Raw genomic sequence first — 55829 nt, 5'->3', positions numbered from 1 at the left:
CACATCCCCCAGGTCGAGTTCTGCCAGGCTGCTGACCTGCGCCGGAATCACCCGCAGCACTGCAGCGGCGCCATGCCGTTGCTGGAAAGCATTGACCCGAAAGCGCGCCAATGCTGGCACGGCAAAGGCAAAGTCGATATCCAGATGTGTTTCAAAATCCTTTTGCTGCGCCGCGGACATCACCTGTCCGAGCATTTCGTCCATGTCTTGCGGCGTCAGCGCCGGCAACTCCAGCGGCCGCAAACACCCCCCAAAACGCAGCGCCGGCACCTCGCCCGCCGCCAGGTGCAGGTCACTGGCACCGGCTTGCACAGCCAGCGCCAGCAGTTCAGTCACATCCATGAGACTCCCCAAAGGCCGCCAAGCAGGTAGAATGCCGCAGACCCAAAGAGCCGCTGGCATCGATCAATGTCCACCATAGCAGACAACCTTTCCACGCTCGCCGCACGCATCCGTGCCGCCGCGCTGGCCGCCCGGCGCGAGCCTTCGGCCGTGCAGCTGCTGGCCGTGAGCAAGACCAAACCCGCCGCTGCCGTGCGCGAAGCCTTCGCCGCCGGGGTGCGCGATGTCGGTGAGAACTACCTGCAGGAAGCCCTGAACAAACAGGGCGAATTGACCGACCTGCCCTTGACCTGGCACTTCATCGGCCCCATTCAGTCGAACAAGACTCGTGCGATTGCCGAGCACTTTGACTGGGTACATTCCGTGGACCGTCTGAAAATCGCCCAACGCCTGTCCGAGCAACGCCCTGACAACCTTGCAGCGCTGAACATCTGCCTGCAGGTCAACGTCAGTGGCGAAGCCAGCAAGTCTGGCTGCACGCCCGAAGAGCTGCCGGCCCTGGCCAGCGCCATCGCCGCGCTGCCACGCCTGCACCTGCGCGGGTTGATGGCGATTCCCGAGCCGACCGACGACGAGGCCGCCCAACAAGCGGCCTTCGCCCGGGTTCGCGAGTTGCAGGCGAGCCTTCAGTTACCCCTCGACACCCTGTCCATGGGCATGAGTCATGACCTGGAAGCCGCGATTGCCCAGGGCGCGACCTGGGTGCGCATCGGCACCGCGCTGTTCGGTGCCCGCGACTACGGCCAGCCCTGACCCATGCTTTTTCCCTCTTTCCCTATCAAGGACCTGACATGAGCAAGACTCGTATTGCCTTTATCGGCGCCGGCAACATGGCTGCCAGCCTGATCGGCGGCCTGCGCGCCCAGGGCCTGGAAGCTTCGCAGATCCGCGCCAGCGATCCGGGCGCCGAGCAGCGGGCGAAAATCCATGCCGAGCACGGCATCGAGATGTTCGCCGACAACGCCCAGGCCATCGAAGGCGCCGATGTGGTGGTATTGGCGGTCAAGCCACAGGCGATGAAAGCCGTGTGCGAAGCGCTCAAGCCCAAGCTCAAGCCCGAGCAACTGGTCGTCTCGATCGCCGCCGGGATCACCTGCGCGAGCATGAACAGCTGGCTCGGCGCCCAGCCGATCGTGCGCTGCATGCCCAACACCCCGGCGCTGCTGCGCCAGGGCGTCAGCGGCCTGTTCGCCACCGCCGAGGTTTCGCCGGCCCAGCGCCAGCAGGCCGAGCAACTGCTGTCGGCCGTGGGCATCGCCCTGTGGCTGGACAACGAACAACAGCTGGATGCGGTGACTGCGGTGTCCGGCAGTGGCCCGGCGTATTTTTTCCTGCTGATCGAGGCCATGACCGCCGCCGGCGAGAAACTCGGCCTGCCACGAGAAACCGCCGCCAAGCTGACCCTGCAAACCGCCCTGGGCGCTGCGCACATGGCGGTCAGCAGCGATGTTGACGCCGCCGAACTGCGCCGTCGGGTCACCTCACCGGCCGGCACCACGGAAGCGGCGATCAAGTCGTTCCAGGCCAATGGATTCGAAGCGCTGGTGGAACAGGCGCTGGGTGCCGCTGCGCACCGCTCGGCCGAAATGGCTGAACAACTGGGCAACTAAGGAGCCGAAGATGATCGGATTGAACACCGCTGCAATCTATGTGCTGCAGACCCTCGGCAGCCTGTACCTGCTGATCGTGGTGCTGCGCTTTGTCCTGCAACTGGTGCGCGCGGACTTCTACAACCCGCTCAGCCAGTTCGCCGTACGCGCCACCCAACCGCTGCTCAAACCAATGCGCCGGGTGATCCCGAGCCTGTTCGGCCTGGACATGTCGTCGCTGCTGCTGGCGATCATCATCCAGCTGCTGGTGATGGGCCTGACCCTGCTGCTGGCCTACGGCACCACCGGCAACCCGCTGCAATTGCTGGTCTGGTCGATCATTGGCGTGACCGCGCTGTTTCTGAAGATTTTCTTCTTCGCCCTGATCATCAGCGTGATCCTCTCGTGGGTCGCGCCGGGCAGCCACAACCCGGGCGCCGAGCTGATCAACCAGATCTGCGACCCGTTTCTGGCGCCGTTCCGCCGCATCCTGCCGAACCTCGGCGGCCTGGATATCTCTCCGATCCTGGCGTTCATGGCGCTGAAGCTGATCGACATGCTGGTGATCAACAACCTGGCGGCGATGAGCGGGATGCCGGAGATTCTGCGACTGCTGGTCTGATCACTCGCGGGGCAAGCCCGCTCCCACAGCACTTCTGTAGGAGCGGGCTTGACCCGCGATGCTTTCCTTGCCGCACTTCGCAGTGGTCTTTAGACTTACGCCTCATTCAAGCGTGAGCAGGGTCGATGTCCACTGTCTTTCCCGAAGATTCGGTCGGTCTGGTAACACCGCAACTGGCACAGTTCAGCGAGCCGCTGGCGCTGGCCTGCGGTCGCTCGCTGGCCGCCTATGAACTGATCTACGAAACCTACGGCACGCTCAACAGCAGCGCCAGCAACGCCGTGCTGATCTGTCATGCGTTGTCCGGCCATCACCATGCCGCCGGCTACCACAGCCCCGACGATCGCAAGCCGGGCTGGTGGGACAGTTGCATCGGCCCCGGCAAGCCGATCGATACCAATCGTTTCTTCGTGGTCAGCCTCAACAACCTTGGCGGTTGCAACGGCAGCACCGGCCCCAGCAGCATCAACCCGCTCACCGGCAAGCCCTACGGCGCCGATTTCCCGGTACTGACCGTGGAAGACTGGGTGCACAGCCAGGCGCGCCTGGCCGATCGCCTGGGTATCCAACAATGGGCCGCCGTCGTCGGTGGCAGCCTGGGCGGCATGCAGGCGCTGCAGTGGACCATCACCTACCCCGATCGCGTGCGTCATTGCCTGGACATCGCCTCGGCACCCAAGCTCTCGGCACAGAACATCGCCTTCAACGAGGTGGCACGCCAGGCCATCCTCACCGACCCGGAATTCCACGGCGGCTCGTTCCAGGATCAGGGCGTGATCCCCAAGCGCGGCCTGATGCTGGCGCGCATGGTCGGGCACATCACCTACCTGTCCGATGACTCCATGGGCGAGAAATTCGGCCGCGAGCTGAAAAGCGACAAGCTCAACTACGACTTCCACAGCGTCGAGTTCCAGGTTGAAAGCTACCTGCGCTATCAGGGCGAGGAGTTCTCCGGGCGTTTCGACGCCAACACCTACCTGCTGATGACCAAGGCACTGGATTACTTCGACCCGGCTGCCAGCCACGGCGGCGACCTGGCAGCGACTCTTGCGCATGTCACCGCGGATTACTGCGTGATGTCGTTCACCACCGACTGGCGCTTCTCGCCAGCACGCTCGCGGGAGATCGTCGATGCGCTGATCGCCGCGCGCAAGAACGTCTGCTACCTGGATATCGATTCGCCCTATGGCCACGATGCCTTCCTGATCCCGACCCCGCGCTACATCACGGGATTCACGAACTACATGAACCGCATCGTCTGCTGAGGAGCCTATGAGAGCCGACCTGGAAATCATCCAAGACTGGATCCCCGCCGGCAGCCGGGTACTCGACCTCGGTTGCGGTACCGGTGAACTGCTGGCGTCGCTGCGCGACCACAAGCAGGTGGCCGGCTACGGCCTGGAAATTGACCCCGACAACATCGCCCAGTGCGTGGCCAAGGGCGTCAACGTCATCGAGCAGGACCTCGACAAGGGCCTGGGCAACTTTGCCAGCAACAGTTTCGACGTGGTGGTCATGACCCAGGCCCTGCAGGCCGTGGAATACCCCGACCGCATTCTCGACGAAATGCTGCGCGTCGGCCGCCAGTGCATCATCACCTTTCCCAACTTCGGCCACTGGCGCTGCCGCTGGTACCTGGCGACCAAAGGTCGCATGCCGGTTTCCGACTTCATGCCGTATACCTGGTACAACACGCCGAACATCCACTTCTGTACCTTCGAAGACTTCGAGGCCCTGTGCAGCGAACGCCGCGCCCAGGTCCTCGACCGCCTGGCGGTCGACCATTTGCACCGCCACGGGTGGGCGAGCAAGCTATGGCCTAATCTTCTAGGTGAGATCGGCATTTACCGTGTCAGCAGCCCCGGCCTTACCGAACACAAGGTCGCGGTTTAACCCGCACACCGGAGGAGAACGATCATGGGCCGCTTGTTGAGTTTTTTACTGACTGCCTGCCTGAGTGTGACGGCGGTCGCCGCCGATGCCATCAAGGGCGAGCGCCAGGAAGTGTTCGGTGACACCACGGTGCACTACAGCACTTTCATTTCGACCTTCCTGCAACCAGATATTGCCAAGGCTGCGGAACTGGTGCGCAGCAAGAACCAGGGCGTGATCAACGTCTCGGTGATCAAGGCTGGCAAGCCACTGGTCACCCAGGTCAGCGGCACCGTCAAGGACCTGACCAGCAACTCGGTGCCGTTGAAGTTCAAGCAGATCACCGAACAGGGCGCCATCTACTACATCGCCCAGTTCCCTGTTGAACAACAGGAAACCCGGACCTTCACCATCGACGTTGGCATTGGTGGCAAGACCGAAACCATCAGCTTCAACCAAGAGCTTTTTCCAGGCGAATGATGACTTTTCAGCAAATCGTATTGGCCAGCCATAACGCCGGCAAACTCAAGGAACTGCAGGCCATGCTCGGTGACACCGTGCAACTGCGTTCCATTGGCGAATTCAGCAGCGTCGAGCCGGAAGAAACCGGCCTGTCGTTCGTCGAAAACGCCATCCTCAAGGCGCGCAATGCCGCGCGCATTTCCGGCATGCCGGCGCTGGCCGATGATTCGGGCCTGGCGGTGGACTTTCTCGGCGGCGCGCCGGGCATCTACTCCGCTCGTTATGCCGATGGCAAAGGCGATGCGGCCAACAACGCCAAGTTGCTCGACGTGCTCAAGGACGTCCCGCAGGAGCAGCGCGGCGCCCAGTTCGTCTGCGTCCTGGCCCTGGTCCGGCATGCCGACGACCCGCTGCCGATCCTCTGCGAAGGCCTGTGGCACGGGCGCATCCTGACCCAGGCCAGCGGCGAGCACGGCTTTGGCTATGACCCACTGTTCTGGGTGCCGGAGCGCGATTGCTCGAGCGCCGAGCTGAGCCCTGCCGACAAGAACCAGATCAGCCACCGTGCCCGCGCCATGAGCCTGTTGCGTCAACGTCTGGGCCTGGCATGACCGAGCATTCGCCGGCACAGCCACTGCACCTGGGCGAGGCTGGCTTTACTTCCCAAGCACCGCGGGCGGCCCTGCCACAGCTGCCGCCCCTGGCGCTGTACATCCATATCCCCTGGTGCGTGCGTAAATGCCCGTACTGCGACTTCAACTCCCACGCCGCCACCCCCGAACTGCCGGAAGAAGCCTACGTCGACGCCCTGCTCGCCGACCTCGACCAGGAGCTGGGCAACGTCCATGGCCGCCCGATCAGCTCGATCTTCTTTGGCGGCGGCACCCCGAGCCTGTTCAGCGCCCGCGCGCTGGGGCGCTTGCTGGTCGGTGTGGAGCAACGCATCCCGTTTGCCAGCGACATCGAGATCACCCTCGAAGCCAACCCTGGGACCTTCGAGCAAGAGAAGTTCAAGGCCTACCGGCAACTGGGCATCAATCGCCTGTCGATCGGCATCCAGAGCTTCCAGCAGGCCAAGCTCGAAGCCCTGGGTCGCATCCACAACGGTGACGAAGCGATTCGCGCCGCCGACATGGCGCGCAATGCCGGCTTCGACAACTTCAACCTCGACCTGATGCATGGCCTGCCTGACCAGTCGCTGGACGACGCCCTGGGCGACCTGCGCCAGGCGATTGCGCTGAACCCCACGCACCTGTCCTGGTACCAGTTGACCCTGGAGCCGAACACGGTGTTCTGGAACCAGCCGCCACTGCTGCCCGAAGACGACATCCTCTGGGACATCCAGGAAGCCGGCCAGGCCCTGCTGGCCAGCCACGGCTACGCCCAGTACGAAGTCTCGGCCTACGCCCAGCCGGGCCGCGCCGCGCGGCACAACCTCAACTACTGGAGCTTTGGCGACTTCATCGGCATCGGCGCCGGCGCCCACGGCAAACTCAGCCACCCCGACGGACGGATCCTGCGCACCTGGAAGACGCGGCTGCCCAAGGACTACCTGAACCCGGCCAAGCCCTTCAAGGCCGGCGAAAAGCTGCTGCCAGTGGACGAGCTGCCCTTCGAGTTCCTGATGAACGCCCTGCGCCTGACCCAGGGCGTAGACATCGAGCTGTTCAGCCAGCGTACCGGCCTGCCCCTGGAGCAACTGGCGGCGGCGCGGCGGGAAGCCGAACAAAAAGGGCTTTTGCAGGTCGAACCGACGCGACTGGTCGCTACCGCGCGTGGCCAGTTGTTCCTCAACGACCTGCTGCAGTATTTCTTGACCTAAGGATTGCGAATGGACCTGGTACTCGACCTGCTCTCGACCGTTTCCCGCTGGAGTCGCAGCAACCTGTCGGAGATTTCCCTGGCCTTGGTGGGCTGTTTGCTGGTGCTGTTTGGCACCGATATCAAAGGCTGGGTCGAACAACGCCTGGGCGGCCTTGCAGGCGCCTTGCGCGTACCGTTCATGGCCTTGCTGGTGATGATCGGCAGCGGTGCGGCATTGATCTATGCCACCCCGTGGGTGGTGAAGGGGCTGGCACAGTTCAACAACTATGCGTTGGCGCCGGTGTTGCTGATTGTGCTGGTGTTGATTGGCGTGGTTGCCGATCGGCGCTGAAAAGCATCGCGGGGCGACCCGACTTGCCCCGCGATTGACATCACCTACGCCAGTTTTTCGAACTTCAGATCCCACACCCCATGCCCAAGCCGCTCGCCGCGGCGTTCGAACTTGGTGATCGGGCGCTCGGCCGGACGCTCTACGCACTTGCCGTCGGCGGCCAGGTTGCGATAACCCGGGGCGACGTTCATCACTTCCAGCATGTATTCGGCATAGGGCTCCCAGTCGGTGGCCATATGGAACACGCCCCCCACCTTGAGCTTGCTGCGCACCAGCTGCGCGAACTCCGGCTGGACGATGCGACGCTTGTGGTGACGGCTTTTGTGCCAAGGGTCGGGGAAGAACAGCATCAGCCGGTCGAGGCTGTTGTCAGCCACGCACTTGTTCAGCACTTCGATGGCATCGCAGTCATACACCCGCAGGTTCTTCAGGCCCTGGGTCAGCACGCCGTTGAGCAGCGCACCGACACCCGGACGGTGCACTTCGACACCGATGAAGTCCTGCTCCGGCGCGGCAGCAGCCATTTCCAGCAGGGAGTGGCCCATGCCGAAGCCGATCTCCAGGGTACGCGGCGCCGAGCGGCCGAAGACCTGGTCGTAGTCCACCGGGCTCTCGGCCAGGGGCAGGATGAACAGCGGCCCACCCTGGTCCAGGCCGCGCTGCTGGCCTTCGGTCATGCGCCCGGCGCGCATCACGAAACTCTTGATGCGGCGGTGTTGGCGCTCTTCGCCTTCGGTGGTGATCGGCGTTTCTTGCGATTCAGTCATCAGGGGCTCTTACTTGATCAGACCATCCAGCGGCGACGACGCGCTGGCATAGAGTTTTTTCGGCATACGCCCGGCAAGGTAAGCCAGGCGGCCAGCGACAATGGCGTGTTTCATGGCTTCGGCCATCATGACCGGCTGCTGTGCGTGCGCGATCGCCGAGTTCATCAGCACCGCCTCACAGCCCATTTCCATGGCGATGGTGGCGTCGGACGCGGTACCGACACCGGCATCGACCAGCACCGGGACTTTCGATTCTTCGAGGATGATCTGCAGGTTGTACGGGTTGCAGATCCCCAGGCCCGTACCGATCAGCCCGGCCAGTGGCATTACCGCGATGCAACCGGCTTCGGCCAGCTGGCGGGCAATGATCGGGTCGTCACTGGTGTAGACCATCACGTCGAAACCGTCCTTGACCAGCACTTCGGCGGCCTTGAGGGTCTCGATCACGTTGGGGAACAGGGTCTTCTGGTCGGCCAGTACTTCGAGCTTGACCAGGTTGTGGCCATCGAGCAGCTCACGGGCCAGGCGGCAGGTGCGCACGGCTTCGACCGCGTCATAGCAGCCAGCGGTGTTCGGCAGGATGGTGTAGCGATCGGGCGGCAGCACGTCGAGCAGGTTCGGTTCGCCCGGGTTCTGGCCGATGTTGGTGCGGCGCACGGCAACCGTGACGATCTCGGCGCCGGAGGCCTCGATGGCCAGGCGGGTTTCTTCCAGGTCACGGTACTTGCCGGTGCCAACCAGCAGGCGCGACTGGAAGGTACGACCGGCCAGGGTGAAGGGCTTGTCGCTACGAACGTTGCTCATCGGTAATCCTCTTGAAGGTTGAGGGACTTGCAGGTGAAGCGCGAAGGCCTAGCCGCCGCCAATGGCGTGCACCACTTCAACCTGGTCGCCGTCGTTCAGCGTGGTGACGTCGTGCTGGCTGCGCGGCACGATGTCCAGGTTGAGTTCGACCGCCACCCGGCGACCCGCCAGGTCAAGCCGGTTGAGCAGGGCCGCGACGCTTTCGCCATCGGGCAATTCGAAAGGTTCACCGTTCAGTTGAATGCGCATGCGCACGGCCGCCATTATTTTTAGGGGCCCGCATTCTAGCCCTGATCAGGGCGCAAACCCAAGGCCGGGCCGCGCCATTCGTCTCGATCCGGACTCGCGGGTCAGCTCAGGCGCCAGGCTGCAAGGCCCAGGCACAGCCATCCGCCGAGAAACGCCAGGCCGCCAAAGGGAGTGATGATACCGAGCTTGCCGATGCCGCTCAGGGTCAGCACATACAGGCTACCGGAAAACAGCAGGATCCCCAGGGTGAACAGACCACCGGCCCACCCGACCAGACGCCCGGGCAGGTGCACCGACAGCACTGCTACCGCGAGCAGGGCCAGGGCGTGTACCAGCTGGTAGGTGACGCCGGTATGAAAGATCGCCAGGTATTCGCTGCTCAGCCGGCCCTTGAGGCCATGGGCAGCAAAGGCGCCCAGGGCCACGCCGGTAAAGCCGAAAAACGCCGAAAGCAGCAGAAAACTACGCAGCATTGGGAAGACTCCTAGTCAGCACAGGGTCTGTATAATGGCCCGCTCCATCGCTTCGGCCAAGCCATCGCCTATGTTGTCTTCCATTTTCCGTCGCCTCACCCGTGCCCTGCTGTGGTTTGCCGCAGGCAGCGCCCTGCTGGTGCTGGTGTTTCGCTGGGTGCCGCCGCCCGGCACCGCCCTGATGGTCGAGCGCAAGGTCGAGTCCTGGGTCGATGGCCAGCCGATCGACTTGCAACGGGACTGGGAGCCGTGGGAGCGAATCTCCGATGAGCTGAAAGTGGCTGTGATTGCTGGCGAAGACCAGAAGTTCGCCAACCACTGGGGCTTTGACTTCAACGCCATCCAGGCGGCGCTGGCCCATAACGAGCGCGGCGGCAGCATCCGCGGCGCCAGCACCTTGAGCCAGCAAGTGGCCAAGAACCAGTTCCTCTGGGCCGGCCGTAGCTGGTTGCGCAAGGGGCTCGAAGCCTGGTTCACCGCACTGATCGAGCTGCTATGGTCGAAAGAGCGGATTCTTGAGGTCTATCTCAACAGCGCCGAGTGGGGCGAAGGCGTGTTTGGTGCACAGGCGGCCGCCCGGCACCACTTCGGCGTCGATGCCAGCCAGCTTTCGCGCCAGCAGGCCAGCCTGCTGGCTGCGGTGCTGCCCAGCCCGCTGAACTGGAGCGCCAGCCGGCCCAGCACTTATGTGGCGCGACGCGCAGGCTGGATTCGCCAGCAGATGCGCCAGCTCGGCGGTAACAGCTACCTGGCCCAGCTGGACAGCCCACGTCGGGCACCTTGGAAGCAATAAAAAACCCGGCAAAGCGCACGCTTTGCCGGGTTTTTACTGCATGCCCATTACTGGGTAAACGTTTTAGAACGCGCCCATGTAGTCACGCTTGCCCACTTCTACACCGTTGTGACGCAGGATTGCGTAGGTGGTGGTGACGTGGAAGAAGAATTGCGGCAGGCCGTAGGTCAGCAAATAGGCCTGGCCACTGAAGCGCTTCTCTTTCGGCGTGCCCGGACGGGTCACGATTTCAATGCCTTCCTTGCCGTCGATCTGCGCCGGCGCAATGCCGTCCAGGAAAGCCAGGACCTTGCTGATCAGCGCTTGCAGCTCGGCAAAGGTGGTTTCGCTGTCATCGTATTTCGGCAACTCGACCTCAGCCAGGCGCGCCGAAACGCCCTTGGCGAAATCAACAGCGATCTGCACCTGGCGAACCAGCGGAAACATATCCGGATACAGGCGAGCCTGGAGGAAAACGCTTGGATCAATGTTTTTCGCCGTGGCGTGAGCTTCGGCCTTGTTCAGCACATCGCTCAGGGCGTTGAGCATCTGCTTGAAGACAGGAACAGAAGCGGCATACAAGGAAATGGTCATAACAGCCTCGACAGGGGTGGCGGAGAATCATGAAAAAGCCCCGACACGTCGGGGCTTTTTGGTTATTGCCGTTTTGCGAATCAGACCGCGATCAAGGCTTTGACCTTGTTCATCGCGTTCTTTTCCAGCTGGCGGATCCGCTCGGCGGATACGCTGTATTTCTCGGCCAGGTCATGCAGGGTGGCCTTTTCCTCGGCCAGCCAGCGCTGATAGAGAATATCGCGGCTGCGGTCATCCAGGCCTTGCAGGGCTTCGTGCAGGTTGCTGGTGGAGTTGTCACTCCAGTCGGCATCCTCCAGTTGACGCGCAGGGTCGTAACGGTGGTCTTCCAGGTAGTTGGCCGGCGACTGGAATGCACTGTCGTCGTCGGCTTCACTGGCCGGGTCGAAGGCCATGTCCTGACCGGTCAGGCGGCTCTCCATTTCACGCACTTCACGCGGTTCAACACCCAGGCTTTCGGCGACACGATGAACTTCATCGTTGTTCAGCCAGGCCAGGCGTTTTTTCTGGCTGCGCAGGTTGAAGAACAGCTTGCGCTGGGCCTTGGTGGTCGCCACCTTGACGATGCGCCAGTTACGCAGGATGAACTCGTGAATCTCGGCCTTGATCCAGTGCACTGCAAAGGACACCAGGCGCACGCCCATTTCCGGGTTGAAGCGCTTGACCGCTTTCATCAGGCCAACGTTGCCTTCCTGAATCAGGTCGGCCTGGGCCAGCCCGTAGCCCGAATAGCTGCGAGCGATGTGTACAACAAAACGCAGGTGGGCGAGCACCATCTGCCGAGCCGCCCCAAGATCCTGCTCATAGTAGAGACTCTCGGCCAGTTCACGCTCCTGCTCGGGCGTCAGCAATGGAATGCTGTTGACCGTGTGCACATAGGCTTCCAGGTTTGCGCCGGGAACCAGGGCATAGGCAGGTTGCAACGAAGTGGTCATACGAAAAAACCTCCGACTCACTAAACTCGTGCCAAAGGCACTGCCAACATTGACCGGGAACCGCGAAACAAGTTCCCTAAAAATGAAAAGAGTCAATACCAGCAAAAAGACACTATCGCGGTGCAAGCTCGCTCAAGTGGCGGGCGACCGCAATCCAAGCACCGATATACCCTAACAACACCGCCCCAAGCAAGAGGGACAGACCATCGGCTGACGGAACCCCGGCCAAGGCAAAATCACTGCCGTACAGCCCGGAGAGCCCGATAACCGCGTCGTTCAGCCAGTTCAGGCCAAACGCCAGCACGCCCCAGGCCAATACCCCGGCACCCAGGCCATACAAGGCGCCCATGTACAGGAAAGGCCGGCGCACATAGCTGTCGGTGCCGCCGACCAGCTTGATCACCTCGATCTCGGTGCGGCGGTTCTCGATGTGCAGGCGAATTGTGTTACCAATTACCAAAAGCAGCGCCGAGACCAGCAAGACGGTCAGGCCGAAGACAAAGCGGTCGCCCAGTTTGAGAATCGCCGCCAGGCGCTCGACCCACACCAGGTCCAGCTGCGCGGCTTCGACCTTGGGCAGCTCGGCCAGGCGCTGACGCAGGGCTTCCAGCGCCGGCTTGTCGACCTCTGCGGGAGTCACCACCACGACCCCAGGCAACGGGTTCTCCGGCAGTTCGCGCAGGGCTTCGCCCAGGCCGGACTGCTGCTGGAACTCGTTGAGGGCCTGCTCGCGGCTGACGTATTCGGCCTCGGCAACCCCTGGCAAACCTTTGATCTGCTCGCGCAAGGCTTCGCCGTCGTGGCTGCTGGCATCGAGCTTCAAGTACAGGGAAATCTGCGCCGCGCGCTGCCACGAGCCACCCAGGCGCTCGACGTTGCTCAGCAGCAACGACAGGCCCATGGGCAGGCTCAGGGCCACGGCCATCACCAGGCAGGTAAAGAAGCTGCCGATCGGCTGCTTGCCCAGGCGCCGCAGGCTGTCGAGCAGGCTTGAGCGGTGGCTTTCCAGCCAGGCGTGCAGCAGGGTACGGAAATCCGGGCCGTCATCGTCGTGGCCGCCGCCGGTTTTTTTCTTTTCCGGCGCAGGGTCAGCGGCTTTTGGCGCTACCCGCTCGGAAACCTTGGGACTGCGTGTCGCACTCATTGCCCGGCCTCCCCATCGCCGATCAAGCGGCCGCGCTGCAGGGTCAGCATGCGATGGCGCATGCGCGCGATCAGCGCCAGGTCGTGACTGGCGATCAGTACGCTGGTGCCCAGGCGGTTGATATCTTCGAAAACGCCCATGATCTCCGCGGCCAGGCGCGGGTCGAGGTTACCGGTGGGTTCGTCCGCCAGCAGCAAGGCCGGGCGGTGAACGATGGCGCGGGCAATGCCGACGCGCTGCTGCTGGCCGGTAGACAGGTCACCCGGGTACAGCTCGGCCTTGTCCGACAGGGCCACGCGCTCGAGCGCCGAGTCGACCCGCTTGGCCACTTCGGCCTTGGACAGGCCGAGGATCTGCAGCGGCAGGGCGACGTTGTTGAATACGGTACGGTCGAACAGCAACTGGTGGTTCTGGAACACCACGCCGATCTGCCGGCGCAGGAACGGGATTTGCGCGTTGCTGATCTGCCCCAGGTCCTGCCCGGCCAGCAGCAGCTTGCCGCTGGTAGGGCGTTCCATGGCCAGCAGCAGGCGCAGCAGAGTGCTTTTGCCGGCGCCGGAATGGCCGGTCACGAACAGGAATTCGCCCCGACGCACCCGAAAACTCAACTCATGCAGGCCAACGTGACCATTGGGGTAGCGCTTGGCGACCTGTTCGAATCGAATCATGGATGCTCCCGCTCGGCAAACAGTGCTTTCACGAAGGGTTCGGCTTCGAAGGTGCGCAGATCGTCAATCCCTTCGCCCACGCCAATATAGCGGATCGGCAGGCCGAACTGCTTGGCCAGGGCAAAGATCACCCCACCCTTGGCGGTACCGTCGAGCTTGGTCAGGGCCAGGCCGGTCAGTTCAACGCTCTGGTTGAAGTGCTTGGCCTGGTTGATGGCGTTCTGGCCAGTACCGGCGTCGAGCACCAGCAGCACCTCGTGCGGCGCGTCGGCATCGAGCTTGCCAATGACCCGGCGAACCTTCTTCAGCTCTTCCATCAGGTTGTCTTTGGTGTGCAGGCGGCCGGCGGTGTCGGCGATCAGCACATCGATGTTACGGGCCTTGGCGGCTTGCACGGCGTCGAAGATAACCGAAGCCGAATCGGCACCGGTGTGCTGGGCGATGACCGGGATCTGGTTACGCTCGCCCCAGACCTGCAACTGCTCGACCGCTGCGGCGCGGAAGGTGTCACCCGCGGCGAGCATGACCTTCTTGCCTTCAAGCTGCAGCTTCTTCGCCAGCTTGCCGATGGTGGTGGTCTTGCCGGCGCCATTGACGCCGACCACGAGGATCACGAACGGCTTGCTCTGTGCTTGAATGTGCAGCGGTTGCTCGACCGGCTTGAGCAGGTCGGCCAGCTCGTCTTGCAGCGACTTGTACAGCGCGTCGCTGTCGGCCAGCTGCTTGCGCGCGACCTTCTGGGTCAGGCTCTGGACGATCACCGAGGTGGCTTCGACGCCAACATCGGCGGTCAGCAGGCGGGTTTCGATTTCATCAAGCAGGTCGTCATCGATGGCCTTCTTGCCGAGGAACAGGCTGGCCATGCCTTCACCAATGCTGGCGCTGGTCTTCGACAGGCCCTGCTTGAGGCGGGCGAAGAAGCCGCCCTTGCTCTCTTCGCTGCGCACAGGTGCGGCTGGCTCGGCCGGGGCTGGCTCGGCAACCGGAACTGGCGCTGCAACAGCAGCGGCTACAGGCTCGGGTTCGGGCTCGGGCACTACCACTGGTTCCGGCGCTACAACCGGTTCAGGTGCAACCACCACCGGCTCAGGCGCGATGAACACTGGCTCAACCACTGGCGCGGGAGCAGGCTCCTGACGCGGCGGAATCGGCGGCGGTGTGTGTGGCTCAAGGTCGGCGACCAGGGCAACCGGCTCTTCCGGCACGGGCAGCACCAGGCCGACGGGCGCTGCGGGCTGGACCTCGACCGGCGCCGCAACGGGCGCAACGGCAGCGGGCTCTGGAACAGCAACCGGTGCAGGCGCAGCAACAGGTGCTGCAGCCACCTCGACCGGGGCAACGGCAGCCGGCGTTTCGACCGGCAACGCAGCCGGTTGCTCCGCTTCAGCCGGAATGGGGTTTTGCGGCTGTTCGGCTACGGGTTGCTGCGGTTTTTTGCGCAACCAGCCGAACAGGCCTTTCTTTTCACCAGCCGCGGCCGGCGTCTTTTTGTCGTCGTTGGAACCAAACATGGAAGACGGCTATCTCAGGGTAGCGATGCGCCACTGCGGCGCTTCTTAAATTCTTTTAACGCAGAACAGTCTACTTTTAATCCGGCTCGTTCTTGCGCAGCATTTTGTCATCAAGCCTTCGGGCTGGTTCCATGACAGGCATGGTCCTCAGGCAACCGGATCAGTATCCTAGCACCTCCAAGCCCGCCGACGCTAAGACCACGCGGGCAGTCCTACAGGTTAAACAACGTATGAATGCTCTAGCCCGCCGCGCCGCTGGCCTGTTGCTCAGCACAGTTTGTCTGCCGTTCGCGGCCTTCGCCGCCGATACGCAACCCACCCACGAATTCATTCTCGACAACGGCCTGAAAGTGGTCGTGCGCGAGGACCACCGGGCGCCGGTGGTGGTCTCGCAGATCTGGTACAAGGTCGGTTCGACCTACGAATCACCGGGCCAGACCGGCCTTTCCCATGCCCTGGAACACATGATGTTCAAAGGCAGCGAGAAGCTCGGCCCTGGCGAAGCCTCGCGCATCCTGCGCGACCTGGGCGCCGAAGAGAACGCTTTCACCAGCGACGACTACACCGCTTATTACCAGGTACTGGCCCGCGACCGCCTGCCGGTGGCCCTGGAGCTTGAAGCCGACCGCATGGCCAGCCTGCGCCTGCCGGCCGACGAGTTCAGCCGCGAGATCGAGGTCATCAAGGAAGAGCGCCGCCTGCGCACCGACGACCAGCCCAACGCCAAGGCCTTCGAGCTGTTCAGCGCCATGGCTTTTCCGGCCAGCAGCTACCGCACCCCGACCATCGGCTGGATGGCAGACCTTGACCGCATGAAGGTCGAGGAACTGCGCCACTGGTACGAGTCCTGGTACGTGCCGAACAACGCCACCCTGGTGGTGGTTGGCGATGTCACCGTCGACGAGGTCAAGGGCCTGGCCCAGCGCTTCTTCGGCGCCATCCCGAAACGCGCGGTGCCACCGGCCAAGCTGCCACTCGAACTGGCCGAGCCGGGCCTGCGGGAAACCACCCTGCATGTGCAAACCCAGCTGCCGAGCCTGATCTACGGTTTCAACACCCCGGGCCTGGCCACCGCCAAGGACCCGCGCAGCGTGCACGCCCTGCGGCTGATCTCGGCATTGCTCGACGGCGGCTACAGCGCGCGCCTGCCAAGCCGCCTGGAGCGCGGCCAGGAGCTGGTCACCGGGGCGTCGTCGAGCTACAACCCGTTCACCCGCGGCGACAGCCTGTTCGTGATCTCGGCCATGCCGAACCTGCAAAAGCACAAGACCCTGGCCGACGTCGAAGCCGGTATCTGGAAGCTGCTCGACGAGCTGAAAACCACCCCGCCGTCGGCTGAAGAGCTTGAGCGCGTACGTGCCCAGGTCATCGCCGGGCTGGTCTACGACCGTGACTCGATCAGCAGCCAGGCCACCGCCATCGGCCAACTGGAAACCGTCGGCCTGTCGTGGAAACTGATCGACAGCGAGCTGGACGAGCTCAAAAGCGTGACCCCGGCCGACATCCAGAACGCCGCCCGTACTTATTTCACCCGTGAACGCCTGAGCGTTGCCCATGTACTGCCCGAGGAGAACGCTCATGAGTGAACGCAGCGCACCCCGCTACACCCTGATCGGCCTGGGCCTGTTGTTGCTGATTGGCCTGCTGGCGTTCTTCCTGGCCAAACCTGCGCAATCGGATAACGCCGCGCAACCGGCTGCGGTCACCGAAGCCAAGGCGGCCAACACCTTGCAATCGCTGGCCGAGCTGGATGGCAAGGCGCCAAGCCGCCGGCAGCTGAACATCCAGACCTGGAACACCGCCGAAGGCGCCCGCGTGCTGTTCGTCGAAGCCCGCGAGCTGCCGATGTTCGACCTGCGCCTGACTTTCGCCGCCGGCAGTAGCCAGGACGGCGATGCCCCGGGGCTGGCGACCCTGACCAACGCCATGCTCAACGAAGGCGTGGCCGGCAAGGACGTCACCGCCATTGCCGAAGGCTTCGAAGGCCTGGGCGCCGACTTTGGCAACGGCGCCTACCGCGACATGGCCGTGGCCTCGCTGCGCAGCCTGAGCGCGGCCGACAAGCGCGAACCTGCGCTCAAGCTGTTCGCCGAAGTGGTCGGCAAGCCGACCTTCCCGCAGGACGCCCTGGCGCGTATCAAGAACCAGATGCAGGCCGGCTTCGAATACCAGAAGCAGAACCCCGGCAAGCTGGCCAGCATCGAGCTGTTCGAGCGCCTGTACGGCACCCACCCCTATGCCCACCCGAGTGACGGCACCGCCAAGAGCATTGCGCCGATCACCCTGGAGCAACTGCGTGCCTTCCACGCCAAGGCCTATGCCGCTGGCAATACGGTGATCGCCCTGGTCGGCGACCTGAGCCGCAGCGAAGCCGAAGCCATTGCCGCACAGGTGTCCTCGGCCCTGCCAAAAGGCCCGGCCCTGGCCAAAGTGGCCCAGCCAAGCGAACCCAAGGCCGGCGCAACCCACATTGACTTCCCGTCCAAGCAGACCCACCTGATGCTCGCGCAACTGGGCATTGATCGTAACGATCCGGACTACCCGGCGTTGTCGCTGGGCAACCAGATCCTCGGGGGTGGCACCTTCGGCACCCGCCTGATGAGCGAAGTGCGCGAGAAACGCGGCCTGACCTACGGCGTATACTCGGTGTTCAGCCCGATGCAGGTGCGTGGCCCGTTCATGATCAACCTGCAGACCCGTGCCGAGCTCAGCGAAGGCACCCTCAAGCTGGTCCAGGACATCCTCGCCGACTACCTCAAGAGCGGCCCGAGCCAGGCTGAGCTGGACGACGCCAAGCGGGAACTGGCCGGCAGCTTCCCGCTGTCCAATGCCAGCAACGCCAGCATCGTTGGCCAACTGGGTGCCATCGGCTTCTACAACCTGCCACTGACCTGGCTGGAAGACTACATGCAGCAGTCCCAGCAACTGACCACTGAACAGGTCAAGGCAGCGCTGAACAAACACCTGGCCGCTGACAAGATGGTTATCGTCACCGCCGGGCCAAGCGTGCCGCAAAAACCCTTGCCGCCGCCCACTGACAAACCCGCCGAGCAACCGCTTGGCGTACCGGAGCATTAATGGCCAGTCCATCCGCAAAACCGGCCAAGCCGCACCACGGCCAGGGCCAGCTGCGCATCATTGCCGGCGAATGGCGCAGCCGGCGCCTGGGCTTCCCTGACGCGCCGGGCCTGCGCCCAACCCCGGACCGGGTCCGCGAGACCCTGTTCAACTGGCTTGCCCCGCACATCGAAGGAGCCAAGGTGCTCGACGCCTACACCGGCAGCGGCGCCCTGTACCTCGAAGCGCTGTCCCGTGGCGCGGGCGATTCCGTGGCCCTGGACAGCAACCCGGCGGCCATCGCCAGCCTGCGGCAGAACCTCGAGACCCTGCGCTGCCCTCGCGGCCAGGTGATCCAGACCGACGCCCAGCGCTACCTGCAGGGTGAGCCGAAGCTGGCCTTCGACCTGGTGTTCCTCGATCCGCCGTTCAACCAGGGCTTGCTGCCGACCACCTGCGCCCTGCTTGAAGAGCGTCAGTGGCTGGCCGAAAACGCCTGGATCTACACCGAGAGCGAAACCCCGCCATCGACCTTGCAGTTGCCTGGCAACTGGCGCCTGCACCGCGAGAAAAAGGCCGGCCAGGTCTACTACGCACTCTGGCAGCGCGGCTGAGCAATCAGCACGACCCGGCCGCCGCCGGGTCGTGCCCGCTAAATATCTAACGCCTTTCACCTTTACGCTTGCTTGATCGTGCGCCTTGTTTTCAACCACAAGGACCACTGTCATGGATCGACGCACCTCCCTCAGGAGCAGCCTGCTCGGCCTGTTTCTGCTATCCGGCCAGGCCCTGGCCGAACCCTCCATTCGCCATGAGTTCACCCTCGACAACGGCCTGCACGTAGTCATCAGCGAAGACCGCCGGGCGCCCGTGGTCACCACACATATGCTGGTCAAGGTCGGTTCGAGCCATGAGTACCCCGGGCAGTCCGGTTTGTCCCACGCCCTCGAACACCTGCTCTACCGAGGCAGTGCCAAGACCGCCCCGGGTCAGCTCTCACAGATCATCGAACGCCTGGGCGGCGAGGACAACGCCTACACCCTCCGTGACTTCACCGTGCATCATCAGACGCTCCCCAGTGATCGGCTGGCTGTAGCGCTGGAGCTCAATGCCGATCTGCTCAAAGGCGCAGTGCTGAGCGAACACGAGTTCGTTCGCGAGATCGAAGCGGTCAAGGCTGAGCGGCGAGAGAATGTCGATAGCGATCCATTGCTAAGGCTCTTTGAGCAACTGCAGGCCATTGCCTACCCGCAAAGCAGCTATCACACCCCGGTGATCGGCTGGATGAGCGATCTGCAGCGCATGCACAACGAAGAACTGCGCGCCTGGTATCGCACCTGGTACGCGCCCAACAATGCCACGCTGATCATCGTTGGCGATGTACAGCGTGATGCGGTGAAACGCGAGGTTGAAAAGTATTTTGCCGGTTTCCCCCGCCAAGACCTGCCGTTCATTAAGAAGCCCCTTCAGACCGCTGCCCCCGGCCCCCGTCAGGTTACGGTCTACGAAGATGTCAGTACGCCAACCCTGGTCATGGCCTTCAACGTGCCGACCTATGCCAGCGCAGCGTCGGCAACCGACGTACATGCCTTGCGCCTGCTTTCGGCCCTGCTGGGCAAAGGCTTGAGCGCCCGCCTCAGCACCCGGCTGGAGCGCCAGCAAACTCTGCTGACACGCCCTGAAGTCAGCTACGACCCGGTGGCCAGGGGCGATAACCTGTTCGAGATCCAGGCTTCAATCAATACCGTTCAGCCCAGGCCACTGGACGAACTGCAAGCGGCGATCTGGGCACAACTGCAGGCACTGAAAAAAAACCCTCCCGAACCTGACGAACTTGCCCGGGCGCGAACACTGCTGCTGGCAGAAAACACCTTCGCCCGCGACACCCTCGACTATCAGGCCGGCGACTTGGCTGCCCTGCTCGGCAGCGGCTTGCCAGCCGCTCAACTGGACAATGATGCCGACGACCTGGCGCGAATAACGCCTGAACAACTACAGCAGGCTGCCAACACCTACTTCACCCGCGAACGGCTTACGGTCGCCTACCTGCAGGCCAAGGAGGCCGATGATGAATAAGTTCAGGAGAATCCTTTTACCGATCGTCCTGTTGATAGCATCTGTCACTGCATACGCCCAGAGCGCTGCGGCTGAGCTGCAATCCCTGAAGTCCACCGCCCCCCTGACAAGCATCCCTCAATTGCCGATCGAATCGTGGCACACGCCTCAGGGCAGCCAGGTGTTGTTTGTGCAGAACAACCATTTGCCGATGTTTGACCTGCAGGTTGTATTCGCTGCCGGCAGCGCCCGCGATGATGGCGCAGCAGGCCTGGCACAACTCACCCTGGGCATGCTCGATGAGGGCGCAGGCCAGTACGATGCCCTGCAGATTGCCGAAGGCTTCGATGCGGTCGGCGCACAGTTTCACAAGCAGGCCGGGCGAGACAGCCTGGCCGTAACCCTGCGCAGCCTCAGCAGCCAGGAGCACAGCAGCAAAGCCGTCGGCTTGCTGACAGGTGTGCTCGGCAAACCGCAACTTGCCGATGACAAGCTGCAGGCGATCAAGGATCAGCTCACCAGCCAGCTCATACAACGCCAGGAGTTCCAGAACTACAGGGCCACCGACCTGCTTTACCAACATGCTTACGCCAATCACCCCTATGCGACGAACAGCACCGGCACCAGGCAGGCAATTGAATCGCTGACCATTGCCGATATCCGCGCGTTCCACCAGCAAGCGTTCGCTGCGGGCAATGCACTGATCACCCTGGTCGGTGACCTTTCGCTTGAGCAGGCTCAAGCCATTGCGCTTCAAGTTTCGTCAGCACTGCCCGACGGGCCGGCACTCTCACCTTTACCCGTGCCCGCTGCTTTCGAGTCGGAGATCTATCACCTTGAGCATTCGGGCAGCCAGGCGCTGTTGTTGTTTGCCATACCCGGCATCAACGTGCACCATGCCGATGCACCGGCGCTGACCCTGGCCAATCTGATTCTGGGCGGCCCCGGTGCGACTTCGCGCCTGTTCGATGAACTGCGCAGCCAACGTGGTTTGACCTATGGCGCCAGATCAAAGCTGATCCAGCACCCTGCCAGCGGCCTCTGGACCTTTACCACTGCGGTCGAGGCCAGGTACCGCGATGCCAGCATGGCGTTGCTCGAGCAATTACTTGCAGACTACGCCGCACAGGGGCCGACCGCGCAGGAGGTTGAAGGCGCGAAGCACAAGCTGCGCGGCAGCTACCTGTTGGGTTCAGTGAGCAACCAGCAGATCAGCGATATCCTGACCCACACCGGGGTCAACCAGTTGCCGCTGGACAACCGCCAGGCGTTTCTCGACAAGCTCCAGGCGCTGACCCTGGATCAGCTGAAAGTCGCGTTGAAAAAACACCTGAAGCTCGACAAGCTGGTGCAAATCAGTGTCGGCCCGACGGTCGAACAAGACGCCTTGCCGAACATCGAGCCTGCAACCGGCTGATCGGTGCGGGCAACTGCCAGTAACCGGACATACACTTGTCTGAAACAGATCTGCGAGTACGCCACGATGTTTGCCTCAACCCCCAGCCCCTTCAAACCCGCCCTGGGGCTGGGCAATCCGCACATGCAGACGCTCTGGGGGCCACTATGGCGCAAGTCAGCGGCCCTGAGCCGCCAGCGCGAACGTCTGTGGCTGGCTGATGGCGATTTCCTCGACCTCGACTGGCACGGCCCCCATGAAGCGACAACCCCGGTGGTGCTGGTGCTGCACGGGCTCACCGGCTCGTCCAGCTCGCCGTACGTCATCGGCATGCAGCAGGCCCTGGCCGACCGTGGCTGGGCCAGCGTGGCGCTGAACTGGCGCGGCTGCTCGGGCGAACCCAACCTGCTGCCACGCAGCTACCATTCCGGTGCCAGCGAAGACCTGGCCGAAGCCATTGATCACCTGCGTGCGCAGCGTCCGCAGGCACCGCTATACGCCGTGGGTTACTCGCTGGGCGGCAATGTGCTGCTCAAGCACCTGGGCGAAGCCGGCTCGGCCAGCCAGTTGCAGGCGGCGGTGGCGGTGTCGGTGCCGTTTCGCCTGGACCAGTGCGCCGACCGCATCGGCCTGGGTTTTTCCCGGGTGTACCAGGCGCATTTCATGCGCGCCATGCTCGCTTATGTGAAGGACAAGCAGCGCCACTTCCAGCATCACGGCCACCACGAAGGGCTGGCCGCGCTGGAGCGCCTGGGGCCGCTGGAGAACCTGCGCACCTTCTGGGATTTCGACGGCCGGGTGACCGCGCCGCTCAATGGCTTTAGCGATGCCAAGGACTACTACCGACGTGCTTCCAGCCGGTATTTTCTGGGCGAGAACCGCACGCCGACGCTGATCATCCATTCCAGCGATGATCCGTTCGTGTTCGCCCATAGCTTGCCAGCAGCCAATGAACTGGCGGCGCAGACCACCTTTGAGCTGCATGCGCGGGGCGGACATGTGGGGTTTGTCGATGGCAGCGTGCGGAATCCGGGGTATTACCTGGAGCGGCGGATTCCGCAGTGGCTGGCTGGAAACTGACCCGCGATGCTTTTCAGTCGCCAGTGGCCACCGCCCGCTTGGAGTCGGTAATCCACTCACTCCACGAGCCCGCATACAGCTTGCCCAGCGGATACCCCGCCAGCGCCAGGGCAAACAGGTTGTGGCAAGCCGTCACCCCCGACCCGCAGTAAGCGACCAGTTGCTCTGGCGAACGCTTGTCCAGCTTCTGGGCAAAGCGCTGCTTGAGCTGCTCGGCCGGCAGAAACCGCCCGTCGGCGCCGAGGTTGTCGGTAAAGGCTGCGCATTGTGCACCGGGAATATGCCCGGCCACCGGATCGATCGGCTCGACCTCGCCGCGAAAGCGCGGCAGGCCACGGGCATCGATCAACGTAAGCTCCGGCTTGCCCAGGCGTTCGCCCAACTGCGCAGCATCCAGCACCAGGCTGGCGTCCGGCTCACCACTGAAGTTGCCTTCGCGCTTGACCGGCGGATCAAGGCTCAGCGGCAGCCCGGCCGCGTGCCAGGCCTTGAGGCCGCCATCGAGGATGAATACACCACTGCGCTTGCCCAGCCAGGCCAGCAGCCACCAGGCCCGGGCCGCGAAGGCACCTGGGCCGTCGTCGTAGAGGACGATTTCGCTGTCGTTGTCGATGCCCCAGTCCCGCAGGCGCTCGACCAGACGCTCCGGGTCCGGCAACGGGTGGCGGCCGGTCACGCCCTTGATGATCGGCCCGCTGAGGTCGCGCTCAAGGTCGGCAAAGTGCGCCCCGGCAATATGCCCCTCGGCATAACTGCGCTGACCATAATCGATGTCTTCCAGGGCAAAACGGCAATCGAGAATCACCAGCGCCGGCGCCTCCAGGCGTTCGGCCAATTGCTGGGCGGTGATCAGTTGCGCGAGGGGCATGACAGTCTCCTGAACGATTGAACGGATAAGGCCCGGGCGTTATTGCTCCAGCGCCTGGTTAAGCGAAACGTAGAATTCCTGGCACAAGGCGTCGACGGCGGGGCGCGCCTTGGCGGTGACGAAGCCAAGCTCCAGCACCAATACCTGATAGACACCGCGCTTGAAGGCTTCTTCACTCAAGTGCGCGGAATTTTCGCGAGTGGTACAGAGAAAACGCACCCAGGACGTAAGCACGATCCAGGCATTGAGGGTCAGCGACTCGATCTGCACGCTGTCCATCTCGACGATGCCGGCCTCGACAAAGCCGCGGTAGATCGCCTGGCCCTGCAGCAGGCAGCGCTGGGAGAAGCGCCGGTAACGGGCGGCCAGTTCCTTGTCGCTGTCGAGCAGGTGTTCCAGGTCGCGGTGCAGAAAGCGGTAGTTCCACATCGCCGCCAGCAACGCCTTGAGGTAGAAGCGCTTGTCTTCGACTGTTGCAACACGCCCCTGGGGCGGGCGCAAAAAGCTTTCCACCAGCTCTTCATACTGGGTGAAGAGCACGGCGATGATTTCCTGCTTGTTGGCGAAGTGGTAGTACAGGTTGCCGGGCGAAATCTCCATGTGCGCGGCAATGTGGTTAGTGCTGACACTGCGCTCGCCCTGCTGGTTGAACAGCTCCAGGCTGTTCTGCACGATGCGCTCGCGGGTCTTGATACGCGGGGCCATGATCAATTCCAGGCGTTGAGCTTGAATGAATAGGTCCATCTTACGGTGTATCCACACCGGTATGTACCCGCAGGCGCTGTGAAAAACAGTCGCACCGGGCACATATTAGAGTATATGCTCTAGAAAACCTGCTTTGCCGTGGAGTTTCGCATGCTCGCCGACGCTACCCGCTCCCTGCCGCCCACCGAATTCGCCGCCCTTGACGCGGTGTTCGCCACCCAGCGCCAGGCCTTTGCCGGCAACCCCCTGCCCTCTGCGCCACAGCGCCGGCAATGGCTGAAAAGCCTGCGCGAAGCCCTGCTGGAGCAACAGGACGCGTTGATCGCAGCGATCAACGAGGATTTCTCTGGCCGTAGCGCCAACGAAACCCTGCTGGCCGAATTGATGCCGAGCATTCAGGGCCTGCGCCATGGCGAAAAGCACCTCAAGCAGTGGATGAAAGCCTCCAGGCGCAAGGTCGGCCTGGCCTTCCAGCCGGCCAGCGCCGAGGTCCAGTACCAACCGCTGGGAGTGGTCGGCATCATCGTGCCGTGGAACTACCCGCTGTTTCTTGCCATCGGCCCGCTGACCTGCGCCCTGGCCGCCGGCAACCGGGTAATGCTCAAGCTCAGCGAAGCAACCCCGGCGACCGGCCTGTTGCTCCAGCAACTGCTCGACAAGATCTTCCCCGAAGACCTGGTCAGCGTGGTGCTGGGTGAGGCCGACGTTGCCCAGGCCTTCTCGCGCCTGCCGTTCGATCACCTGCTGTTTACCGGGGCCACCAGCGTCGGCCGCCAGGTGATGCTCGCCGCCGCGCACAACCTAACGCCAGTGACCCTGGAACTGGGCGGCAAATCGCCGGCCATTGTCTCGGCCAGCGTGCCGCTGGCCGACGCCGCCGAACGCATCGCCTTCGGCAAGACCCTCAACGCCGGCCAGACCTGCGTGGCTCCCGACTACGTGCTGGTGCCACGTGATCGCCTGGGGGACTTCGCCACGGCCTACCGCGACGTCGTGCGGCGCTTTTACCCGACCCTGGCCGACAACCCGGACTACAGCGCGATCATCAACCCGCGCCACCTGGCCCGCCTAGAGAGTTATCTCGAGGATGCCCGCAGCAAGGGCGCCGAGATCATCGACCTGTACCCACAAGAGCCACGCCATGGCCGGCGCCTGCCGCCGCACCTGCTGCTCGGAGTCAGCGACGACATGCGCGTGATGCAGGACGAAATCTTCGGCCCGCTGCTGCCGTTGGTGCCCTACGACAGCCTCGACCAGGCGCTGGCCTACATCAATCAACGCCCGCGCCCACTGGCGCTGTATTACTTCGGCTACGAGCGCAGCGAGCAGCAACGGGTACTGGAACAGACCCACTCTGGCGGCGTATGCCTCAACGACACCCTGCTGCACGTCGCCCAGGACGACCTGCCGTTCGGCGGCATTGGCCCCTCGGGCATGGGCCATTACCACGGCCATGAAGGTTTCCTGACCTTCAGCAAGGCCAAGGCGGTGTTCGCCAAGCAGCGCTTGAATGCCGCGCGGCTGATCTACCCGCCTTACGGCAAGGGGCTGCTCAAGCTGGTGTACACACTGTTCATTCGCTGAAAAACCACCCTCGGGCCTGATAACAATGACCACAAGCCTGCCTGTAAACCCCGCGCTGAGCCGGCGTGGGCTGCTCAAGTTCAGCCTCGGCGCCAGCGCCTTGCTTGCCACCGCCGGGTTGGGCGCCAGCCTTAGCGGCTGCTCGGCGCAAACACCGGCCAGCGGCTTCATTACCCTGCGCGAAAACGACTTGCCGATCCTCCACGCGCTGATTCCGGTAGTCCTGGCTGGCACCCAGGCGGCGGACAACCGCGAAGCCTTGCTGCGCGGGCTGGACAACAAGCTCGCCGCGCTGTCGCCGGCCATGCTCAAGTTGACCCGGCAACTGTTCGACGTGCTCGCCATGACGCTCACCCGCGGGCCGTTGACCGGCATCTGGGGCAGTTGGGACAACGCCAGCAGTGTGCAGATCGAAGCCTTTTTGCAGCGCTGGCAGGACAGCTCGCTGAACCTGCTGCGCATGGGCCATGCCTCGCTGCTGCAACTGCTGCACATGGCCTGGTACGAACTGCCGCAATCCTGGGCCCATTGCGGCTACCCAGGGCCACCCAAGGTCTGATCCACCGATAACCACAAGAGGCTGAACATGCCCGTACCCGACCTGTTTCGCGACGGCCTTGGCCGTGGCTGGAAAACCCGTGATGCCTCGCGCCTGGACCAGGACCTGAGCCTTGAAACCGACATCGCCATTATCGGCAGCGGCGCCGGCGGCGCCACCAGTGCCGAGCTGCTCAGTGCTGCAGGCTTCAAGGTACTGCTGATCGAAGAAGGCCCGCTGAAAACCAGCAGCGACTTTCACATGCTCGAAGACCAGGCCTACGCCAGCCTCTACCAGGAAGGCATCGGGCGCATGAGCAAGGACGGCGCCATCACCATCCTGCAAGGCCGCGCAGTCGGCGGCACCACCCTGATCAACTGGACCTCGAGCTTTCGCACCCCCGCGCCAACCCTGGAGCACTGGGCCCGCGAACACGGGGTAAAAGGCCTGAGCAGCGCCGAATTGGCGCCCTGGTTCGCACGCATGGAACAGCGCCTGGGTATCGAGCCATGGATCATGCCGCCCAACGCCAACAACGAAGCACTGCGCCGCGGCTGCGAAGCGCTGGGCTACAGCTGGAAAGTGATCCCGCGCAACGTGCGCGGCTGCTGGAACCTGGGCTATTGCGGCATGGGTTGCCCGGTCAACGCCAAGCAGTCGATGCTGGTCACCAGCATTCCGGCAACCCTTGAGCACGGCGGCGAGCTGCTGTACCTGGCCCGCGCCGAGCGCCTGGAACACAACGGCGAACAGATCAGCGGCCTGCAATGTGTGGCCATGGACGCGCGCTGCGTCGAGCCCACTGGCCGGCAGATCCGGGTCAAGGCCCGGCATTACATCCTTGCCGGTGGCGGCATCAACAGCCCCGGCCTGCTGCTGCGCTCGGACGCTCCGGACCCCCATGAGCGCCTGGGCAAGCGCACCTTCCTGCACCTGGTCAACTTCAGCGCCGGGCTGTTCAAGGACAAGGTCAATCCGTTCTACGGCGCGCCGCAGTCGATCTACTCCGACCATTTCCAGTGGCGCGACGGCGTCAGCGGGCCGATGGGCTACAAGCTCGAGGTGCCGCCCCTGCACCCGGCGCTGGCCAGCACCTTGCTGGGCAGCTTCGGCAAGGACAACGCCCTGCGCATGGAGCAACTGCCGCACACCCACGTGATGCTCGCCCTACTGCGTGACGGTTTTCACCCCGACAGCGTCGGCGGCGAGGTGCAGTTGCGCGGCGATGGCTCGCCGGTGCTCGACTACCCGCTGTCGGCCTATGCCTGGGACGGCGTGCGCCGGGCTTTCCAGAGCATGGCCGAGATCCAGTTCGCCGCTGGCGCCGACAGCGTGATGCCGGTGCACAGCGATGCCCGCCATGCAAAAAACCTGGCCGAGGCGCGGCAGATGATCGACGGCCTGAACCTTGAACTGTTTCGTACCCGCCTGGGCAGCGCCCATGTCATGGGCGGCTGCGCCATGGGCGAAGACCCGCGCCAGGCGGTGTGCGACAGCCTGGGCCGGCACCATCAGCTGGAAAACCTGTCGATTCACGACGGCTCGCTCTTCCCCACCAGCATCGGCGCCAACCCGCAATTGTCGGTGTACAGCCTCAGTGCCCGGCTCAGCGACGCCCTGGCCGCGCGCCTGGTGGCTGGCAGATGACAACAAATGGCCGCACTGTCTATAGTGCCTTCAACGTGGTCGGGCGACTTGGCCGACCGCCACTGCTGCGATACCATCCGACTCCCCAACGCACTCCTGCCAGGACGACGCGATGAACCGAGTGTTGTACCCAGGTACTTTCGACCCTATTACCAAGGGCCATGGCGATCTGGTCGAGCGTGCCTCGCGGCTGTTCGACCAGGTGATCATTGCGGTCGCCGCCAGCCCGAAGAAAAACCCACTGTTCCCGCTGGAGCAACGGGTGGAACTGGCTCGCGAGGTCACCAAGCACCTGCCCAATGTCGAAGTCATCGGCTTCTCCACTTTGCTGGCGCATTTCGCCAAGGAACAGCAGGCCAATGTGTTCCTGCGCGGCCTGCGGGCTGTTTCAGACTTCGAGTACGAGTTCCAGCTGGCGAACATGAACCGCCAACTGGCGCCCGACGTCGAGAGCCTGTTCCTCACCCCTTCAGAGCGCTATTCGTTCATTTCCTCGACCCTGGTCCGGGAAATCGCGGCGCTGGGCGGTGACATCACTAAATTCGTCCACCCGGTGGTGGCCGAGGCCCTTACCGAACGCTTCAAGAAGTGACATCGGTGATTTGACCATGGCGCCCGCGTGCACTGCGGGCGCTAATGCGGCACAATTGTGCCCATTGGTTTTCAAATGCCCGGGTTCTGAGCCCTGGCCGGAGTCCCCATGTCCCTGATCATCACCGACGATTGCATCAACTGCGACGTCTGCGAACCCGAGTGCCCGAACGCTGCGATCTCTCAAGGCGAAGAGATCTACGTGATCGACCCCAACCTGTGCACCCAGTGCGTCGGCCACTACGACGAGCCGCAATGCCAGCAAGTCTGCCCGGTTGACTGCATCCCGCTGGATGAAGCGCATCCGGAGAGCGAAGAGCAGCTGATGGAAAAATACCGCCGAATTACCGGCAAGGCCTGATGCCGTTCGTCGCCCGGCTTGCCCCGCTGGTCCTTGGCGCCGTACTGGCGCTGGGGATGGTCAGTGCCCAGGCACAAGGCCCGGGCCGCGCGGCGATTGCCACGCCGCATAGCGACGCGACTGCCGCCGCACGCGAAATTCTCGAGCAAGGCGGTAACGCCTTTGACGCCGCCATTGCCGTCAGCGCCGCGCTGGCGGTGGTCGAACCTTATGGTTCAGGCCTGGGCGGCGGTGGCTTCTTCCTGCTGCGCGAGGGCGACACCCCCGCCCGCTATGCCTTTATCGATGCCCGCGAGCGCGCACCTGGCAAGGCCAGCGAAGCCATGTACCTCAAGGACGGCAAGGTCCAGCCGGGCTTGTCGATCAATGGCCCGCTGGCGGCGGCGATTCCCGGCTTGCCGGCAGCCCTCGCCGACCTTGCTGCCCATTACGGCAAGCTGCCACTGAAAAGTACCCTGGCCCCGGCTATTCGCCTGGCCAACCAGGGCTTTGCCGTCGACCGCATCTATCGCGACCGCGCGCAGATGCGCTTGAGCGCACTGCGCGACGATCCAGAAAGCGCCCGTCTGTTCCTGATCAACGGTGAAGTGCCGGCCCTGGGCGCTAAAATCCGCCAACCGCAACTGGCCATAACCCTTGAACGTATCGCCAGCCAGGGCCGCGACGGTTTCTATGCCGGCCCGACCGCCCAGGCCATGGTGCAGGGGGTACAGGCCGCGGGCGGGATCTGGAGCCTGGATGACCTGGCCAACTACCGCACCGCCAAACGCGAGCCGCTGCGCTACCAGCTGGCCAATCAACGCGAACTGATCAGCGCCCCACCGCCCTCGGCCGGTGGCGTGGCCCTGGCCCAGAGCCTGGCGATGCTGCAGCGCCTGCCCTGGCAGAGCGCCGAGCCTGTACAGCGCAGCCATTACGTACTGGAAGTATTGCGCCGGGCCTACCGTGACCGCGGCCTGCTCGGCGATCCGGACTACGTCAGCAATCCGATACCACAGCTGCTCGCGCGTAATTACCTGACGTCGCTGGCCGACAGCATCGACGTCCGCCAGGCCACGCCCAGCAGCAGCCTGCCGCCCGCCCCGGCCTGGCGCGAGGGCGATCACACCACCCACTTTGCAGTGATCGACGCTGACGGCAATGCCGTGGCCGCGACGTTGTCGGTCAACCTGCCGTTCGGCGCCGCGTTTACTGCCCCGGGCACCGGCGTGGTGTTGAACAACGAAATGGACGACTTTGCCGCCGACCCGCGTGGCAGCAACAGTTACGGCCTGGCCGGCAGCCAGGCCAATGCCGTGGCCGCCGGCAAACGGCCGCTGTCGAGCATGAGCCCGAGCTTTATCGAGAGCCCGACCCAGTTCGCCGCCTTCGGCACGCCGGGCGGCAGCCGTATTCCGAGCATGGTGCTGCTGTCGATGATGGGCTTTCTTGAGGGCCGGCCGGTGGCCGAATGGCCGGCGGTGCCGCGCTATCACCACCAGTACCTGCCCGATGTGGTCGAGCACGAACCGGGGGCTTTCAGCACCGGGCAGCAGCGCGAGCTGCAGGCGCGCGGCTACCCGCTCAAGGACCTGGGCCGCAGCTATGGCAATCAGCAAGTGCTGTACTGGGACAAGGCCGGGCAAACCCTCGAAGCCGCCAGCGACCCCCGCGGCGTGGGTGCCGCGCAAGTGCTCAGCCCGCGCTGAGCACCTTCACTTCTGGCAGCGCGGGCAGTAGACGCTGGCGCGCTGGCCAAGCTTGACCTCACGCAGGATGCTGCCGCAGACCTTGCAAGGCTCTTCCCCGCGCCCGTAGACGAACAGTTCCTGCTGGAAGTAGCCCGGCTGGCCGTCGCCGCCGATAAAGTCGCGCAAGGTGGTGCCGCCGCGCTCGATGGCGCAGGCGAGGATGCGCTTGATCTCGATCGCAAGCTTCAGGTAGCGCGCCCGGGAAATGCCCCCGGCTTCGCGGCGCGGGTCGATACCGGCAGCGAACAGCGCCTCGGTTGCATAGATATTGCCAACCCCGACCACCACCGCGTTGTCCATGATGAACGGCTTGACCGCCATCGACTTGCCCCGCGACAGCTGGAACAACCGCTCGCCGTCGAACAGATCGGTCAATGGCTCCGGGCCGAGCTTGATCAGCAGCTCATGGTTGAGCGGATCGAGGCTCCAGAGCATCGCGCCGAAGCGCCGCGGGTCGGTGTAGCGCAAGGCCAGGCCCGACTCCAGTTCGATATCCACATGCTCGTGCTTGGCCGCCGGCAATCCAATCTCGACCAGGCGCAAATTACCGGACATGCCCAGGTGGCTGATCAGGGTGCCCACTTCGGCATTGAGCAGCAGGTACTTGGCGCGCCGCTCGACCTTGACGAAGCGCTGCCCGGAAAGGCGAATGTCGAGGTCCTCGGGGATCGGCCAGCGCAGGCGCCGGTCGCGCACGATTACCCGGCTGACCCGCTGGCCCTCCAGGTAAGGCGCAATACCGCGCCGGGTGGTTTCGACTTCTGGTAATTCCGGCATGGATCAGTGACCGCCCAGTTCGCGAATGGTCTGCTTGAGGTTCTCGAAGTCATACTCGGACAGGCCGACATAATCGAGCACCAGGTGCCCGACGGTATTCCATTCGTGGTCGATGCTCTGGTTGCCCAGCACCCGGTACGAAGCGCAGATGTGCTCGGCCATTTTCAGGATCGCCAGCAGGTTTTTCAGCTGGCTGTTGCGCGCCGAGTCATCGCTGAATACCGCCAGGGCGTTGTGATGGTTGGCGATGGCGTTGCTCAGGTGCTCGGGCAGGCGCCACGACTTGGCGGTGTAGTAACCGACCACCGCGTGGTTGGTGTTGAACACCTGGTTCTCGGTGTCGACCACCCGCTGCTCGGCACCGGCGCTGGCGTAGGCATCCTCGAGCACGCTCATGTACTCGGGGAAGCGTTTGAGCATCAACGGCACGCCGCAATCGTGGAACAGGCCCAGGGCATAGGCTTCGTCCACCGCCTGCGAGCCGATGCGCTTGGCCAGGGTCAGGCAGGTCATGGCTACGTCCTGGGCGGTGTCCCAGAAACGGTTGAGGGTGACGATGGTGTCGTCGCTCATCTCGCCCTTGATCGACTGGGCGTTGATCAGGTTGATGATCGAGCGGCTGCCGAGCAGGTTCACCGCGCGCTGGATCGAGGCGATCTTGTTGGTCAGGCCGTAGTACGGCGAGTTGACCAGCTTGAGCAGCGCGCCGGACAGGCCCGGGTCCTGGGAGATCAGCTTGGCGATCACCTCCAGGTCAGGGTCGGGCATGTATTGCTCGAACTGCAGGTCAACCATGATCTGCGGCTGCGGCGGTACGCTGATGCCTTGCAGGGCATGCTGGATCTGTTCGGCGGAGAGTTCCTGGGACATAAGTACACACTCGGGGCTGAGCGGCGATTCTAACCTGATCGTACTGGCCAGCGGTGAAGCTAAAGGCCATCGCTCTGTTGCAATTTGTCGCTATTCCCCATCGAGGCGTCAGGCATCGGGTTATAATCCCGCTCTTTTTTCCCGGAGCGACGTCATGTCCCTGCCCAGCCTTCGTCTCAAAGCCAATGCCGACCGCCGCCTGCGCGCCGGCCACCTGTGGGTCTACAGCAACGAAATCGACGTCGCCGCGACCCCGCTGCATGGCTTCAAGGCCGGTGACCAGGCGATCCTCGAGACCGCCGGCGGCAAGGCCCTGGGCGTCGTCGCCATGAGCCCGAACAACCTGATCTGCGCCCGCCTGCTGTCGCGTGACGCCAAGCTGGCCCTGGACAAATCGCTGCTGGTGCACCGCATCAACGTAGCCCTGTCGCTGCGCGAGCGTCTGTTCGACAAGCCGTTCTACCGCCTGGTGTACGGCGATTCCGACTTGCTGCCGGGCCTGGTGGTCGATCGTTTCGGCGATATCCTGGTGGTCCAGCTCGCTTCGGCGACCATGGAACAGCACAAGGATGACGTGGTTGCCGCGCTGGTCCAGGTGCTCAAGCCCACCGGCATCCTGTTCAAGAACGACTCGGCCGCGCGCGACGCCGAAGGCCTGGGCCGTTACGTTGAAACCGTGTTCGGCCTGGTGCCGGAATGGGTGGCCCTTGAAGAGAACGGCGTGAAGTTCGAAGCGCCGGTCATGGAAGGCCAGAAGACCGGCTGGTTCTACGACCACCGCATGAACCGCGCGCGCCTGGCGCCGTACGTCAAGGGCAAGCGCGTGCTCGACCTGTTCAGCTACATCGGCGGCTGGGGCGTGCAGGCCGGTGCCTTTGGTGCCAGCGAAGTGTTCTGCGTCGATGCCTCGGGGTTTGCTCTGGACGGCGTCGAGCGTAACGCCGGGCTCAACGGCATTGCCGAGAAGCTGACCTGCATCGAAGGCGATGTGTTCGAAGCGCTGAAAGAGCTCAAGGCCTCCGAAGAGCGTTTCGACGTGATCGTGGCCGACCCGCCCGCCTTCATCAAGCGCAAGAAAGACCTGAAAAACGGCGAAGGCGCCTACCGCCGCCTGAACGAGCAAGCCATGCGCCTGCTGACCAAGGACGGCATTCTGGTCAGCGCATCGTGCTCGATGCACCTGCCTGAAGACGACCTGCAGAACATCCTGCTGACCAGCGCCCGTCACCTGGACCGCAACATCCAGCTGCTCGAGCGCGGCGGCCAGGGCCCGGATCACCCGGTGCACCCGGCGATCCCGGAAACCCGCTACATCAAGAGCATCACCTGCCGCCTGCTGCCCAACAGCTAAGGCGTGGTGCAATAAAAAATCCCGGCCTGGTGCCGGGATTTTTTCGCCTGCAAGACGCTAGCGGTTGGGCTGCCAGGTCAGGTCAACACCATCAATGGTCAGCGTCTTGTAGCGCGGCATCACCGGTTTCATCTGGCCATGGCGGATCAGCTGAACCAGGCGCTCGGTGTTATCGCGAATACTGTGCAGGCTACCGACTTCGCGCCACTCACCCTTGCCCTCGCGGGCAAACAGAAAAACGCTGGATGCGTAGGTGTGCCGCGGGATCATCAACACTTCGTTGCGCCCGTCGCCATCCATGTCCACGCCCCACAAAAAGCAGCCCCTGCCGGTGCATTGAGTCTCGGCCATGACCATCTTGGCGAACGCCTCGCTGCCAGGCTGCTCGGGGCCCAACCATTCCAGTTTCGGCCCGCGAGTGTCTTCGCCGTACCGCGCGTGGGATTCTTCCATGATCCACTGCAGCCTCTTGCGGCCTTCAGCGTCGAACAGCTCGTCAGTCTTGAGCCGCTCTTGCAGCGCCGTGAACGCCTCACGTCCCGGCTTGCCCAGGCCGTGATACAAGGTTCTGGCATCGAATTCCTGGATCGCGGTGCGCCCGCTAAGCAGACGCTCGACCTGGTTGTTGGCACTGAGCTGCAAAGGGTTCAGCAGCGGCGTATAGAACAGCACCACCAGCACCGCGCTGAGCAGGGCAATCCACGGGTTACTGACCCGCAGGCTATTGAGCCAGCCCTTGCCCGAGGCGAACACCGCCCACAACGCAGCAAGGCTGTGCACCTGCATCACACCGATCAGCAACAGGGCGAGAATACGCTCAGGCGTCAGGCCGTACTGATTCACCCGCAACCAGCTTGAATAGCCCGCCAACGCCACCAGCACCGGCAAGCACAGCAAGCAGGCCTCGACCAGGCGCTTGAGCACACCCGGATAAGGATTGGCCTGATGGCCATCCTGGAACACGCCGTTGACCAAAAACAGGTTGATAGCCACCAGCAACAGCAGGATGGTGGTCGAGTAGCCGGTGTTCCAGATCGGCTGCAACCCGGTAAACGGCAGCATCAGGCTGAACAGCAAGGCGATCAGTGCGCTCAGTGGCAGCAACACACGGCACAGGGTCAGCAGCACACCGCGCAACAGGCCGATGACCTTTTCGTTCTCCAGGCCCATGCGCATCCCCAGGGAGAACACCACAGCCAGACCGATACGCACCACTGGCGCCGAGGTCAGCACATCTTCGACCTGGGGGATGCCGAGCATCAGGAACAAGCGCCCGCACAGCCACAGCAGCAGCCAGAACAACAGAGTGAACAGCAGCGCCAGGAGGACGATGAAGATGTTGTTCCAGGCATGCCGGAACAGGTCTTCATAACGCGGCCGCAGCCCTTCGCGGGTCGGCCAGCTGAGGATGAAGGCGGTGCCGATGTAGGTCACCACAACCGCGGCCAGCCATGAGCTCTGCCAGACCCAGCCCAGGGTGTCCTGGCTGAAGGTCCAGCTGCTGATAAAGCCGATCAGCAGCGTCAGGCCCAGGACCAGCCAGGCGGTACCGCGTTGCAACACCGCACTGCCGAGCAGTTGCAGGTTGACCCCGGCCACCAGCACGGCGGCGCACAGGCCAAATGGCAGCCCGGCGATATCAATCTGGATGTGCCTGGCGAAGAGGAACACCAGGCCTTGCAGCAGGCCAATGGCCAGGTAGAACAGTAAAGATCGACTTATCGCAGGCATTGCAAATCCTTTTGGCCAGTGGGGTGCGAAGCGCGCAAGTCTACCCAAAGCCTGGCAGCCGACGCCAAGGCCTTTACCTTGCGGGCTGCGCCAACGGCCAATTATCACAACGCCATTCCCTCAAGGCCGCAGCGGTGTAGAATCGGGCTATTCATCGCCAGTCATCCCCGGCGGGTTTATGAGCTCTGGCCGAGCGCACGGCGATCCCGCGGCGATCTCGGCTTCATCCGTACCAGCGGCCACCTGCCTTCGGTGCAAAGGACAAGAGAAGCTCACTCCCCTTTTTGTTACCTGATTAGCCGCCAGGAGTGCTTCATGCCTGATTACCGCTCGAAAACGTCCACCCACGGCCGCAATATGGCCGGCGCCCGCGCCCTCTGGCGTGCCACCGGGATGAAGGACGAAGACTTCAAGAAACCGATCATCGCCATCGCCAACTCGTTCACCCAGTTCGTCCCGGGCCACGTGCACCTGAAGGACCTCGGCCAGCTGGTGGCTCGCGAGATCGAACGCGCCGGTGGCGTGGCCAAGGAATTCAACACCATCGCGGTCGACGACGGCATCGCCATGGGCCATGACGGCATGCTCTATTCGCTGCCAAGCCGCGAGATCATCGCCGACTCGGTCGAGTACATGGTCAACGCCCACTGCGCCGACGCCATCGTCTGCATCTCCAACTGCGACAAGATCACCCCCGGCATGCTGATGGCCGCCCTGCGCCTGAACATCCCGGTGATCTTCGTTTCCGGCGGGCCGATGGAAGCCGGCAAGACCAAACTGGCCAGCCACGGCCTGGACCTGGTCGATGCCATGGTCATTGCCGCCGACTCCACTGCCAGCGATGAAAAAGTCGCCGAGTACGAGCGCAGCGCCTGCCCGACCTGCGGTTCGTGCTCCGGCATGTTCACCGCCAACTCGATGAACTGCCTGACCGAAGCCCTGGGCTTGGCTCTGCCGGGCAACGGTTCGACCCTGGCCACCCACAGCGACCGCGAGCAGCTGTTCCTGCAGGCCGGGCGCACCATCGTCGAGCTGTGCAAGCGCTACTACGGCGACAACGACCAGAGCGTCCTGCCGCGCAACATCGCCAACTTCAAGGCGTTCGAGAACGCCATGATGCTCGACATCGCCATGGGCGGTTCGACCAACACCATCCTGCACCTGCTGGCCGCCGCCCAGGAAGCCGAGATCGCTTTCGACCTGCGCGACATCGATCGCCTGTCGCGCAAAGTGCCGCAGCTGTGCAAAGTGGCGCCGAACATCCAGAAGTACCACATGGAAGACGTCCACCGCGCCGGCGGCATCTTCAGCATCCTCGGCTCGCTGGCCCGTGGCGGCCTGCTGCACACCGACCTGCCGACCGTGCACAGCCCGAGCATGGAAGAAGCCATCGCCAAGTGGGACATCACCCAGACCAGCGACGAAGCGGTGCACCACTTCTTCAAGGCGGGCCCGGCCGGTATCCCGACCCAGACCGCGTTCAGCCAGTCGACCCGCTGGCCGAGCCTGGACGACGACCGTGAAAACGGCTGCATCCGCAGCGTCGAGCACGCCTACTCGCAAGAAGGCGGCCTGGCGGTGCTGTACGGCAACATCGCCCTGGACGGCTGCGTGGTGAAAACCGCCGGCGTCGACGAGTCGATCCACGTCTTCGAAGGCAACGCCAAGATCTTCGAAAGCCAGGACAGCGCCGTGCGCGGCATCCTTGCTGACGAAGTGAAGGCCGGTGACATCGTCATCATCCGCTACGAAGGCCCGAAAGGCGGCCCGGGCATGCAAGAGATGCTCTACCCGACCTCGTACCTCAAGTCCAAGGGCCTGGGCAAAGCCTGCGCCCTGCTCACCGACGGCCGTTTCTCTGGCGGCACCTCGGGCCTGTCGATCGGCCACGCTTCGCCAGAAGCCGCAGCCGGTGGCGCCATTGGCCTGGTGCAGGACGGCGACAAGGTGCTGATCGACATCCCCAACCGCTCGATCAACCTGCTGGTCAGCGATGAAGAGCTGGCGGCGCGCCGTGTCGAGCAAGACAAGAAAGGCTGGAAGCCGGTCGAAGCGCGGCCACGCAAAGTGACCACGGCGCTCAAGGCCTACGCCCTGCTGGCGACCAGCGCCGACAAGGGCGCGGTACGTAACAAGGCACTGCTCGACGGGCTGTAAGCAGAAAAGCATCGCGGGGCAAGCCCGCTCCCACAGGTGTGGGAGCGGGCTTGCCCCGCGATGGCCTCAACTCAGTACTTGGCCCGTACAGTAAAGGTCAGGTTGCGCGGTTCGCCATAGAAGTTCGACCCCCACGAACTGTCCACCCGCTCATAGTAGGTACGATCGAACAGGTTGTTGGCCGTCAGCGTTGCCGACAGGTTCTGGTTGATTTTGTACCCTACCTGGGCCGTGGCAATGCTGTAGCCGCCCTGGACGAAGTCGACGTCACGCTTGTAGTAGGTGGCGCTCACCGCCCGTAGCCCGCCACCGACACTGAAGTCCTTCAACGGGCCATCGGCGAACTCGTAGCGCGTCCACAGGTTGAAGTTGTGCTTGGGGGTGATGGTGGTGCCCTGGTTGGTGTCTTCGCCGCTCAGCGACTTGAGCATGGTGAAGGCGTAGCCGGTGCTGATGCTCCAGTTGTCGGTGAGGTTGCCGCTCAGCTCGGTTTCCCAACCCTGGCTACGGATCTTGCCTTGCGGCTCGTAGTACTGGTTGTTGGCGACCAGCTCGGCGCGGTTTTCGTCGTAGATGCGAAACAGCGCCACGCTGCCATTCAAGCGCCCCTCATAAAACTCGCGCTTGAGGCCGATTTCGTACTGCTTGCCTTTGCGCGGGGCGATGGTCTCGCCGCCGGCATTCACATCGGTCTGCGGCTTGAACACGCTGGTGTAGCTGGCATAGGCCGACAGTTCCGGGGTCAGTTTGGCCACCAGCGCGCCATAGGGGATGACCTTGCGGTTGATGCTCGACTCGGTGCTGTTGAAGTTGTTGAAGAAGGCGTTGGCGTTGTGCGCTTCGCTTTCGAACCAGGTCACCCGGCTGCCGAGGATCACGTCCAGCCAGTCGGTGGCGCTGATCTTGGTGCGGGCGTAGAGGCCGTACTGGTGCGATTTCGACCAGTTGCCGTTGTCCATTTGGTACTTCTGCTTAGGGATATTGATGCTGCCCGGGTCGAACACGTTGGTGTCGAAGTATTCTCCGCCGCCGTAGGTGAAGTCCTTGTCCAGGTGCTGGTATTCGGCGCCCACCGTCAGCTCGTGGGTACGGCCAAAGGCTTCCACTGGCAAGGTCACGAAGCTGTCCAGGCCCAGGGTCTTGATGTGGGTGTAGTAGGAATAGGCCACGGCCGAGCTGGCGCCGGTGGCCGGGTCGACCGCACCGTCGCTCCAGGTGAAGTTGCGGGTCGGGGTCTCGGCGTCGCGGTAAGTCAGCGAGGTCTTGAACTGGCCGCCGTTGTCCAGGGCATGATCGACTTCGAAGAAGCTTTCCCAGACGTGCTCGTCCAGTTCGTTCCATTTGGCATCGACAAAGGTCGAGCGCTTGACGTCCAGCAGCTTGCCATTGGCGTACGCCGGCAGGCCGAACGCCGGGGTCGAATGGTTTTTCTGATAGGCGCCGCCCAGCGATAGGGTGGTGTCCGGGGTCACGTCGTATTCCAGCCGGCCGTAAACCATTGGCCGCTCGTTCTGGGCGTAGTCGACGAAGGACTTGTTGTCTTCGTAGGCGGTGACGAAGCGCCCGCGCAGGCTGCCGTCGCTGTTGAGCGGGCCGGTGATGTCGACGGTCGAGTGGTAATGATCGTAGGAGCCTGCCGACAGCTCGCCGCTCAGGGCGAACTGGCCTAGGGCGCGCTTGCGCACCAGGTTGATGGTGCCACCAGGTTCACCGGCGCCCTGGTACAGGCCGGAAGGCCCGCGCAGCACTTCGACGCGGTCGAACATCGCCAGGTCGAAGCTGGTCATCAGGTCGCCCTGGCCAGTCATTTGCGAAACACCATCGACCTGCACCTGATCGACCAGGAAGCCGCGCATGTACACGTCGTTGAGGCTGGAGCCGGAGTTGTAGCTTTTGATCGTCGCCCCGGTCACCTGACGCATGGCGTCCTGCAGGCTGTTCATGTTCTGGTCGTCCAGGCGCTGGCGGGTGACCACCGACACCGACTGCGGAATGTCCTTGAGCTTCTGTTCGCCCTTGCCGATGGTCAACGCACCGGTGGTGTAGGACTGGCTGCCTTCGGTAGTAGCCCCAAGCACCTTGCCGCCGACCATGGTCGCGCCCAACTGCAGCGCCGCCTCTTCACCCTGGCGTTTTTCCAGGGTCACGCTGTCGCGATCGATGTAGCTGGCGCTCAGGCCAGTGCCAGCCAGCAGGCGGGCCAGTGCCTGGTCCTGTGGATAACTGCCGCTGATGCCCGGGGAGCGCAAGCCCTGAGTGACCTCGGCGCCGACCAGCACCTGCACCCGGGTAACCGCACTGAAAGCCGCCAGCGCTGCATCCAGCGATTGCGCCGGAATCTCGAAGCGATACTCCTGCGCTTGCGCGGCAGGCGCGGCCAGTATCGGCGTTGCCAGTGTGCCGCAGCCCAGGGCAATGGCCAGGCTCAGCAGGGTGGGCACGCCGGGCAGGCGCCGGGTGGCGGTGGTATGTTCCATCAGTGAAGCTCCCCAGAATCGTCGAAGTCGTTGAATAGCGCCGCACTGTCTGAGAGTGCTTATTATTTGCGCCTACGAGATCAAGGACGTCAGCTACTGGGGAAACCCTGAAACTTTCGTAAGAAATTTTTCAGCCCTCACGCAACACCCGCAGATACGGGGTGTAATGCTCGGCGCGCAGGCCCAGGGTGTGGGTCAGGGCCTTGAGCACCGCCTCGGGCTTGTCGATCTCGAACACCCCCGAGACCTTGCGCTGGCGCAGGCCCTCGCCCAGCACCAGGGTCTGCCCCGGCCAGTAGCGGTTGAGGGCATCGACCACTTCGACCAGCGGCTGCTCGCGGAATACCAGCTGGCGTTGGCGCCAGGCGAACTCGGCGGCCACATCGAAAGCATGTGCCGAACCCAGTTGTGTGCCGCGATACTCGACGGCGCGACCAGGCTCCAGCAGCACCGACTGATGGCTGTCGGCACCGACCTGGACCTTGCCCTGGGCAACCCGCACTCGGGTCTGGTCACCTTCCCGGGCGACGCTGAAACGCGTGCCCACCACCTTCACCCAGCCATCGCCGGAGCGAATCACGAATGGCCGCGCCGGATCATGGCTGACCTCGAACCACGCCTCGCCACGCAGCAGCCGCACCCGCCGCTCGCCACCTGCCAGCTCGACCTGCACGGCCGTGTCGGTGTTGAGCTGCAGTTGCGAACCGTCCGCCAAGGCAATGCTGCGCGACTCGCCAGTGGCGGTGGCGTAGTCGGCACGCCAGCGGTCCGGCCAGGGGCTATTCACCAGTAAAGCGACCATCAGCAATACCGCCGCGGCACTCGCCCAGAGCTGCAGCCGCGGTCGGCGCCAACGCGCGCGCTGGGCCTGACGCAGTTGCCGTGCCGGCTCACGCAGGGCCCCGAGCAGGCCAAGCACCTCGTCCCAGGCCTGGGCCTGTTCCGGGCCCTGGCCCAGCCAGGCGCTGAAGGCCTCACGTTCTGCGGGCGTGACGTCGTCGGCCTGCAGGCGGTAGTACCAGCCACTGGCTTCGGCGAACAGGTCGTCGGCATCCGTGGCGTGAGGGTCGGTCATCGGGGTATCCGTCACTGCAAATGGCCGGTTCATGGACGCGGCCCCGGCGTGCCACTGAGCAAGCGCGCCTTGATAAAGGCCCGGCAGTCGATCAGCGCACGGCGCAATTGGTATTCGACACTACGCGGGGAAATCTGCAGCCGCTCGCCAATTTCCCGGTAGGAACATTCGTCGACATGATAAAGCAGGAAGATATGCCGGGTCGCCTCGGGCAGGGCCTGAATGGCCTCGTGCATCAGCGCTTGTTCCTGCAGCGCCGAGAGTTGCTCGTCGGCCCCGGGCGTTTCGCAGGCCAGCTCGTCGCTGGGCTCACCGCCGTCCAGGCGCTCGCGGCGGATGGCCTGGCGCTGGTGGTCACGGATCAGGTTGCTGGCAATGGTGAAAAGAAAGGCCGGCAGGTTGTCGATCTTCTTGTCGGCAGGCAGCCGCGCCAGGCGCAGGAAAGACTCCTGGGTCAGGTCGGCTGCCACCTGCGAATTGCCCGTGCGGCGCGCAACAAAGGCTTCCAGCGCTTTCTTGTGCTCGGCAAACAGGCGGGCAATCTGCGTATTCCACGAAGACACGGTACTTCCTGGCGGTGGACCTCAAGGTGCGCGCACGCTAGCAGAAGATGAGATAAATTCGCAATTGATATCTATTTTGCTTACTGAATCTGCTCCGGTGTAACGATCACCCAGTTCTTGTCCGCCGTCACCGGCAAGCCCTCCTTGGCCTGCGCCGCGGCATGCTTGGCGATCATGCCGTTGAGCTGGTCCATGTACTTGGCCTTACGGTTTATCCACAGGTGGATGCCGCCCTTGGCCACGTCGACGCTATGAAACTGCATGTAGCCGTCACTGGTCGGAGTATCGCCACCGACCAGCACCGGCTTCTTCCATTCGTCGATATAGGTGAGGATGGCCGCCTGCTTGCCGGCCATCCAGGTGGCCGGGGTCCACAGATACGGGGTCAGCTCAAGGCCCATGTTGGCCTGCGGGTCATAGCTGCCGGCGCTGATCTGCTTGCGCGCGGTGGTCAGGGCGCCGCTGTTGCGGTCCTTGAGCAGCAGACTGACGCCGATCACGTTCTGCGGTTTGACGTTGTAGCCGTACTTGGGGTCGGCAGCGACCATGCGCACCAGCTCTTCGGAGGCGGCGCTGATCACGTAGACCTCAATGCCGTTCTCCATCAGCTTGTTGAACAGCTCGGCCTGGCCGGCGAACACTTTCGGCGGTTGCACCTCGATGGGCTTGACCTGATCACCCTCGTAATAGGTGCTCGGCACCGGCTTGCCCGAGGCCATCAGCTCGTCGACATAGCCCTTGAGCTCCTTGAGGGTGAAACCGGAAAACACCTGGGCGACCCAGGGGTAGCAGACCATGTCGTCGATTTCGCAGAGCCGATAGTAGTAGCTGAACAGGCTCTCCTTGTGCTCGGCGGTGTCTTTGAAGGGGATGAGCTTGAGCGACGGGTCGAGTTTGTCGCGGCTGAGCAGGCCCTTGTTCTCCATGAACGGCAGCAGCGATTCTTCGAGGTCGAAGCGGTAGCTGGTGTTGTCCATGTCGAAGACCGCATAGTTGCCCTTATTGGCATTGGCCGCGATCATGCTGTCCAGTTGCTTGGCAGCCTCGGCCGGCCAGTGCTTGAGCTCGGTGGCCCAGCTGTGCCCGGTAAGCAACAGGGCGAGGCCGGCGGCGAGGATTTTCGGAGCAGACGTCATGTGCTTTTCTCCAGAAAAGTGGCCCGCCCACGCTAGCAAAGCCTGCAATGCGCACCGACCCGACAGCGACACCGACACGCCCCTGAGCGGCCACGAGCATTCTGTTTGCGACCTGGCGTTATTCCAAAAACGACTATCTAAATTCCATTTCGATATAAATTCGTTGGTTTTCATGCTGTTAGCATTTCTGTTCGCAATCGCACACAGAGGCGATGCCCCGCCTTTTTTCCTGGAGCTTCAATGAATCTGCCGTTGTCTCTCAATCTGCTGGCGTTCCTGGCCTTGCTGCTAGGCCTGGCGCAAACCCGTCATGGCAACTGGAGCCTGGCCAAGAAAGTGCTGGTCGGCCTGGTCCTCGGCGTGCTGTTTGGCGCTGCCCTGCATGCCATTTACGGCGCCGGCAACCCGGTCCTCAAGGCCACCATCAGTTGGCTCGACCTGGTCGGCAACGGCTACGTGCAGTTGCTGCAGATGATCGTCATGCCGCTGATCTTCGCCTCGATCCTCAGTGCCGTGGCGCGCCTGCACAATGCTTCGTCGCTGGGCAAGATCAGCTTCCTGACCATCGGCACGCTGCTGTTCACCACGGCCATCGCCGCGTTGATCGGTATCGTGCTGACCAACCTGTTTGGCCTGACCGCCGAAGGCCTGGTGGCCGGTACCGCCGAAACCGCGCGCATGGCGGCGATCCAGAGCGACTACGTGGGCAAGGTCACCGACCTGAACATCCCGCAATTGCTGCTCTCGTTCATCCCCAGCAACCCGGTAGGCGACCTGGCCCGGGCCAAGCCGACCTCGATCATCAGCGTGGTGATCTTTGCCGTGTTCCTCGGCATGGCCGCCCTGCAGTTGCTCAAGGATGACACCGAGAAGGGCAACCGCGCCCTGGCCGCCATCGACACCCTGCAAGCCTGGGTGATGCGCCTGGTGCGCCTGGTGATGAAGCTCACCCCCTACGGCGTGCTGGCGTTGATGACCAAGGTAGTGGCCAGCTCGAACCTCGACGACATCCTCAAGCTCGGCAGCTTCGTGGTGGTCTCGTACATCGGCCTGGGCCTGATGTTCGTGGTACACGGCGTGCTGCTGGCGATGAGCGGCGTCAACCCGCTGCGCTTCTTCCGCAAGGTCTGGCCGGTACTGACCTTCGCCTTCACCAGCCGCTCCAGCGCCGCCAGCATCCCGCTGAGCATCGAGGCGCAAACCCTGCGCCTGGGTATTCCGCAGTCGATCGCAAGCTTTGCCGCGTCATTTGGCGCAACCATTGGCCAGAACGGCTGTGCCGGCCTGTACCCGGCAATGTTGGCGGTGATGGTGGCGCCAGCGGTGGGCATCGATCCGTTTGACCCGCTGTGGATTGCCACCCTGGTGGCGATCGTCACCCTGAGCTCGGCAGGTGTTGCCGGTGTCGGCGGCGGTGCGACGTTCGCGGCGCTGATCGTATTGCCGGCCATGGGCTTGCCGGTGGAGCTGGTGGCCTTGCTGATCTCGGTCGAGCCGCTGATCGACATGGGCCGCACGGCGCTGAACGTCAACGGCTCAATGACGGCCGGGGCGATTACCAGCCAGATGCTCAAACAGACCGACAAGTCGGTGCTGGATGCGCAGGAACATGCGCAGCTGACGCACTCCTGACGACCTCATCGCGGGGCCTCGACTTGCCCCGCGATGCATTTCAGGCCTTTTCCCAGACCTCGAAGTGATACGCCGGCTTGTCACCCTCAGCCGGATTGGCCTGAGTCGACGCCAGCCTCCACTGCGCCGGATCAAACTCAGGAAACCACGCATCCCCTTGCGGGCTGAGTTCAACCCGGGTCAGGTACAGGCGATCCGCCAGGCCGCGCTCGATGGCCTGGGTATACAGCTGCGCGCCGCCGATCAGCATCAGCTCGTCGACGCCCTGCGCCAGTGCCCACTGCTCGGCACGCTCAATGGCAGCCTCCAGCGAGGCGAACACTTCGGCACCTTCGAGCTGCAAGCCCGGCTGGCGGCTGACCACCAGGTTCAAGCGCCCCGGCAGTGGGCGACCCAGCGAATCCCAGGTCTTGCGCCCCATGATGATCGGCTTGCCCAGGGTGGTGGCCTTGAAATACTTGAAATCCCCCGGCAAGTGCCAGGGCATGCTGTTGTCGATGCCGATCACGCGGTTCTCGGCGAGGGCCGCGATCAGGCTGAGGGGGAGTGATGTTTTCATGCCGGCGAGGATAGCAAAGCCCGATCTTCGATGCCTGGGTTATGCTTTGGGCTGACTTGATCAATGGAAGACCGTGTGACTGCACTGACTGACCTGGACAAACGCTGGCTCACCGAAGCCGTGCGCCTGCGCGAAGAACATGCAGGCCCCTTGGAAGACCAGGAAGCCAACCGCCGCGCCCGCCAGGCAGGCGGCGACCTGCCGGCGCGCATCGAAAGCCGCGCCCTGTGGCTGGCCGAACGCGACGGCATGCGCAGCGCCCTGCAACACTGGAAACAAGGCGCTCGCCTGGCGCTGGCAGCCCTGGTGGTACTGGCCGTGCTCAGCGGCGCCGGCCTGGCCCTGGCCGCCCTCGGCGACAGCCTGCGCCCGGTCAACGTGTTCTGGGCCCTGGGCAGCCTGCTCGGGTTGAACCTGCTGCTGTTGCTGGGCTGGCTGCTGGGCTCTTTTCTGGCCGGTGAACAGGGCGCCAGCCTTGGTCGCCTGTGGCTGTGGCTGAGCGAAAAATTCGCCCGCGATGCCCAGGCCGCACACCTGGCCCCCGCCCTGCTGGTGATGCTGCAGCGACAAAAACTCAATCGCTGGCTGCTCGGCCTGTTGGTGCACAGCCTGTGGCTGCTGGCCTTGAGCGCTGCGCTGTTGATGCTGCTGATGCTGCTGGCCACCCGACGTTACGGCTTCGTCTGGGAAACCACCATTCTCGGCGCCGACACCTTCGTCGCCCTGACCCAGGCCCTTGGCGCCCTGCCCGCATTACTCGGCTTCAGCGTGCCGGACGTGGCCATGATCCGCGCCAGCGGCGACACGCAACCGGCACTTGAGCTGGCCCGCCAGGCCTGGGCCGGCTGGCTGCTCGGCGTGCTGCTGGTATACGGTATCGTTCCGCGCCTGCTGCTTGCCGCCCTGTGCCTGTGGCGCTGGCGCAGTGGCCGGGCACGCCTGCAACTTGACCTCAAGCTGCCCGGCTACAGCCAGCTGCGCGATGTGCTGATGCCCAGCAGCGAACGCCTGGGCGTCAACGACGCCGCGCCTGATGCCTTGCCGCAGATCGTGCGTGGCGTTGGTGAAGAACACAGCGAAGGCGCCCTGCTGGTCGGCCTGGAGCTGGACGACAAACGCCCGTGGCCACCTACCCTGCCGGCAACGGTGAGCAACGCCGGTATCCTCGATAGCCGCGAGTCGCGCAACAAACTGCTGGAACAGCTCAGCCGTTTTCCGCCAGCGCGCCTGGCGATTGCCTGCGACCCGCGCCGCTCGCCCGACCGCGGCAGCCTGGCGCTACTCGCCGAGCTTGCGCGCAATGCCGGGGCCACGCGCATCTGGCTGCTGCAGGCAATGCCCGGTCAGGCGCTGGACGCTGAACGCCTGGGCGACTGGCATCAGGCCCTGGAACAGCTGGGTTTGAGCTACGCCGACAGCGCCCCGCTGAACTGGCTGGAGCATGGCCATGACTAAGCCGCTGAAACTGGCCGTGGTCGGCCACACCAACGTTGGCAAGACCTCGCTGCTGCGCACCCTGACCCGCGATGTCGGCTTCGGCGAGGTCTCGCATCGGCCGAGCACCACCCGTCATGTCGAGGGCGCACGCCTGTCGGTGGACGGCGAGCCGTTGCTCGAACTCTACGACACCCCGGGGCTGGAAGACGCCATCGCCCTGCTCGACTACCTTGAGCGCCTGGAACGGCCGGGCGAACGCCTCGATGGCCCGGCACGGCTGGAGCGCTTTCTGCAGGGTAGCGAGGCGCGCCAGCGTTTCGAGCAGGAGGCCAAGGTGCTGCGCCAGCTGCTGGCCAGCGATGCCGGCCTGTATGTGATCGATGCCCGCGAGCCGGTGCTGGCCAAGTACCGCGACGAACTGCAAGTGCTGGCCGGCTGCGGCAGGCCGTTGCTACCAGTGCTCAACTTCGTCGCCAGTAGCGACCATCGCGAAGCCGACTGGCGCGAAGCCCTGGCGCGCCTGGGGCTGCATGCGCTGGTGCGCTTCGACAGCGTCGCCCCGCCAGAAGACGGCGAGCGCCGCCTGTACGAAAGCCTGGCGTTGATGCTGGAGCACTCACGACCAGCGCTGCAACGCCTGATCGACGATCAGCAGGCCCAGCGCCAGGCCCGGCGTGAAAGCGCCAAGCGCCTGGTCGCCGACCTGCTGCTCGACTGCGCCGCTTGCCGGCGCAGCGTGGTCGCCGAGCCTGGCGCCGAAGCCGTGGCCATCGAAGCCCTGCGCCGCGATGTGCGCCAGCGCGAGCAACGCTGCGTCGAAGCGCTGCTCAAGCTCTATGCGTTTCGCAAGGAAGACGCCGCCAGCAGCGACCTGCCTTTGCTCGACGGGCGCTGGGGCGATGACCTGTTCAACCCGGAAACCCTCAAGCTGCTCGGTGTACGCTTGGGCAGTGGCGTGGCAGCCGGTGCGGCGGCCGGGGCCGGGGTCGATTTGCTGGTCGGCGGCCTGACCCTCGGTGCCGCGGCGCTGGCCGGGGCGATAGCCGGCGGGGCACTACAGACTGCCCGCAGCTACGGCTCGCGCCTGCTCGGCAAACTCAAGGGCCAGCGCGAGTTGACGGTGGACGACAGTGTGTTGCGCCTGCTGGCGTTGCGTCAGCATCAGCTGATTCACGCCCTGGATGCCCGTGGCCATGCGGCGCTGGAGCGAATCAAGCTGGCGGCGCCACAAGAGCAGACCTGGCGCGAAGGCAAGCTGCCGCAAGCGCTGGGCAAGGCCCGGGCGCATCCGCAGTGGTCGTCGCTCAATCCCGGGGCGAAAGTGAATCAGGCCGAGCGCCAGGAGCAGATTGATGCGCTAGTGCAGGAGCTTTAGCGCCTTGCCCTTGAGCAGTTGCAGGTCAATCACCGGCACATTCATCTCCTTGGCCAGCTCATCCCACTGGCGCATGCGCAGGCTCACCGCACACAGTGGGTCTTGCTCGAAGGCATCGGCCTCGGCCTCGCTCATCACCCCGCCCTGGTACTCCAGGGTGCGCCGGCTGGCCTCACTCAGGCGCTGGTAATAACCCGGCTGGCGCAAGGTCAGGTAGCGCTTGGCCTCGACGTGGTACTCCACCAGCCTGGCCAAACGCTCGCTGAAGCCGCAGCGGCGCAGGTAGTTGGCGCCAACACGCTCATGGCTGACCACGCCATAGCCGCCCATGTCGCCTTCGGCGCTGCCACAGATATGGCCGATGTCATGGAAGAACGCCGCCAGTACCACCTCGTCGTCATAGCCCTCGGCCAACGCCAGCTGCGCCGCCTGGGACATATGCTCGAGCTGCGAAACCGGCTCGCCGATGTAGTCCTCATTGCCATGCTGCTGATACAAGGCGAAGACCTCGCTGACAATCTGTTCGGCACTAACCATGATCAGTCACTCTCCTCCAGCAAACGGGCGATATGTTGCTCGGCCAGGGCCGGGCCGACGCTCATGCCGACGCCGCTGTGCATCAGCGCAGCGCTGATACCCGGCGCCACCTGCAGCAAGGAAAACGGCCCCGGCCCGCCTGAACCATAGACGCCCTGCCAGCGTTCGACCACCTCGATGCGCCCGCCCAGGGTCTGCTCGGCCAGCTCGATCATCCAGTTGTCGACCTGCTCGGCGTTGAACGGTGAAGCATCGCTGCCATAGGCATGGGAGTCGCCGATGATCAGCTCGCCATGGGGCGTCGGGCTGATCAGCAGGTGGATGCCATGCTCCAGCAGGTGCGGGCTGTTGGCCTGCAGTTGCGCTTTCAGCGCCTGGGCCTGCGGCAGGTCGGCGAAGGCGCCGTAGTGCACACAGCTCAGGCCAGTCAGCAAGGCGTGCTGCAGGTCGAGCTTGAAGCGCGGCCGGGCGCGCAGCATCTGCAGACGGCAAACCTGCGGTTGCAGGGCGGAGATGGGTTCGGCGAGCAGGGTCTGGTAGTCGTGGCCGGAGCAGACCACGATCTGTCTGGCGCTGAAGTCCCCCGCCGTGGTCGATACGCGACCAGGTTCGATAGCACGTACCAAGGTTGAAAAGTGAAACGCTACATCCAGTTCCTGCTGCAGGAAGCGGATCAGGCTCGGCAGCGCTTCGCGGGAATACAACTGCTGGTCTTGCAAGCCACGCAAGGCGGCGCGGTGGTGGCGAAACTGGCCGCCGTACAGGTCGTTCAAGGCGGCGCCGCTGAGCAGTTCCACCTGGTAATCATGTTGTGGCGCGCGCTCGGCACAGAAGGCTTCGAGCAGTTCCAGCTCCAGCGCAGTGCGAGCAAACAGCAGCGAGCCATTGGCCTTGAGCTCGAAGCCGGCCTGCTGCGCCCAGTGCTTCCATATACCACTGCTGGCCTTGGCCAGTTCGAGCATCTGGCCGGGTGGCTGGCCGGTTACCAGGGCCTGGCCGAAGTTGCGCACCGAAGCGCCCAGGGGCGTCGCGCTGCGCTCGAAGACCCGCACTTTGAGCCCGCGCCGGGCAGCGGCGTAGGCATGGGACAGGCCGAGGATGCCGGCGCCGACGATGAGTAGATCGGTCATCTGAGGTTCCTTCAAAAATGCTATCGCGGGGCAAGCCCGCTCCTACAGTAGGAGCGGGCTTGCCCCGCGATGCGGTTACTGCTGCGCGACCTTCTCCGACTTGCCGTCATAGCGCTTGCGCCATTCGGCGAGGATGTTGTCGCGGTTCTTCGAAGCCCAGGCGAAGTCGTTCTTGATCAGGCGCTGTTCGTAGTCGGCCGGCAGTTCGGTCTGCGGCTTGGCGATGCCCGGCTGGGCCAGGACGGCGAAGTTTTCCTTGTACAGCTCCATGGCCGCCGGGCTCGCCGAGAAGTCGGCCAGGCGCTTGGCCGCGTCTTCATGCTGGCTGCCCTTGATCACCGCGGTGGCTTCGATCTCCCAGCCCAGGCCCTCCTTCGGCAGGACGATGTCCAGCGGCGCACCCTGGCGCTTGAGCTGCACGGCCGGGTATTCGAACGAGATGCCGATCGGGAATTCGCCAGCAGCAGCCAGCTTGCACGGCTTGGAGCCAGAGTGAACATACTGGCCGATGTTCTGGTGCAGCCCGTCCATGTACGCCCAGCCCTGCTTCTCGCCGAAGGTCTGCAACCAGGCGCTGACATCGAGGAAACCGGTGCCGGAAGACGCCGGGTTAGGCATGACGATCTTGCCCTTGTACTCAGGCTTGGTCAGGTCCTGCCAGCTCAGCGGCTTGCTCAGGCCCTGCTTCTCGGCCTCGACGGTGTTGAAGCAGATGGTCGCGGCCCAGACGTCCATGCCCACCCAGGCCGGCGGATTGGCGGCATCGCGGTAGTTGGCGCCGATCTTGCCGAGGTCTTTCGGTGCATAGCTTTGCAGCATGCCCTGCTGGTCGAGGATTGCCAGGCTCGATGCCGCCAGGCCCCACACGGCATCGGCTTGCGGGCGGTCTTTTTCGGCCAGCAGCTTGGCAGTGATGATGCCGGTGGAATCACGCACCCACTTGATTTCGATGTCCGGGTTGGCCTTTTCGAAGGCCTGCTTGTAACTCTTGAGCTGTTCGGCTTCGAGCGCGGTGTACACCGTCAGTTGGGTATCGGCGGCAAAGGCCTGCACGCTGAATGCAGTGAGGACGGCAGCGGCAAGAGCAAGTGGCTTGAACATGATGCGGTTCCTTTGAACAGTACAGGTTGGGAGAGGCAATCAGTGACCCGGCGCGCGCTGGCGCCAGGCTTGGGAGCGTTGCAACAGGCCGCGCGAGGCCCAGGCCAGGAGCAGCGAAACGGTGGCGCTGGTAATCAGGATCAGGGTCGACATCGCTGCGGCGCCGCCGACGTTGCCGGCATCATCCATGTTCAGCACGGCGACCGCGGCAAGGATGGTGTCGGGGCTGTAGAGGAAGATCGCCGCCGACACCGTGGTCATCGCCGAGACGAACAGGTAGCGAACGATGTCGAGCAATGCCGGCAGGCAGATCGGCACGGTGACCCGCATGAAGTGCCGGTACAGCGGTGCCTTGAGCGACAGCGCGGCAGCCTCGAACTCGCCATCGAGCTGGCGCAGGGCAGTGGTCGCGGTCATGTTGGCGGTGGTCAGGTAGTGAGCAATGGTGCACACCATCAGCAGCGCCATGCTGCCGTAGAACACATGTAGCGGGTTGCTGCTGAGGTTGAAGAAGAACACGTAGCCAAGGCCCAGCACCAGGCCCGGCACCGCCATCGGCACGAAGCTGAGCAGGCGCAGCAGCAGGTTCAAGCTGCGCTGGCCCTTGGTTTTTTCCATCAGGTAGGCGCCGGTGAAAATCACCGCGCTACCGATCAGCGCCGTGCCCAGGGCCATGGTCAGGCTGTTGCGGTAGGCCAGCCAGCCGCCACCGGCGGTTTCGTCGAACTGGTAGTGCTTGAGCGACAGCGACAGGTTGTAAGGCCAGAACTTGACCAGCGATGAGTACACCGCCATGCCCACCACCAGCAACAGCACCGCGCAAATCAGGATGACCACGGCCATGAAGCAGGCATCGCGACGCCGCGACGGCTGTGGCTGGAACACCTGCGCCCGGCCACTCATCGAATCGCCCTGACGGCGGCGCAGCCAGGCATCGACGGCAAAGCTGAGCAGCGCCGGCACCAGCAGGACCATGCCGATCAAGGCGCCACGGCCGAACTGCTGCTGGCCGACCACGGCCTTGTAGGCTTCCAGCGCCAGCACCTGGTAGTCGCCACCGACTACCACCGGCACACCGAAGTCGGTGATGGTCAGGGTGAACACCAGGCAGAAGGCGGCGAACACCGCCTGCCGGGTGGCTGGCCAGGTGATGCTGTGAAACGCCCGCCAAGGCCCGGCGCCCATGCTCGAGGCGGCGTCGAACAAGCGCGCATCGGCCAGCGACAGCGCCGACAGCAGGATCATCAGCGCATGCGGGAAGGTGTAGATCGCCTCGCCGAGGACAATGCCCCAGAAGCCGTAGATATTGTCGCTGAGCAGCTCGCGCAGCAGCCCCTGGTTGCCGAACAGATAGACCAGGGCAATGGCCGGGAGCATCGACGGCGCCAGCAATGGCAGCAGCGAAATGCCGCGCCACAGGCCCTTGGCCGGAATCAGTGTACGCTGCAGAGCGTAGGCGAACAGGTAGGCCAGCGGCACCACAATGGCCGCAACGCTGAGCGAGACCTTCAGGCTATTGCCCAGCAGCCAGTGAAAGTTGGCGCTGGCAAACAGTTCGCGAGCAGCGACCAGGCCGCCGCCCTGGCCGGCATCGCTGCTGAAACCGCGCCAGAAGATCGCCAGCAGCGGCATCAATACCGCGACGGTGAGCAAAAGCAGCAGCAACCATTTGCCGCCGACCACGAACAGTCGATCACCCAGCGAAACACCGGCGCGCCGGGTTGCCTTCGCGTGCGCGATCGGCATGGCGATTGGCGCGGCCATCTCAGGCAAACACCTGCAGGCTGCGCGGCGGCAAGGCGACCCAGATGTCCTGCGAGCCCAGGCGCGGCATCGACTCGGGGGCGACTTCGGCAAGCAGGGCATGGCCTGGCAATTCATTGAATTCGAAACTCATGCGGCAGCGATTGCCGAGGAAGGTGATCTCGCGCACCCGCGCCGGGAACAGGTTCTCTTCATGCACCGGCGGGTTGACGCTGATCGCTTCCGGGCGGCAGAACAGCCGACCGCTGCGGGCCTGGCTGGCGCCATCGGCCAGGCGCATGTTCAGCGCACCGACCTGGGCATGGCTGTCGCTGTGGCGCTGGAACGGCAGCCAGTTACCCTGGCCAACGAACTCGGCAACGAACGGCGTGGCCGGCTTGTCGTAGATTTCCTGCGGGGTGGCGTACTGCTCGACCTGGCCGTTGTTCATCACCGCGATACGGTCGGCCATCAACATGGCTTCGTCCTGGTTGTGGGTGACCATCAGGGTGGTGATGCCGAGCTGGCGTTGCAGTTGGCGCAATTCGCTGCACAGGTGTTCGCGCACCCGGGCGTCGAGGGCCGACATCGGCTCGTCGAGCAGCAGCAACGACGGTGCCGGGGCCAGGGCTCGAGCCAGGGCCACGCGCTGTTGCTGGCCGCCGGAAAGCTGGCCGGGGTACTTCTTCTCGCTACCGCTCAGGCCCACCAGCTCAAGCATCTGCGCCACCCGCTGGCGCACTTCGTCACGACCGCTGCCGGCCAGGCCGTAAGCGATATTGGCTTCGACGGTCAGGTTGGGGAACAGCGCATAGGACTGGAACAGTATGCCGTAGTCGCGGGCCTGGGGCGGTAGCTCGGAGATATCACGGTCGCCGATGTACAGGGTGCCGCGATCCTGGCGCTCGAGGCCGGCGATGCAGCGCAGCAGGGTAGTCTTGCCACAGCCGGAGGGGCCCAGCAGGCACACCAGCTCACCAGCGGCGACGTCGAGGGAAACATCGTGCAGGGCGGTAAAGGCGCCGAAGCGCTTGTGGATACCGCGCACTTTCATCTGTGCGCCAGGGTTTGCGACCGGAGTGTTCATGGCAGGACCTCATCGAACGAATGAGGGCCATGCTAGGCGGACAATGCGAAGGTTCTGTGGCGCAGAGGCAAAAGTTGCCGATAGTGGTATAGGCAGATTTTGGTGTGATGCAAATCCCGCTCCTACACCTCTACCGCCGCCACTTCCTGAGCCAACCCCAGAAACGCCGCCGGCAACCGCGCCTGGCGCCGCTCCTTCAAGCAATACAGATACTCATGCATCAGCGGCGCGCCCTCCAGGCTCAGCACCCGCAGCTCGGGGTTATGCGGCACTTCATGGCGGGCAATGATGCTGATGCCGATATTGCGCAGCACCGCCTCGCGAATCGACTCGCGACTGCCGATCTCCAGCAGCGAGCCGACCTTCACCCCCGCCGCTTCAAGCATCTGCTCGGTCAGCTTGCGCGTGGTCGAGCCCTGCTCACGTACCAGCAGGCAATGCCCGGCCAGCGCCGACAGCGGCAGCGATCCGCGGCTGGCCAGCACATGGTTGCGATGCACCGCCACCACCAGCGGATCGGTACCCAGCACCCGCCGCACCAGCCGTGCATCCTCGACCAGTTGCGATGAGGCGGCCAGATCGACCCGGTAGTCCTCGAGCAATTCCAGCACCTGCTGGGAGTTGCCGATCTCCACCGACACCTCCACCTGCGGCAAGCGCTCGCGGAAGATCTTCACCAGGTCGAGGATGTAGTACGGCGCCGTGGCAGCGATACGCAAACTGCCCTGACCCTGGCCACTGTTGCGCAGGAAGAACTCGATATCGGCTTCCTGCTGCAGCAGCGCCTTGACCATCGGCAGCAGCCGCGTGCCGTCGTCACTGAGGGTCAGGCGGCGACCGCCACGGTAGAACAGCTCCACCGCGTACTGGCTTTCGAGGTTGCGGATCTGCGTGGTTACCGTCGGTTGGCTGAGCCCGAGTTTCTTCGCCGCCAGGGTAATGCTGCCCAGGCGGGCAACCATGTAGAAGGCTTTCAACTCGGAACTCAACATAGATCCTCTATTTACGCAGCAGGCGCAGGCCGTTGAAGACCACCAGCAAACTCACGCCCATGTCGGCAAACACCGCCATCCACATGGTTGCCATGCCGGCGAAGGTGACTGCCAGGAAGATCGCCTTGATCCCCAGCGCCAGAACAATGTTCTGAGTCAGGATCGCCGCACTCTGGCGCGAGAGCCTGACGAAGGCCGGGATTTTGCGCAAGTCATCATCCATCAATGCCACGTCGGCGGTCTCGATGGCGGTGTCGGTACCGGCCGCGGCCATGGCAAAGCCGATCTCGGCGCGGGCCAGTGCCGGCGCATCGTTGATGCCGTCGCCGACCATGCCGACCCGATAGCCCTGGGCGTACAGGTCCTCGATGGTCTTGAGCTTGTCGGCCGGCAGCAGGTTGCCATGGGCCTGGTCGATCCCGACCTGGGCGGCAATCGCCTGGGCCGTGTGCGGATTGTCGCCGGTCAGCATGACAGTCTTGATACCGAGCTCATGCAGCTCGGCAATTGCCTCGCGGCTGCTGTCCTTGACCGTGTCGGCGACGGCGAACAGCGCCAGCGGGCCGGACTTGTCGAGCAGCAGTACAACGGTCTTGCCCTGCCGCTCCAGGGTATCGAGCCGGGCTTCGAGCTGTGCCGAGCACAGGCCCAGCTCCTCGACCAGGCGATGGTTACCGAGGTGATACAGCTCACCGTCGATCTCGCCACGCACACCGCGACCGGCCAGGGCTTCGAAGGCCGTTACTTCACTCAGGGGCAACCGCTGCTCATTGGCAAACACCGCAATGGCACGGGATACCGGGTGGTCGGAACGATCGGCAAGGCTTGCCGCCAGCGCCTGGGCGCGGCCTTCGAACAGCGGTTCGAGCACTTCATGGTCGGTTTGCACCGGCTTGCCATGGGTGATGGTGCCGGTTTTGTCCAGGGCCAGGAAGTCGAGTTTGCGCCCGCCCTCCAGGTACACCCCGCCCTTGACCAGGATGCCTTTGCGTGCCGCCGCGGCCAGGCCGCTGACGATAGTCACCGGGGTGGAAATCACCAAGGCACAGGGGCAGGCCACCACCAGCAACACCAGCGCGCGGTAGATCCAGTCGAACCAGGCGCCAGCCATGAACAGCGGCGGAATCACCGCCACCGCCAGGGCGAAGGCAAACACCGCCGGGGTGTAGATCCGCGAGAACTGGTCGACGAAGCGCTGGGTCGGCGCCCGCGCGCCCTGGGCTTCTTCCACGGCCTTGATGATCCGCGCCAGGGTCGATTGCCCGGCCGCCGCCGTCACCCGGTACTCCAACGCCCCGGCCTGGTTGATGGTGCCGGCGAACACTTTGTCACCGGGGCCCTTCTCTACCGGCAGGCTCTCGCCGGTGATCGGTGCCTGGTCGATGCTCGACTGGCCGCTGACCACCTCGCCGTCCAGGCCGATGCGTTCGCCGGGACGCACGCGCACCAGATCACCGAGGGCGACCTGCTTGACGTCCAGCTCACGCCACTGGCCATCGGCTTGCTGCACGGTGGCAAGGTCCGGGCT

Annotated in this window: 54 protein-coding genes (2 of these 54 cut by a window edge); 27 read left to right on the top strand and 27 right to left on the bottom strand. The window is 63.9% G+C overall.

The genetic code is table 11. From position 1 onward, the window contains the following. Positions 1 to 342, bottom strand: the 5' end (the start) of a protein-coding gene (locus tag ACZ9A3_RS25250; protein WP_476253236.1) for a type IV pilus twitching motility protein PilT. Its footprint begins 687 nt before the window's first position; the window shows 342 of its 1029 coding nt (coding positions 1–342); its start codon is at positions 340 to 342; its stop codon lies beyond the left edge, outside the window. Between the two features lie 66 nt (positions 343 to 408). Here ACZ9A3_RS25250 and ACZ9A3_RS25245 point away from each other — a divergent pair, with 66 nt between their 5' ends. The 9 genes from ACZ9A3_RS25245 (at position 409) to ACZ9A3_RS25205 (ending at position 7042) form a co-directional block, all read left to right on the top strand. Next, positions 409 to 1095 (top strand): YggS family pyridoxal phosphate-dependent enzyme, encoded by a 687-nt coding sequence (locus ACZ9A3_RS25245; protein WP_476253235.1) that lies wholly within the window; start codon positions 409 to 411, stop codon positions 1093 to 1095. Between the two features lie 38 nt (positions 1096 to 1133). Then, positions 1134 to 1952: a pyrroline-5-carboxylate reductase gene (proC, locus tag ACZ9A3_RS25240; protein ID WP_045193961.1), complete on the top strand. Its 819-nt coding sequence runs from the start codon at positions 1134 to 1136 to the stop codon at positions 1950 to 1952. Between the two features lie 10 nt (positions 1953 to 1962). Next, positions 1963 to 2553 carry a YggT family protein gene (locus tag ACZ9A3_RS25235; protein WP_045193962.1) on the top strand — a complete coding sequence of 197 codons (591 nt, stop codon included), beginning with the start codon at positions 1963 to 1965 and terminating at the stop codon, positions 2551 to 2553. 125 nt (positions 2554 to 2678) lie between these two features. Continuing rightward, a complete protein-coding gene (gene metX, locus ACZ9A3_RS25230) occupies positions 2679 to 3818 on the top strand; it encodes a homoserine O-succinyltransferase MetX (RefSeq protein WP_045193963.1) in 1140 nt (379 codons plus the stop codon). Positions 3819 to 3825: 7 nt separating this feature from the next. Next, positions 3826 to 4446, top strand: a complete 621-nt coding sequence (gene metW, locus ACZ9A3_RS25225; RefSeq protein WP_038997652.1) for a methionine biosynthesis protein MetW — start codon at positions 3826 to 3828, stop codon at positions 4444 to 4446. Between the two features lie 24 nt (positions 4447 to 4470). Next, a complete protein-coding gene (locus ACZ9A3_RS25220; protein ID WP_045193964.1) occupies positions 4471 to 4905 on the top strand; it encodes a DUF4426 domain-containing protein in 435 nt (144 codons plus the stop codon). After that, the gene (gene rdgB / locus ACZ9A3_RS25215; protein ID WP_045193965.1) at positions 4902 to 5498 is read left to right on the top strand and encodes an RdgB/HAM1 family non-canonical purine NTP pyrophosphatase; all 597 of its coding nucleotides are present in this window, start codon (positions 4902 to 4904) and stop codon (positions 5496 to 5498) included. The genes ACZ9A3_RS25220 and rdgB overlap by 4 nt, the downstream gene beginning before the upstream one ends. Beyond that, the gene (gene hemW / locus ACZ9A3_RS25210; RefSeq protein WP_476253234.1) at positions 5495 to 6709 is read left to right on the top strand and encodes a radical SAM family heme chaperone HemW; all 1215 of its coding nucleotides are present in this window, start codon (positions 5495 to 5497) and stop codon (positions 6707 to 6709) included. Before rdgB ends, hemW begins: the two co-directional genes overlap by 4 nt. Before the next feature lie 9 nt (positions 6710 to 6718). Beyond that, positions 6719 to 7042 carry a DUF3392 domain-containing protein gene (locus ACZ9A3_RS25205; protein ID WP_010222202.1) on the top strand — a complete coding sequence of 108 codons (324 nt, stop codon included), beginning with the start codon at positions 6719 to 6721 and terminating at the stop codon, positions 7040 to 7042. Positions 7043 to 7086: 44 nt separating this feature from the next. Here the strand turns inward: ACZ9A3_RS25205 and trmB are convergent, their stop codons facing one another. From trmB to ACZ9A3_RS25185, 4 genes are all read right to left on the bottom strand, one after another. Next, complete coding sequence (trmB, locus tag ACZ9A3_RS25200) at positions 7087 to 7809, bottom strand: tRNA (guanosine(46)-N7)-methyltransferase TrmB (RefSeq protein WP_045193967.1); 723 nt, start codon at positions 7807 to 7809, stop codon at positions 7087 to 7089. A gap of 9 nt (positions 7810 to 7818) precedes the next feature. Beyond that, complete coding sequence (locus ACZ9A3_RS25195) at positions 7819 to 8613, bottom strand: thiazole synthase (RefSeq protein ID WP_093377214.1); 795 nt, start codon at positions 8611 to 8613, stop codon at positions 7819 to 7821. A 48-nt stretch (positions 8614 to 8661) separates the two neighbouring features. Then, entirely contained in the window at positions 8662 to 8862 is a 201-nt protein-coding gene (thiS, locus tag ACZ9A3_RS25190; RefSeq protein WP_045193991.1) for a sulfur carrier protein ThiS, read from the bottom strand. Between the two features lie 101 nt (positions 8863 to 8963). After that, on the bottom strand, positions 8964 to 9335 hold the full coding sequence (locus ACZ9A3_RS25185) for a DUF423 domain-containing protein (RefSeq protein WP_045193969.1): 372 nt from the start codon (positions 9333 to 9335) through the stop codon (positions 8964 to 8966). Positions 9336 to 9369: 34 nt separating this feature from the next. Between ACZ9A3_RS25185 and mtgA the strand changes: the two genes are divergently transcribed. Continuing rightward, positions 9370 to 10128, top strand: coding sequence for a monofunctional biosynthetic peptidoglycan transglycosylase (gene mtgA / locus ACZ9A3_RS25180; RefSeq protein ID WP_176794197.1), 759 nt, complete (start codon positions 9370 to 9372; stop codon positions 10126 to 10128). Between the two features lie 63 nt (positions 10129 to 10191). Here the strand turns inward: mtgA and ACZ9A3_RS25175 are convergent, their stop codons facing one another. The 5 genes from ACZ9A3_RS25175 to ftsY form a co-directional block, all read right to left on the bottom strand. Continuing rightward, positions 10192 to 10701 (bottom strand): DUF1993 domain-containing protein, encoded by a 510-nt coding sequence (locus ACZ9A3_RS25175; protein ID WP_045193971.1) that lies wholly within the window; start codon positions 10699 to 10701, stop codon positions 10192 to 10194. 80 nt (positions 10702 to 10781) lie between these two features. After that, positions 10782 to 11636 (bottom strand): RNA polymerase sigma factor RpoH, encoded by an 855-nt coding sequence (gene rpoH, locus ACZ9A3_RS25170; protein ID WP_010222193.1) that lies wholly within the window; start codon positions 11634 to 11636, stop codon positions 10782 to 10784. 112 nt (positions 11637 to 11748) lie between these two features. After that, positions 11749 to 12780 (bottom strand): permease-like cell division protein FtsX, encoded by a 1032-nt coding sequence (gene ftsX / locus ACZ9A3_RS25165; protein ID WP_093377228.1) that lies wholly within the window; start codon positions 12778 to 12780, stop codon positions 11749 to 11751. Next, a complete protein-coding gene (gene ftsE / locus ACZ9A3_RS25160) occupies positions 12777 to 13448 on the bottom strand; it encodes a cell division ATP-binding protein FtsE (protein WP_010222191.1) in 672 nt (223 codons plus the stop codon). Before ftsE ends, ftsX begins: the two co-directional genes overlap by 4 nt. Then, positions 13445 to 14959 carry a signal recognition particle-docking protein FtsY gene (ftsY, locus tag ACZ9A3_RS25155; RefSeq protein WP_258608894.1) on the bottom strand — a complete coding sequence of 505 codons (1515 nt, stop codon included), beginning with the start codon at positions 14957 to 14959 and terminating at the stop codon, positions 13445 to 13447. The genes ftsE and ftsY overlap by 4 nt, the downstream gene beginning before the upstream one ends. A 230-nt stretch (positions 14960 to 15189) precedes the next feature. Here ftsY and ACZ9A3_RS25150 point away from each other — a divergent pair, with 230 nt between their 5' ends. The 6 genes from ACZ9A3_RS25150 to ACZ9A3_RS25125 all read left to right on the top strand — a co-directional run bounded on the left by ACZ9A3_RS25150 (position 15190) and on the right by ACZ9A3_RS25125 (position 22547). Further along, positions 15190 to 16545 (top strand): M16 family metallopeptidase, encoded by a 1356-nt coding sequence (locus ACZ9A3_RS25150; protein ID WP_045193974.1) that lies wholly within the window; start codon positions 15190 to 15192, stop codon positions 16543 to 16545. Next, positions 16538 to 18037, top strand: a complete 1500-nt coding sequence (locus ACZ9A3_RS25145; protein WP_045193975.1) for a M16 family metallopeptidase — start codon at positions 16538 to 16540, stop codon at positions 18035 to 18037. The genes ACZ9A3_RS25150 and ACZ9A3_RS25145 overlap by 8 nt, the downstream gene beginning before the upstream one ends. Then, positions 18037 to 18630, top strand: a complete 594-nt coding sequence (gene rsmD / locus ACZ9A3_RS25140; protein ID WP_045193976.1) for a 16S rRNA (guanine(966)-N(2))-methyltransferase RsmD — start codon at positions 18037 to 18039, stop codon at positions 18628 to 18630. The genes ACZ9A3_RS25145 and rsmD overlap by 1 nt, the downstream gene beginning before the upstream one ends. Positions 18631 to 18742: 112 nt before the next feature. Beyond that, the gene (locus ACZ9A3_RS25135; protein WP_213602729.1) at positions 18743 to 20092 is read left to right on the top strand and encodes a M16 family metallopeptidase; all 1350 of its coding nucleotides are present in this window, start codon (positions 18743 to 18745) and stop codon (positions 20090 to 20092) included. 169 nt (positions 20093 to 20261) lie between these two features. Beyond that, positions 20262 to 21488: a M16 family metallopeptidase gene (locus tag ACZ9A3_RS25130; RefSeq protein ID WP_476253233.1), complete on the top strand. Its 1227-nt coding sequence runs from the start codon at positions 20262 to 20264 to the stop codon at positions 21486 to 21488. Positions 21489 to 21554: 66 nt separating this feature from the next. Continuing rightward, complete coding sequence (locus ACZ9A3_RS25125; RefSeq protein ID WP_093377251.1) at positions 21555 to 22547, top strand: hydrolase; 993 nt, start codon at positions 21555 to 21557, stop codon at positions 22545 to 22547. Positions 22548 to 22560: 13 nt separating this feature from the next. Here the strand turns inward: ACZ9A3_RS25125 and ACZ9A3_RS25120 are convergent, their stop codons facing one another. Both ACZ9A3_RS25120 and ACZ9A3_RS25115 read right to left on the bottom strand, forming a co-directional pair. Next, on the bottom strand, positions 22561 to 23415 hold the full coding sequence (locus tag ACZ9A3_RS25120; RefSeq protein ID WP_258608878.1) for a sulfurtransferase: 855 nt from the start codon (positions 23413 to 23415) through the stop codon (positions 22561 to 22563). A gap of 39 nt (positions 23416 to 23454) precedes the next feature. Beyond that, the gene (locus ACZ9A3_RS25115) at positions 23455 to 24120 is read right to left on the bottom strand and encodes a TetR/AcrR family transcriptional regulator (protein ID WP_045201895.1); all 666 of its coding nucleotides are present in this window, start codon (positions 24118 to 24120) and stop codon (positions 23455 to 23457) included. A gap of 150 nt (positions 24121 to 24270) precedes the next feature. Here ACZ9A3_RS25115 and ACZ9A3_RS25110 point away from each other — a divergent pair, with 150 nt between their 5' ends. The 6 genes from ACZ9A3_RS25110 to ggt all read left to right on the top strand — a co-directional run bounded on the left by ACZ9A3_RS25110 (position 24271) and on the right by ggt (position 30529). Next, positions 24271 to 25704 carry a coniferyl aldehyde dehydrogenase gene (locus ACZ9A3_RS25110; protein ID WP_476253232.1) on the top strand — a complete coding sequence of 478 codons (1434 nt, stop codon included), beginning with the start codon at positions 24271 to 24273 and terminating at the stop codon, positions 25702 to 25704. Between the two features lie 25 nt (positions 25705 to 25729). Continuing rightward, on the top strand, positions 25730 to 26263 hold the full coding sequence (locus ACZ9A3_RS25105; RefSeq protein WP_093377265.1) for a twin-arginine translocation pathway signal protein: 534 nt from the start codon (positions 25730 to 25732) through the stop codon (positions 26261 to 26263). A gap of 27 nt (positions 26264 to 26290) precedes the next feature. Next, complete coding sequence (locus tag ACZ9A3_RS25100) at positions 26291 to 27889, top strand: GMC family oxidoreductase (RefSeq protein ID WP_476253231.1); 1599 nt, start codon at positions 26291 to 26293, stop codon at positions 27887 to 27889. Positions 27890 to 28001: 112 nt separating this feature from the next. Further along, entirely contained in the window at positions 28002 to 28481 is a 480-nt protein-coding gene (gene coaD, locus ACZ9A3_RS25095) for a pantetheine-phosphate adenylyltransferase (protein ID WP_038997673.1), read from the top strand. 108 nt (positions 28482 to 28589) lie between these two features. Further along, the gene (locus ACZ9A3_RS25090) at positions 28590 to 28841 is read left to right on the top strand and encodes a YfhL family 4Fe-4S dicluster ferredoxin (protein WP_093377271.1); all 252 of its coding nucleotides are present in this window, start codon (positions 28590 to 28592) and stop codon (positions 28839 to 28841) included. Further along, positions 28841 to 30529: a gamma-glutamyltransferase gene (ggt, locus tag ACZ9A3_RS25085; protein ID WP_213602741.1), complete on the top strand. Its 1689-nt coding sequence runs from the start codon at positions 28841 to 28843 to the stop codon at positions 30527 to 30529. Before ACZ9A3_RS25090 ends, ggt begins: the two co-directional genes overlap by 1 nt. 6 nt (positions 30530 to 30535) lie before the next feature. Here the strand turns inward: ggt and mutM are convergent, their stop codons facing one another. Next, positions 30536 to 31348 carry a bifunctional DNA-formamidopyrimidine glycosylase/DNA-(apurinic or apyrimidinic site) lyase gene (gene mutM, locus ACZ9A3_RS25080; RefSeq protein ID WP_045201873.1) on the bottom strand — a complete coding sequence of 271 codons (813 nt, stop codon included), beginning with the start codon at positions 31346 to 31348 and terminating at the stop codon, positions 30536 to 30538. Between the two features lie 3 nt (positions 31349 to 31351). Beyond that, positions 31352 to 32218: an HDOD domain-containing protein gene (locus ACZ9A3_RS25075; RefSeq protein ID WP_045201871.1), complete on the bottom strand. Its 867-nt coding sequence runs from the start codon at positions 32216 to 32218 to the stop codon at positions 31352 to 31354. Between the two features lie 154 nt (positions 32219 to 32372). Here ACZ9A3_RS25075 and ACZ9A3_RS25070 point away from each other — a divergent pair, with 154 nt between their 5' ends. Beyond that, the gene (locus ACZ9A3_RS25070) at positions 32373 to 33569 is read left to right on the top strand and encodes a class I SAM-dependent rRNA methyltransferase (RefSeq protein ID WP_010222172.1); all 1197 of its coding nucleotides are present in this window, start codon (positions 32373 to 32375) and stop codon (positions 33567 to 33569) included. Between the two features lie 57 nt (positions 33570 to 33626). Here ACZ9A3_RS25070 and ACZ9A3_RS25065 read toward each other — a convergent pair whose 3' ends face one another. Further along, positions 33627 to 35300 (bottom strand): DUF4153 domain-containing protein, encoded by a 1674-nt coding sequence (locus tag ACZ9A3_RS25065; RefSeq protein ID WP_045201869.1) that lies wholly within the window; start codon positions 35298 to 35300, stop codon positions 33627 to 33629. A gap of 315 nt (positions 35301 to 35615) precedes the next feature. On the opposite strand from ACZ9A3_RS25065, the gene ilvD reads away from it, so the two are divergent. After that, on the top strand, positions 35616 to 37457 hold the full coding sequence (ilvD, locus tag ACZ9A3_RS25060; protein WP_093377274.1) for a dihydroxy-acid dehydratase: 1842 nt from the start codon (positions 35616 to 35618) through the stop codon (positions 37455 to 37457). 71 nt (positions 37458 to 37528) lie between these two features. Here the strand turns inward: ilvD and ACZ9A3_RS25055 are convergent, their stop codons facing one another. The 4 genes from ACZ9A3_RS25055 to ACZ9A3_RS25040 form a co-directional block, all read right to left on the bottom strand. Continuing rightward, positions 37529 to 39934: a TonB-dependent siderophore receptor gene (locus ACZ9A3_RS25055; RefSeq protein ID WP_195885447.1), complete on the bottom strand. Its 2406-nt coding sequence runs from the start codon at positions 39932 to 39934 to the stop codon at positions 37529 to 37531. A 130-nt stretch (positions 39935 to 40064) separates the two neighbouring features. Next, positions 40065 to 41009, bottom strand: coding sequence for a FecR family protein (locus ACZ9A3_RS25050; RefSeq protein ID WP_093377281.1), 945 nt, complete (start codon positions 41007 to 41009; stop codon positions 40065 to 40067). Positions 41010 to 41038: 29 nt separating this feature from the next. Then, positions 41039 to 41572 carry an RNA polymerase sigma factor gene (locus tag ACZ9A3_RS25045; RefSeq protein ID WP_093377285.1) on the bottom strand — a complete coding sequence of 178 codons (534 nt, stop codon included), beginning with the start codon at positions 41570 to 41572 and terminating at the stop codon, positions 41039 to 41041. A gap of 80 nt (positions 41573 to 41652) precedes the next feature. Beyond that, positions 41653 to 42708, bottom strand: coding sequence for an HAD family hydrolase (locus ACZ9A3_RS25040; RefSeq protein ID WP_093377290.1), 1056 nt, complete (start codon positions 42706 to 42708; stop codon positions 41653 to 41655). Positions 42709 to 42948: 240 nt separating this feature from the next. Between ACZ9A3_RS25040 and ACZ9A3_RS25035 the strand changes: the two genes are divergently transcribed. Next, a complete protein-coding gene (locus ACZ9A3_RS25035) occupies positions 42949 to 44340 on the top strand; it encodes an L-cystine transporter (protein WP_476253230.1) in 1392 nt (463 codons plus the stop codon). A gap of 40 nt (positions 44341 to 44380) precedes the next feature. Here ACZ9A3_RS25035 and ACZ9A3_RS25030 read toward each other — a convergent pair whose 3' ends face one another. Next, positions 44381 to 44899 (bottom strand): dihydrofolate reductase, encoded by a 519-nt coding sequence (locus ACZ9A3_RS25030; protein WP_258595851.1) that lies wholly within the window; start codon positions 44897 to 44899, stop codon positions 44381 to 44383. Positions 44900 to 44962: 63 nt separating this feature from the next. On the opposite strand from ACZ9A3_RS25030, the gene ACZ9A3_RS25025 reads away from it, so the two are divergent. Both ACZ9A3_RS25025 and ACZ9A3_RS25020 read left to right on the top strand, forming a co-directional pair. Further along, positions 44963 to 46354, top strand: coding sequence for a DUF2868 domain-containing protein (locus ACZ9A3_RS25025; RefSeq protein ID WP_476253229.1), 1392 nt, complete (start codon positions 44963 to 44965; stop codon positions 46352 to 46354). Beyond that, positions 46347 to 47711 carry a GTPase/DUF3482 domain-containing protein gene (locus tag ACZ9A3_RS25020; protein ID WP_045201852.1) on the top strand — a complete coding sequence of 455 codons (1365 nt, stop codon included), beginning with the start codon at positions 46347 to 46349 and terminating at the stop codon, positions 47709 to 47711. The genes ACZ9A3_RS25025 and ACZ9A3_RS25020 overlap by 8 nt, the downstream gene beginning before the upstream one ends. On the opposite strand, the gene ACZ9A3_RS25015 is transcribed toward ACZ9A3_RS25020, so the two are convergent. The 7 genes from ACZ9A3_RS25015 to ACZ9A3_RS24985 form a co-directional block, all read right to left on the bottom strand. Then, on the bottom strand, positions 47694 to 48248 hold the full coding sequence (locus ACZ9A3_RS25015) for a phosphonate degradation HD-domain oxygenase (RefSeq protein WP_195885441.1): 555 nt from the start codon (positions 48246 to 48248) through the stop codon (positions 47694 to 47696). The two genes, ACZ9A3_RS25020 and ACZ9A3_RS25015, sit on opposite strands and share 18 nt — an antisense overlap. Positions 48249 to 48250: 2 nt before the next feature. Beyond that, entirely contained in the window at positions 48251 to 49378 is a 1128-nt protein-coding gene (locus ACZ9A3_RS25010) for a TIGR03364 family FAD-dependent oxidoreductase (RefSeq protein ID WP_093377313.1), read from the bottom strand. 75 nt (positions 49379 to 49453) lie between these two features. Next, positions 49454 to 50479: a putative 2-aminoethylphosphonate ABC transporter substrate-binding protein gene (locus tag ACZ9A3_RS25005; RefSeq protein ID WP_045201846.1), complete on the bottom strand. Its 1026-nt coding sequence runs from the start codon at positions 50477 to 50479 to the stop codon at positions 49454 to 49456. 39 nt (positions 50480 to 50518) lie between these two features. Beyond that, on the bottom strand, positions 50519 to 52243 hold the full coding sequence (locus ACZ9A3_RS25000) for a putative 2-aminoethylphosphonate ABC transporter permease subunit (RefSeq protein ID WP_258595844.1): 1725 nt from the start codon (positions 52241 to 52243) through the stop codon (positions 50519 to 50521). Position 52244: 1 nt separating this feature from the next. After that, positions 52245 to 53309 carry a putative 2-aminoethylphosphonate ABC transporter ATP-binding protein gene (locus tag ACZ9A3_RS24995; RefSeq protein ID WP_045201841.1) on the bottom strand — a complete coding sequence of 355 codons (1065 nt, stop codon included), beginning with the start codon at positions 53307 to 53309 and terminating at the stop codon, positions 52245 to 52247. Positions 53310 to 53431: 122 nt separating this feature from the next. Next, on the bottom strand, positions 53432 to 54301 hold the full coding sequence (locus ACZ9A3_RS24990; RefSeq protein WP_476253228.1) for a LysR family transcriptional regulator: 870 nt from the start codon (positions 54299 to 54301) through the stop codon (positions 53432 to 53434). A gap of 7 nt (positions 54302 to 54308) precedes the next feature. Beyond that, a protein-coding gene (locus ACZ9A3_RS24985; RefSeq protein WP_476253227.1) for a heavy metal translocating P-type ATPase crosses the window boundary here: on the bottom strand, positions 54309 to 55829 show its 3' portion. The gene runs 741 nt beyond the window's last position; 1521 of the gene's 2262 nt are visible here — the last part of the coding sequence; its start codon lies off the right edge, out of view; the stop codon is at positions 54309 to 54311.

Source organism: Pseudomonas sp. TE4620 (genome assembly GCF_056279045.1).
The sequence above is the reverse complement of the archived record's forward strand: the minus strand, read 5'-3'. Positions and strand labels throughout refer to the sequence as shown.

Coding starts and splice junctions, on each gene's coding strand:
- coaD (WP_038997673.1), top strand. CDS start 28,002: ATGAACCGAGTGTTGTACCCAGGTACTTTCGACCCTATTACCAAGGGC.
- proC (WP_045193961.1), top strand. CDS start 1,134: ATGAGCAAGACTCGTATTGCCTTTATCGGCGCCGGCAACATGGCTGCC.
- ACZ9A3_RS25000 (WP_258595844.1), bottom strand. CDS start 52,243: ATGGCCGCGCCAATCGCCATGCCGATCGCGCACGCGAAGGCAACCCGG.
- ACZ9A3_RS25110 (WP_476253232.1), top strand. CDS start 24,271: ATGCTCGCCGACGCTACCCGCTCCCTGCCGCCCACCGAATTCGCCGCC.
- ftsE (WP_010222191.1), bottom strand. CDS start 13,448: ATGATTCGATTCGAACAGGTCGCCAAGCGCTACCCCAATGGTCACGTT.
- thiS (WP_045193991.1), bottom strand. CDS start 8,862: ATGCGCATTCAACTGAACGGTGAACCTTTCGAATTGCCCGATGGCGAA.
- rpoH (WP_010222193.1), bottom strand. CDS start 11,636: ATGACCACTTCGTTGCAACCTGCCTATGCCCTGGTTCCCGGCGCAAAC.
- ACZ9A3_RS25125 (WP_093377251.1), top strand. CDS start 21,555: ATGTTTGCCTCAACCCCCAGCCCCTTCAAACCCGCCCTGGGGCTGGGC.
- ACZ9A3_RS25050 (WP_093377281.1), bottom strand. CDS start 41,009: ATGACCGACCCTCACGCCACGGATGCCGACGACCTGTTCGCCGAAGCC.
- ACZ9A3_RS25245 (WP_476253235.1), top strand. CDS start 409: ATGTCCACCATAGCAGACAACCTTTCCACGCTCGCCGCACGCATCCGT.
- ACZ9A3_RS25005 (WP_045201846.1), bottom strand. CDS start 50,479: ATGTTCAAGCCACTTGCTCTTGCCGCTGCCGTCCTCACTGCATTCAGC.
- ACZ9A3_RS25195 (WP_093377214.1), bottom strand. CDS start 8,613: ATGAGCAACGTTCGTAGCGACAAGCCCTTCACCCTGGCCGGTCGTACC.
- ggt (WP_213602741.1), top strand. CDS start 28,841: ATGCCGTTCGTCGCCCGGCTTGCCCCGCTGGTCCTTGGCGCCGTACTG.
- trmB (WP_045193967.1), bottom strand. CDS start 7,809: ATGACTGAATCGCAAGAAACGCCGATCACCACCGAAGGCGAAGAGCGC.
- ACZ9A3_RS25025 (WP_476253229.1), top strand. CDS start 44,963: ATGGAAGACCGTGTGACTGCACTGACTGACCTGGACAAACGCTGGCTC.
- ACZ9A3_RS25105 (WP_093377265.1), top strand. CDS start 25,730: ATGACCACAAGCCTGCCTGTAAACCCCGCGCTGAGCCGGCGTGGGCTG.
- ACZ9A3_RS24990 (WP_476253228.1), bottom strand. CDS start 54,301: ATGTTGAGTTCCGAGTTGAAAGCCTTCTACATGGTTGCCCGCCTGGGC.
- ACZ9A3_RS25120 (WP_258608878.1), bottom strand. CDS start 23,415: ATGCCCCTCGCGCAACTGATCACCGCCCAGCAATTGGCCGAACGCCTG.
- ACZ9A3_RS25220 (WP_045193964.1), top strand. CDS start 4,471: ATGGGCCGCTTGTTGAGTTTTTTACTGACTGCCTGCCTGAGTGTGACG.
- ACZ9A3_RS25010 (WP_093377313.1), bottom strand. CDS start 49,378: ATGACCGATCTACTCATCGTCGGCGCCGGCATCCTCGGCCTGTCCCAT.
- ACZ9A3_RS25055 (WP_195885447.1), bottom strand. CDS start 39,934: ATGGAACATACCACCGCCACCCGGCGCCTGCCCGGCGTGCCCACCCTG.
- metW (WP_038997652.1), top strand. CDS start 3,826: ATGAGAGCCGACCTGGAAATCATCCAAGACTGGATCCCCGCCGGCAGC.
- ACZ9A3_RS25015 (WP_195885441.1), bottom strand. CDS start 48,248: ATGGTTAGTGCCGAACAGATTGTCAGCGAGGTCTTCGCCTTGTATCAG.
- ilvD (WP_093377274.1), top strand. CDS start 35,616: ATGCCTGATTACCGCTCGAAAACGTCCACCCACGGCCGCAATATGGCC.
- ACZ9A3_RS25175 (WP_045193971.1), bottom strand. CDS start 10,701: ATGACCATTTCCTTGTATGCCGCTTCTGTTCCTGTCTTCAAGCAGATG.
- ACZ9A3_RS24995 (WP_045201841.1), bottom strand. CDS start 53,309: ATGAACACTCCGGTCGCAAACCCTGGCGCACAGATGAAAGTGCGCGGT.
- ftsY (WP_258608894.1), bottom strand. CDS start 14,959: ATGTTTGGTTCCAACGACGACAAAAAGACGCCGGCCGCGGCTGGTGAA.
- ACZ9A3_RS25035 (WP_476253230.1), top strand. CDS start 42,949: ATGAATCTGCCGTTGTCTCTCAATCTGCTGGCGTTCCTGGCCTTGCTG.
- mtgA (WP_176794197.1), top strand. CDS start 9,370: ATGGCCCGCTCCATCGCTTCGGCCAAGCCATCGCCTATGTTGTCTTCC.
- rsmD (WP_045193976.1), top strand. CDS start 18,037: ATGGCCAGTCCATCCGCAAAACCGGCCAAGCCGCACCACGGCCAGGGC.
- ACZ9A3_RS25030 (WP_258595851.1), bottom strand. CDS start 44,899: ATGAAAACATCACTCCCCCTCAGCCTGATCGCGGCCCTCGCCGAGAAC.
- mutM (WP_045201873.1), bottom strand. CDS start 31,348: ATGCCGGAATTACCAGAAGTCGAAACCACCCGGCGCGGTATTGCGCCT.
- hemW (WP_476253234.1), top strand. CDS start 5,495: ATGACCGAGCATTCGCCGGCACAGCCACTGCACCTGGGCGAGGCTGGC.
- ACZ9A3_RS25135 (WP_213602729.1), top strand. CDS start 18,743: ATGGATCGACGCACCTCCCTCAGGAGCAGCCTGCTCGGCCTGTTTCTG.
- ACZ9A3_RS25070 (WP_010222172.1), top strand. CDS start 32,373: ATGTCCCTGCCCAGCCTTCGTCTCAAAGCCAATGCCGACCGCCGCCTG.
- ACZ9A3_RS25065 (WP_045201869.1), bottom strand. CDS start 35,300: ATGCCTGCGATAAGTCGATCTTTACTGTTCTACCTGGCCATTGGCCTG.
- ACZ9A3_RS25115 (WP_045201895.1), bottom strand. CDS start 24,120: ATGGCCCCGCGTATCAAGACCCGCGAGCGCATCGTGCAGAACAGCCTG.
- ACZ9A3_RS25075 (WP_045201871.1), bottom strand. CDS start 32,218: ATGTCCCAGGAACTCTCCGCCGAACAGATCCAGCATGCCCTGCAAGGC.
- ACZ9A3_RS25150 (WP_045193974.1), top strand. CDS start 15,190: ATGAATGCTCTAGCCCGCCGCGCCGCTGGCCTGTTGCTCAGCACAGTT.
- ACZ9A3_RS25185 (WP_045193969.1), bottom strand. CDS start 9,335: ATGCTGCGTAGTTTTCTGCTGCTTTCGGCGTTTTTCGGCTTTACCGGC.
- metX (WP_045193963.1), top strand. CDS start 2,679: ATGTCCACTGTCTTTCCCGAAGATTCGGTCGGTCTGGTAACACCGCAA.
- ACZ9A3_RS25100 (WP_476253231.1), top strand. CDS start 26,291: ATGCCCGTACCCGACCTGTTTCGCGACGGCCTTGGCCGTGGCTGGAAA.
- ftsX (WP_093377228.1), bottom strand. CDS start 12,780: ATGAGTGCGACACGCAGTCCCAAGGTTTCCGAGCGGGTAGCGCCAAAA.
- ACZ9A3_RS25090 (WP_093377271.1), top strand. CDS start 28,590: ATGTCCCTGATCATCACCGACGATTGCATCAACTGCGACGTCTGCGAA.
- ACZ9A3_RS25235 (WP_045193962.1), top strand. CDS start 1,963: ATGATCGGATTGAACACCGCTGCAATCTATGTGCTGCAGACCCTCGGC.
- ACZ9A3_RS25145 (WP_045193975.1), top strand. CDS start 16,538: ATGAGTGAACGCAGCGCACCCCGCTACACCCTGATCGGCCTGGGCCTG.
- ACZ9A3_RS25020 (WP_045201852.1), top strand. CDS start 46,347: ATGACTAAGCCGCTGAAACTGGCCGTGGTCGGCCACACCAACGTTGGC.
- ACZ9A3_RS25205 (WP_010222202.1), top strand. CDS start 6,719: ATGGACCTGGTACTCGACCTGCTCTCGACCGTTTCCCGCTGGAGTCGC.
- rdgB (WP_045193965.1), top strand. CDS start 4,902: ATGATGACTTTTCAGCAAATCGTATTGGCCAGCCATAACGCCGGCAAA.
- ACZ9A3_RS25040 (WP_093377290.1), bottom strand. CDS start 42,708: ATGACGTCTGCTCCGAAAATCCTCGCCGCCGGCCTCGCCCTGTTGCTT.